Raw genomic sequence first — 57,671 nt, forward strand, 5'->3', positions numbered from 1 at the left:
GGTTGTGGGACGTCTCACATGGAGTTACAAAGGAACATATTAGGTGAAGAGGTCTGGAAAGGCCCGCTATAAGAGGTAAAAGCCCTGTAGCCGAAAGTATATTCCCTCCGAGACGGATCCCGAGTAGTGCGGGGCACGTGAAACCCCGTATGAATCTGCCAGGACCATCTGGTAAGGCTAAATACTCCCTAGCGACCGATAGTGAAGCAGTACCGTGAGGGAAAGGTGAAAAGCACCCCGGAAGGGGAGTGAAATAGAACCTGAAACCGTGTGCTTACAAAAAGTCAGAGCCCGATCTATGGGTGATGGCGTGCCTTTTGTAGAATGAACCGGCGAGTTACGTTCCCATGCAAGGTTAAGGCGAGAAGCTGTAGCCGTAGCGAAAGCGAGTCTGAATAGGGCGAATTAGTATGTGGACGTAGACCCGAAACCGTGTGATCTACCCCTGTCCAGGATGAAGGTGCGGTAACACGCACTGGAGGTCCGAACCCACGTATGTTGAAAAATGCGGGGATGAGGTGGGGGTAGCGGAGAAATTCCAATCGAACTCGGAGATAGCTGGTTCTCCCCGAAATAGCTTTAGGGCTAGCCTCGGAATTAGAGTCGTGGAGGTAGAGCACTGATTGGGTGCGGGGCCCGCAAGGGTTACCAAGCTCAGTCAAACTCCGAATGCCATAGACTTATATCCGGGAGTCAGACAGTGAGTGCTAAGATCCATTGTCAAAAGGGAAACAGCCCAGACCATCAGCTAAGGTCCCCAAGTGTGTGTTAAGTGGGAAAGGATGTGGAGTTGCACAGACAACCAGGATGTTGGCTTAGAAGCAGCCACCATTTAAAGAGTGCGTAATAGCTCACTGGTCGAGTGACTCTGCGCCGAAAATGTAACGGGGCTAAACACACCACCGAAGCTATGGCTTGATACATTAGTATCAGGGGTAGGGGAGCGTTGTATGTAGGTTGAAGGTGTACCGTAAGGAGCGCTGGACAGCATACAAGTGAGAATGCCGGTATGAGTAACGAAAAGATCAGTGAGAATCTGATCCGCCGAAAGCCCAAGGTTTCCTGAGGAAGGTTCGTCCGCTCAGGGTAAGTCGGGACCTAAGGTGAGGCCGAAAGGCGTAATCGAAGGACAACAGGTTGAAATTCCTGTACCACCGTAAACCGTTATGAACGATGGGGTGACGCAGGAGGGTAGTGACGCGGACTGATGGATGTCCGTCCAAGCAGTGAGGCTGATGTGTAGGCAAATCCGCACATCGTTAAGGCTGGGCTGTGATGGGGAGTGAAAATTATAGTAGCGAAGGTCATGATCTCACACTGCCAAGAAAAGCCTCTAGTCAGGTGAAGGTGCCCGTACCGCAAACCGACACAGGTAGGCGAGAAGAGAATTCTAAGGCGCGCGGAAGAACTCTCGTTAAGGAACTCGGCAAAATGACCCCGTAACTTCGGGAGAAGGGGTGCCCCGGTAGTGTGAATAGCACGAGGGGGCCGCAGTGAAAAGGCCCAAGCGACTGTTTAACAAAAACACAGGTCTGTGCGAAGCCGTAAGGCGAAGTATACGGGCTGACGCCTGCCCGGTGCTGGAAGGTTAAGGGGAGTGGTTAGGAGCAATCCGAAGCTATGAACCGAAGCCCCAGTAAACGGCGGCCGTAACTATAACGGTCCTAAGGTAGCGAAATTCCTTGTCAGGTAAATTCTGACCCGCACGAATGGCGTAACGATTTGGGCGCTGTCTCAACGAGAGATCCGGTGAAATTTTAATACCTGTGAAGATGCAGGTTACCCGCGACAAGACGGAAAGACCCCATGGAGCTTTACTGCAGCTTGATATTGGATTTGGGTACGATCTGTACAGGATAGGTGGGAGCCTAAGAAACAGGAGCGCAAGCTTCTGTGGAGGCGCCGTTGGGATACCACCCTGATCGTATCTAGGTTCTAACCTAGTACCGTGAACCGGTGCGGGGACAGTGTCTGGTGGGCAGTTTGACTGGGGCGGTCGCCTCCTAAAGAGTAACGGAGGCGCCCCAAGGTTCCCTCAGAATGGTTGGAAATCATTCGAAGAGTGCAAAGGCATAAGGGAGCTTGACTGCGAGACCTACAAGTCGAGCAGGGACGAAAGTCGGGCTTAGTGATCCGGTGGTACCGCATGGAAGGGCCATCGCTCAACGGATAAAAGCTACCCTGGGGATAACAGGCTTATCTCCCCCAAGAGTCCACATCGACGGGGAGGTTTGGCACCTCGATGTCGGCTCATCGCATCCTGGGGCTGAAGTAGGTCCCAAGGGTTGGGCTGTTCGCCCATTAAAGCGGTACGCGAGCTGGGTTCAGAACGTCGTGAGACAGTTCGGTCCCTATCTGTCGTGGGCGTAGGAAATTTGAGAGGAGCTGTCCTTAGTACGAGAGGACCGGGATGGACATACCGCTGGTGCACCAGTTGTTCCGCCAGGAGCATGGCTGGGTAGCTACGTATGGACGGGATAAGCGCTGAAAGCATCTAAGCGTGAAGCCCCCCTCAAGATGAGATTTCCCAGTATGTAAGACCCCTTGAAGACGACGAGGTAGATAGGTTGGAGGTGGAAGTGCAGCAATGCATGGAGCTGACCAATACTAATCGGTCGAGGGCTTATCCTACAAGTTTTCTGAAAGAAAACTAGCTTCGGGAGCGATACGCTTTGCATCGAAGCAAGACTTTCAGGAACAATGCAAGTTCGCAAATTCAAGTTTCGTATCTAGTTTTCAAGTGATCAAACACTTGAACCGTTTGGTGGCGATAGCGGAAGGGTTCCACGCGTACCCATCCCGAACACGACCGTTAAGCCTTCCAGCGCCGATGGTACTTGGACCGAAGGGTCCCGGGAGAGTAGGACGTCGCCAAGCGAAAAACCACTGTCGATGCAATCGATGGTGGTTTTTATTTGTTTTTTGCTTATCTTGGCTCGAAACAAGCAAAAGATGACGTTAAGTGATGAAGATTTTGTTACCGTTATATTGATAAAAATCAGTATAATAGAATTAATCAAAAGCCAGGGAACTATTATCTATATATTTCCGGTTTACGCAGGCTCTAGGATTTAAGGCCTGAATGGAATTTTCTCCATTAACCAAACTAACGATGCCTTTTCAACGAAGAACTGGTTAAGGTGGAGGAAGGAGGATAATGTATGTTTCATAATAGTCGACTGCGGCTTGCAGCTTTATTTTGTGCAGGCGCTATTCTGATCTTGGGTTCTGGGTGTGGAGCATCAGCGCAGCCATCTTGGGAGTCATTTGACGGAGCTGCCAATGTTAAATCTTTCCCGATACCTAAGGAAGCGAATAAGACGGAGCAAACGAAAGGGAACAGTGATCTGGATTATGTTCGCTATGCTCTACCGGGACTGAAAGAGTCCGAGAGTCTACCAGAGCCTTATATCAATGTAATTGAATCATGGGGCTGGAAAGAGAAGAAGGAAGAGCAGAAGGGCTCATCTTTGGTGTTCGAAAAGGGAAAAAGTATCGTTCATCTCACAGTGCATGACGACTTTTTAATTATAACGGTACCCGCACCTCTAAAAAAAGAGGCGATTCAAGGCTTAGAAAGTAAAAAATAAAAGATCTCAATCCGTTTAGGATGAGATCTTTTATTTTTATGTATATAAGTTTATTGCTTATAGTATGAAATATCCTGATCGCTGAACTTTAGCATGCCATCCTTGGGTTGGTCAGAGAAGCGAAGGAGCGCATAATATCGCGGGACAAGCAACCATAAGTGCCAGAACAGAATGGACACTATAAATGATAGAGGTGACCAGAAAGCCATAATTCCGAACAAGCAGATGCCGATCCAAGCGGTATGTAATTGGACTTTGGCAAAGACATAGGAGCTTACATGCTGGTCAGGCATATAGCCTAGCCAAGGCGTCCTAAGGGAAAATCTCCATTTTTTCTGATAGATGGAACCTAAGAAGAACAATACCGATCGACCAATTACAAAATGAATCCATAGGATTAATACAAATGCGAGAAAAAAGTAAAGAAAGCTGTCCCATGATAGAATAAACATCTCTGATGCGACTGCTGCACATGGCAAGATAAGATATAGACTAGTTAAATGTTTGGACAAAGATATTTTTTTGAGTAATCGGTATTGATAAAAGGTAGCTTGGCCATGAGGTTGTTCTGCCATCGAGCTTGCTGGCCTCCTTTGAAGGGCATTATGAGTATTAAATGAAGTCTTTTATGTTTTTTATCGGTCTAATTCTTATTTTTGTGAAGCGCTTTAGGTACAGACACCACGAAGATTTAAATACATATACTTATAAGGCAGAAAGAGATACTATGAAAATGTTTAAAATAATAGAAACTGTGTCATACTAATAGTAAAAGAAACAAGGTGGGATGGCTCATGGAAGAGATGAATGAACGCGTCTGTATTATATGCAGCCAGAGTAAGAAAGAAGGCATTACGATCGTATCACAGTTTGTATGTGAGGATTGCGAGTCTGAGATTGTGCATACGAGTGCGGAGGATTCGAAATATCATTTTTTTATTCACCAGTTGAAGCAGATCGAGATGCCGAGTAAGGTTTAGAGAGACATAGAGATTGGAGGCCTGATATCGAGAGGCCTTTTTTTGTTGGGGTCTGTGATTATTGGATACTGGAGAGGCATAGGCGTAAGATACATTTTACGATAAAATAGAGTTGAGGGATTGGATCTTTACCGGAAGGATATTTTTAAATGATTATAAATAGAGGCAAGGCACCGCTGGTAGAGGCGTTACTGGCATACAGCAGCAGTGATAAGAAGTCATTTCATGTCCCCGGTCATAAGAATGGAAAAGCGTATGAGGATTCTGGCGGGGCTGAACTATTAAGCGAAGTTATGAAAATAGATGTTACAGAGATTAGTGGGACGGATGATCTTCATCATCCAGAAGGTGTAATTCGTGAGGCGCAGGAGCTTGCTGCTGATTGTTTTGGGGCAGAGGAGAGTTTTTTTCTCGTTGGGGGAAGTACCTCGGGCAACCTGGCAATGATTCTTACTGTGTGCACGCAGCCAGGAGATATACTCTTACTTCAGCGCAATGTCCATAAGTCTGTTCTGAATGGTTTGATGCTTGCTGGAGCGAAGGCGGTATTTATGGATCCAGAGATCGATGAAGCAAGTGGACTTGCAGTTATTCCATCGACCGAGACGCTAAGATCGGCTTTAACGGCCTATCCGGAGGCTAAGGGCGTCTTAATCACATCACCTAACTATTACGGAATGAGCAGTAGTTTAGGTGAGTTAGCTGATTTATGCCATGGTTATCATATTCCACTGCTTGTAGATGAGGCACATGGTGCACATTTTGGAATGCATCCGGATTTGCCGGAAAGTGCACTTGCTAGTGGAGCAGATGGTGTGGTGCAGTCCACACACAAAATGCTTACTGCGATGACCATGGGAGCGATGCTGCATGTACAAGGAGAGCTGCTCGATCGTCGCCTGTTGCGCCAGCGGCTTGCTATGGTGCAGAGCTCGAGCCCATCATACCCCGTGATGGCCTCGCTTGATCTTGCCCGGCGCCTGCTCCACGCGCAGGGACCAAGCGCCTTCACGGCGGGCTTCGCTGCCGTGGAGGCGCTAAAGCGCGGCTTAGCTACGCTGCCGCGCTTCGGGCTGCTGCAACCGCCGCAGCCCGAGCAGACCGCCGCCGCAACCACGGCCGGCGGACAAGCCCCGCCGCCACAAATACATGCGGCGGCATACATGCGTCAGGACCCGTTCAAAGCGGTCATTTATGACCGCACCGGGGCCCTGAGCGGCTATGGACTCCAGCACGCGCTTGAAGCGCGCGGTTGTGTCCCAGAGATGAGCGACGAACGATATGTCGTTCTGCTCTTTACTTTAGGGTCGACGGAAGAGGATGTGAATCACCTCTTATGGGCACTCCAGCATATTGTAGAGGAAGAGGTGGCCTCAACGTCACCCGAAGACATCCCTCATCAACCCTTATCCGTGCTATCCAATGTTTCCACGTGGAACATTTCTAGAAATACAGCGCCATTTTCGGAGCCGGTTCAGTTTAGTCTGACACCTCAAGATCGGGATCAAGTAGAATCTGTTCTTGTAGAGCACTGTGGGGGGAGAATCGCAGCTGAAATGGTGATTCCTTATCCACCTGGCATTCCAATTTTATATTCCGGTGAGCAGATTATCGAAGAGACCGCTAATCGGCTTATCGCCTTAAGAGATGCGGGAGCCAAATGCCAAGGCGCTGAAGATCATACGATCAGGACCATTCTCGTATACAAGAATTCAAGAAAGCAGGGAACGATATGAACCGCAAACCATTATTTATTACGATTGAGGGAGGGGAAGGTTCAGGCAAAACCACAATGATTGGGAGACTAGCTGCCTTCATGCAAAATAATTCTATACCTTACCTCATTACCCGTGAGCCTGGCGGTATCGATATTGCGGAGAAGATTCGTTCTATCATTCTAAATCCGGAACATACGAGTATGGATGCACGCACGGAGGCTTTATTGTATGCGGCTGCTCGCAGACAGCATCTTGTGGAGAAGGTGGAACCAGCGTTAGCTGAAGGATTAACCGTCATTTGTGATCGTTTTGTCGACAGTAGTCTGGTCTACCAAGGAATGGCTCGGGGAATTGGCATTGAGGAAGTATGGGCAATTAACCAGTTCGCTATCGATAAGCGAATGCCAGACCTTACGATACTACTAGATATTGATCCTGAAGAGGGACTTTCTCGTATTATGGCGAATGGAGATCGCGAATTTAACCGGCTAGACATGGAAAGTTTAGCGTTTCACCGTATGGTGAGAGATGGGTATAAACACTTAGCAGATCAATATCCCAACAGAATTAAGGTAGTAGATGCATCAAAATCACCATCACAAGTCGAACGCGAGATGATACATGTGCTGGAAAGCGCGGTTTTAAAGGATTTTTGAGGATGTATGTCTAATAATATATACTAGGCATTTCGTTATGCCATACTATGAAAACGGAGGGATTGCACCATGAAATTGATCGTTGCGATTGTACAGGATAAGGACAGCAACCGTCTTTCGGCAGGGCTCGTTAAAGCAAATTTCCGGGCAACGAAACTGGCAAGTACCGGAGGGTTTCTGAAAGCCGGCAACACCACGTTTATGATCGGGGTAGATGATGGTCAGGTGGAAAGTGTCATGAATGTTATCCGCACAAGTTGTAAAGTACGTGAACAGCTTGTTACTCCGGTTACACCAATGAGTGGTACAACGGACTCCTATTTGCCACTACCCGTTGAAGTGCAGGTGGGGGGAGCTACTGTATTTGTACTTCCTGTTGAACGGTTTGAACATTTTTAATGCACTCAAGTGCGTTAACTTGTATTAAGATGAGCCTGTTATAGATTATTTTGTTATTCTGGATGTTTTTCTTGCGGTATTTGAAGGCTTGTCGCCAAAAGAAGATCAAGTTCTGATATCATAATAAAGACATCTACTCGGTTCTATATGAAAATGATTGTTTATGAAGGTAGAGCAATTTTGAAATACCGTTTATCGGGGACCGATTGCAAATGTTATTTCATAGCATGGTTGTCCCCCGATATTTAACTATGGAGTCAGTAAAGGCGGTAGATTTCGGTGAAGATCAATCCGGGCTTCAGGCCCATAAAAAGTGAATTGTCGGTCCCGGATAGTAACACTAAACCGATCCAGCAAAAGGCATTTTCCGACATGATGTATCAGCAAGGTGAGAAAGCTTCTAGAGAAGAGTTAGGCCGCCAGATGCGTGAAATCGCAATGCAGGGTGACCGATTAGCTCGAGCAATGACGATTCGAGAATTAAAGGCATATCGTCTAATGGTTAAGAGATTTTTGGAGGAGACCGTTCGCCGGGGTGTTTCTATGAAGGAGACACGCGGATGGGATCGTCGGGGCCGTGGTAAACGGTATAATGTAATTGATGAGATTGATTCCATGCTACTCTCGTTAGCAGATGAGCTACTGGAAAGTGAGCAAGGCAAAATTGAGTTACTCGGTAAAATTGGAGAAATTCGTGGAATGCTGATCAATTTAGTTTTTTAGAAATATAGAAACGGATAAGCAGAGTTTATCAACGATCACGAATAGAACATGCCGTTTCTATTAGAAGCAGAAAGAGAGAGGACTTATGTCTTTTAACGATATATTAGGCCAGGAGGCTGCTAAACAGTTGCTTCAGAATGCGCTGCGGCGTGAAGCCGTTAGCCATGCTTATCTGTTCAGTGGTCCAAACGGCGCGGGGCAGCTGGAGACTGCGATGACCTTTGCCAAGGCATTATTCTGTACGGAAAAACTGGATGATGCATGTGGTGAATGTCTGGAGTGCCGAAAGGTGGAACACGGAAACCATCCAGATTTAACGCTGGTTGAACCGGATGGGGCTAGCATCAAAATCGACCAGATCCGTGAATTACAGCGGATTTTTTCTTATCGTTCTGAGAAGAACAATCCAAAGGTTTATATTATAAATCATGCGGACAAAATGACAGTTCAGGCTGCAAACAGCTTATTGAAATTTCTTGAGGAGCCACAAGTTCCGGCCGTAGCTATACTGATTGCCGAGAATGGACAAGCTTTACTTCCTACGATACAATCACGCTCGCAGACGGTTCCTTTTCGGGCGCTAAATCCTGAAATGATGGAACAAGTTCTTGTAAGTGAAGGTTATCCATCAGCCCTTGTACGCTGTGCGGTTCAACTGGCCTCAGGGCTTGAGGGATGTAAGAAAATTTTGAATGAGAATTGGTTTGCAGAAATTAGAAACGTAATGTTACAATTAGGGAAGGAGTCTTTGAACCGCACTGGTGCAGCTATGATCACAGCTAGCCAGAAAGTGTTCAAGTCAGGGCTCTCCGAACATCTGGACATACTGTTCAGTTTGTTCCATTTATGGTTCAAGGATATGATACATGTCCAATACGGAAGGCAAGATCGTCTCGTTTTCATAGATCAGGCCGAGTTTATCTCCGGTCACGCGTCAGCCCGCAGCACGGCACAGTGGGTCTCCTACATGGATTTGGCCGCAGAGTGTCAGAAGAAGTTACGTTACAATGTCAACGGGCAGCTCTGTCTCGAGCAGTTATTAATGGGTTTGGGCGGAACTCAGGCGTGAGACAACCCCCAATATCCTAGGAATGGCCAAAATGTACGGGCTAACAAGGGGGTTAATTTTTGTACAGTGTAGTGGGTGTCCGTTTTAAAAAAGCGGGCAAAATTTATTACTTCGATCCACTGGATCTTCCAGTGGAGAAGGAACAATCGGTTATCGTGGAAACAGCTCGCGGTATCGAATATGGCCAAGTTGTTATTGGAAAGAAAGAGGTACAGGAATCGGATGTGGTTCTCCCGCTGAAGAAGGTGATCCGAATTGCTGGCGAAACTGATGCCCGTGTGGTAGAAGAGAATAAGCTGGCGGCCAAGGATGCATTTACAACCTGTTTAAATAAAATCCGAGATCACGCTTTAAAAATGAAGCTGGTCGATGTAGAGTTCACATTCGACCGCAACAAGATCATTTTTTACTTCACAGCGGAAGGCCGTGTTGATTTCAGGGAATTAGTTAAGGATCTTGCCGGAATATTTCGGACAAGAATTGAATTGCGTCAGATCGGCGTACGTGATGAGGCCAAAATGCTCGGAGGCTTAGGACCGTGTGGACGCGTACTGTGCTGCTCGTCATGGCTCGGTGATTTTGAACCGGTATCGATTAAGATGGCGAAGGATCAGAGTCTATCACTGAATCCTACCAAAATTTCCGGTCTATGTGGAAGACTGATGTGTTGTTTGAAATTTGAGCATGACAATTATGAAAGCGTTAAGGAAGAACTTCCGTCCGTGGGTAAATTTGTTGTCACCTCACTTGGAGATGGCAAAGTGGTCGGCCTAAATGCGGACAAACGGACTGTACATGTACAGCTGTTTGAAATCGGTAAGGTCAAGGAACTTCCTTTGGATGACGTGGTCATCAAGTAGACCAATATAACGGTTACTTTCGGGGTGTAATCTTGGAAAAGAAAAACATTTTTGTGCGCATTCAAGAGATGGAATCACAGATGGGACACATGCACAGTGAACTGGGTGAACTAAAGCTGGTCATCAAGGAATTGCTGGAAGACAACCATCGTCTCAGCCTTGAAAATGAACAGCTCCGGAAAGTTTTTAAGAGGGAAGTTCAGTCGGCAGAATCGGAAACGACATCGCCACACAAGCAGCCTCAACTTGTTAAGAATGAGGAAAGCGTGGAGGATGTTGTCGGGGAAGGATATGATAACCTCGCCCGACTGTATCATGAAGGCTTTCATATCTGCAATGTCTACTATGGACACTTGCGAACAGAAGGGGATTGCCTCTTCTGCCTGTCCTTTTTGAACAAGTAAGAAACCGTAGGAGAAAACCGCCTACGGTTTTTTTCTGAAGAGATATAGATGTATACCATTATAGTAAAGTGTAAACTTATCTGGCATTCTAATATCAGGAGCGGTTGCAGTCATGAGATCAGGACGCAGCCGTTTCTGCCATTTATAATATTAAGCGGGTAAAGGGTTGGGATGATGAAACAAGAAGTACTTTTACACAGTTCAGAGCGAATTGATGATCTTCTGACACAAGATATAGGTATTATTCAGAGTGATGAGGTATTTAGCTTTTCTATGGATGCTGTATTGCTGGCACGCTTTGCGAGCATTCCACGGCGGGGACGTATTCTCGATATGTGTACGGGTAACGGTGTGGTTCCTTTGCTGCTTACTACACGTACTGAGGCGGTCATTGAAGGGATCGAAATTCAGCCAAGGTTAGCCGATATGGCGAGACGAAGTGTAGTGATGAATGATTTACAGGATCGGGTCGTCATTCGAGAGGGAGACCTGAGGGAATTATACTTGGAAACAGGATACGGTGTATATGATGCGATAACCGTTAATCCACCTTATATGCCCCTGAACGGCAGTGATATTAAGCTCAATCAACACCAAGCGATTGCAAGACATGAGATTCACTGCACGCTTGAAGAGGTTATTCAGTCAGGATCAAGACTACTTCGTCCGGGTGGCAAGCTAAGCATGGTCCATAAACCGCTGCGTCTTGCAGAAATTATCAGTCTCATGCAAAAATACCGCTTGGAGCCCAAGATTATTCGTTTTGTCCATCCTAGACTTCATATGGAGGCCAATATGGTACTCATTGAATGTATTAAGGATGGTAAACCAGAGGTTCGTTTGCAACCACCATTGATTGTTTATGACGATGAAGGCAACTACTGTAAAGAGATGATGGAAGTTTATTACGGAACAAGTGAGGGAAAATCATGAACCTGACCTGTCAAAATAGCTTTGCTGTTCGTAAGGAGGGGGAACCTGGATCCTTGTATCTGGTTGCAACTCCGATTGGGAATTTAGAGGATATGACTTACCGTGCTGTACGTATGCTCCAGGAGTGTGACATTATCGCTGCAGAGGATACACGACAGACGCGTAAACTACTGACTCACTTTGAAATTCAGCCTAAGCAATTGTTTAGTTACCATGAGCATAATAAGGGAGCAAGCGGGCCTGAAATTATACGCTATATAATAGAAGGAAAAAATGTAGCCATCGTGAGCGATGCGGGTCTACCGGCCATTTCTGACCCTGGATCAGACCTTGTTAGACTTGCTATTGCAGAGGGTATCTCGGTGATTCCGATTCCGGGAGCGAATGCTGCTCTTTCAGGTCTCATTGCCTCGGGCTTGTCGACCGAACGTTTTACGTTTGTAGGATTTTTACCTAGGGATAAGAAGGATATTATTGCTCAATTGTCTTCTTTCCAAGCCGCACAAGGTACGTTATTGTTCTATGAATCCCCCCACAGGGTAAAGAAAACATTAGAGATCATGCAAGAAGCACTTGGAGATCGCCAGATCGCTCTCGCACGCGAATTAACCAAGAGGTATGAGGAGTTTGTAAGAGGATCAATTCCGCAATGTTTGGATTGGCTAGAAGAACATCCACCACTTGGTGAGTACGTAATTGTGGTTGAAGGAGCAAGTAAAGAAGAAGAACTACGAGAACAAAACTCTTGGTGGCAGGAACTAACACTTGAAGAACATGTGAAGCATTATGAAGACAGTGGAATAAGCCGAAAAGATGCGATGAAAAAAACGGCGTCCGATCGGGGAGTCTCCAAACGTGATATTTATAATTCTTTGTTAGATAAATAACAAAAAAATACCTTCCTTCGGCTGGGTTCAAGCCGAGGAAGGCATCAAGGAGATATGAAAAAGGTTAGAATTAACAATTTGATTAAAACTATTATATACTATGTTTCTTAATTTGTCACAGGTGATGGAATTTCAGAGATACATTCGTTACAAACAATTTTACCTTTGAAGTAAGTTACATTCTCTGCGTTACCACAGAAGATGCAAGCAGGCTCATATTTCTTGAGCATAATGCGCTCACCATCAACGTAGATTTCCAAGGCGTCTTTCTCACCAATTCCTAGTGTACGGCGGAGTTCAATTGGAATAACGACCCGTCCTAGTTCGTCTACCTTTCTTACAATACCTGTTGATTTCATCATAACTGATTGATGCCCCTCTCGCCATAATTTAAAAAAGTCATAATTCGACATTGTTCTATGTTTTATGTTATTTATAGTACCAACGATTCCCAAATCAGTCAACCTATAATTTTGAAAATAAGAAACTTATTTACGAAATTATAGTGAACAAAACCCTCTATTTTACTAGGAAAATGTAAAATGTAGTAGTTTAATTGACTTCGTTTTACTCATATCGATTTGGAAAACACCTTTTTACTTAGTTCGACATCATTCGACATTATATATCAAAAGTAGTGGTAAAGCGATGAATTGGTAGTTTAGGAAAAGGAGATGAAGGACCATGCATTTGCCAATTAGCGAGGAAAAAGTGTTTAAAGATCCCGTTCATAACTATATTCATGTTCAGGACGACATCATTTGGCGGTTGATTAATACACCTGAATTTCAGCGGCTTCGTCGGGTAAGGCAACTTGGAACTTCCTTCCTTACATTTCATGGAGCTGAGCATAGTCGATTTTCACACTCACTTGGTGTATATGAAATAACGAGAAGAATCATTTCTCAATTTGAACGAAGTGGTTATCCGGATTGGCCGAAGGAAGAGCGTCTACTGACATTATGTGCGGCACTGCTTCATGACATAGGCCATGGACCTTTTTCTCATTCTATAGAAGAGGCATTCCATATGAACCACGAGGATTGGACTTGTCGTATTGTTCTTGGAGATACAAATGTGAACAGCGTTTTACGTGAAGTGGACTCTGAATTCCCGAAAAGAGTAGCCTCTGTTATTAACAAGACATATGAAAAGCCTATTGTTATTAATCTCGTTACAAGTCCCCTTGATGCAGATCGCATGGATTACTTGCTACGAGATGCTTATTATACCGGCGTTAATTATGGAACTATTGATATAGACCGGATACTGCGTATGCTTCGTCCGTATCGTGATCGAGTGGTTGTAAAAGAATCAGGCATGCATGCTGTAGAGGATTATCTGATGTCCAGATATCAGATGTATTGGCAGGTATATTTTCATCCCGTTACACGGAGCTCTGAAATTATTTTGCGGCAAATATTCAAGAGAGCAAAGGAGCTATATCAAGAAGGATTTACTTTTAAATTTATGGTAGATCCACTTCCTTCTTTATTTGAAGGTGATATCACTGTCGGTCAGTATTTGCGTTTAGACGAGGCTTTGATACAGACAAGTTTTCTACAGTGGACTGAGGAGAAGGATGAGCTTCTGAGTGATTTATGCGGTCGTTTTATGAATCGTCGTCTCTATAAATATGTAGAAATCGACACGATTGATATGGAGACCATCGACGGGATCCGCCAAGCCTTTCAAGAAGCGGGATTAAACCCGAAATATGACTTTGAGATTGATTATCCAACCGATCTTCCTTATGATGAATTCCATTCAGGCTCGCCTGAGAGTGATAAACAGATTCTGCTGCTAGATAAACATGACCATGTACGGGAGATTTCTGAAGTATCAGATATTGTACGTTCCATTAGTGGAATCCATCGTGGACGCTACCGCTTGTATTTTCCTGAGGATAAGGTAAGACCTGTACTAAACACGTTGCCTAAAGATATCGCTTCTGTGTTTGAGCAAATTAAATAATCAGCATCAACAGAATAGTAGATAATAAATACCAGCAGTTCTTTGAGCTGGTCTGCGACATGAGAGGAGATTATATCATAATGTTATTCGACACACATACACATCTAGATGCCCCTGAATTCGACGAAGATCGCGAGGAGGTTATAGGACGTGCGCTTGAAGCTGGCGTAACCCGTATGATTAATATTGGTTTTAATCGAGAGACGATCCCTACCACCATGAAATTAGCGGAAACTTATGATTTTATTTATGCTGCTGTAGGTTGGCACCCTGTAGATGCAATTACGATGAAAGACGGAGATTTAGAATGGATCGCCTCCCTTTGCCACCATGAGAAAGTCGTGGCTATCGGTGAAATTGGCCTGGATTATCATTGGGATACCTCACCTAAGGAAGTTCAGCACCAGGTTCTTCGTCGTCAGATTGGACTTGCTCGAGAACTGAGTATGCCGATAGTAATTCATAATCGGGACGCGCATGAAGATATCGTGAAGATTTTGAAAGAAGAAAAAGCATCTGAGGTCGGAGGGGTGATGCACTCATTTTCCGGCAGCTGGGAAACAGCCAAGTTGTGTCTTGATATGGGCTTTCATCTTTCATTCGGGGGACCCATTACGTTCAAGAATGCAAGACAGCCCAAAGAGGTCCTAGCACAGGTTCCATTGGACCGATTGCTCATCGAAACCGACTCTCCATATTTGACACCACATCCGTTTCGCGGGAAGCGAAATGAGTCTGCACACGTCCGTCTTGTAGCAGAGGTGGCAGCTGACATAAAAGGGTTGTCTCTGGAAGAATTAGGTTTAATTACAACCAGAAATGCTATGGAACGATTTGGAATTATTTGAAATCGAGAGTAAAATGGACGAAAAACAGAGCATTAGCGACCAATTAAAGTTTTTTAATCAAAAAAGGCGACTATATTACAATATTTTAACCTTTTACCTGAAAAAATGTGGTTGATTGTTGCTTTACAACCTGTATCGAAACAGGATATCATCTTTTCAGTGATAGGAAGCTGATCGAAATTGAACAGCTGAATATTTTATGAACCGTCTCGCTTAATCTCCAAGTAAATTTGGAGAACGGGGGAACCGATACATGGATAGCTGGCAGAGATGCAAAGCTGAACTGTATGTGATTTCTTTTTGGGTCTTTGGGGTGAATTTGAGGGCAGCCGCCATGAGCGGATGACTTGAGATAGGGCGTCTCTCTTACGTCCGAACCCGACAGCTAACTCCGTAAGCGCAAGTAAGAGGGGCAAACTCGTGCATACCATTTCCAGATTGTAGACATCAGGAAGCCACGAAAGAGTCTCTATAACTCTTTCTTTGGCTTTCTTTTATTTTAGAATATTGGAGAGGGTGCCGTCATACTGTTGGTAAACAGGAGGTGACGGTTGTGTGGACGGGAAGACGGGGAATAACGCAGAGTGTAGATAGATAGCAGAGCACTCTGTGAGACAATTTGCTATAGTCGCGTCAAATGCAATCATGCGTTACCTAGACGGCGGGGCTATGAAGGAGGATGACATAGTGGGCATTTTTCAACACGAAGAGACCCATGAATCACAATCATCCAGCATGTCTTACGCATTACGATGGAAGCATGAGAATTTGCGTCAACTAATGCTGGCCGCCATTGGCGCCATCGCAATTACATTGCTCGTTATGCTGGTTGCTCACAATCGGGCGGGCAAAGAGATTCAACTTGTGGTTGATGGCCGAATAACCACAGTAGAAACCCATGGAGCTTTGCTGCATGAAGTGCTGGATGAGCAAGCTATTTCCCTGACTCCTCAGGATGAGGTTTCTATGCCGTTAAATGGTGTACTCCAAGATGGAGACCGTATTATTATCAAACGCGCAATACCGGTTACGGTTAACGCAGACGGCAAACAAAATATAATATTTACTACCCAAGATACGGTTGGAAATGTACTCAAAGAAACGGGTATTTCAATCAAGGGCGAAGATACAGTGAAACCTTCTCTAGATACAAAACTTGTCGGTCAAGAGGAAATCAGAGTCGTGCGCGTCACGAAACAAACTGTTAAACAGACTGAGAATCGTGCTTTCCGAGTGATTAAGACGGCAGACCCTTCTTTGGAAAAAGGAGATAACCGTGTATTGCAGAGTGGAGCGCCAGGCATTGTGGTCCACCACATTGAGAAGGTATACGAGGATGGGAAGTTTATCTCGAAGAAGGTTATTAAGAAAGAAGTACAGCGGAAGACGAAGGATAAAATTATTGCAGTTGGAACGAAAAAGGTTGTAGTGCCTGAGAAACCAGTTGTGGAAACTGTATCTGCACAAGCAGATAAAGCAACTGTATCCAGAACGGCTGCTGCACCATCCCAAGCGAAGTCAGCAACTAAATCGGTAGCCACCAAGGAAAAAGCGAATAATGTGGTGTCTAGAGCCGGTGTTGATTTCGAATATAAAAAGGTATTAAATAACGTTTCGATGACAGCATATTCTGCTGAAGAGAGTGGCATCGGTACCCGCACTGCTTCTGGTACTCGTGTAACGGAAGGGCGTACCATTGCAGTGGATCCGAATGTGATTCCGATCGGCTGGTGGGTATATATTGAGGGCGTTGGCTTCCGCCGTGCTGAAGATACAGGTGGTGCCATCAAGGGTAACAAAATCGATGTGTACTATGATTCACTTAAGGCGGCACTTAATTTTGGACGCAAGAGCGGTCGCACGGTTTATGTGATCGGTCCAGTTAAGCCGGAGCTTAACTAACGCATGATTTTCGTTTTACAACGCCATGCTAATGCTATACTATTTAATTAATATGAATGTGATGCTAAGAAGAGGATGATTTATCCTCTTCTTTTGTTTTGGGAAGGAAGAACGTACGAATGATCAAAGAAGTGATTGTCGTGGAAGGCCGGGATGATACGGTTGCCATCAAACGGGCAGTAGAGGCAGACACGATTGAAACCGGGGGATCGGCCATTAACAGCCGTATACTGAAACGAATTGCGCTAGCACAGGAGCGGCGCGGAGTTATTATCTTAACGGATCCCGATCATGCAGGTGAGCGAATTCGCAAGATCATTGATACCAAGGTTCCTGGATGCAAACACGCTTTTATCCCAGAGGCAGACGCAACACGCCGAGGAGACATTGGGGTTGAGAATGCTTCGCCGGAAGCAATCCGCCATGCCCTTGAACGCGTGCATACGTCGTTTGAGGGATCAGAGAGCCTAATTGGTCTTGATGACTTACTTGAAGCGGGTCTAATTGTGCATCCTCAGGCTGCTGCCAGACGGATGATCATGGGCAATCTGCTTGGTATTGGGTATTGTAATGGCAAACAGTTTCACAAGCGTCTAGCCATGTTTCAAATATCACGCGAAGAATTTGCATCAGCGCTTGCCCAGCTGGAAGAGGGAGGTACGGAAATATGACACGTATTGAGGAGATTTCAACCCCGAGAAGAACGAAGGAGATTATTTCGCGCCATGGTTTTTCTTTTAAGAAGAGCTTAGGCCAGAATTTTCTTATCGATCAAAATATACTGTACAAAATTGTAGAGGCTGCTGGCCTGGATAAGGATAAAGGAGCGCTAGAAATCGGACCAGGGATTGGTGCTCTAACAGAGAAGCTTGCACAGACTGCAGGAGCGGTTACAGCCGTAGAGATCGATCAGAGGCTTATACCGATCCTTAAGGAGGTTCTAGAACCCTATTCGAATGTACGTGTGCATCATGGAGATGTGCTTAAAGTGGATCTGCAAGAGTTATTCCGCGAGCATTTTGACGGTGTATCTAAGGTAAGTGTTGTAGCGAACCTGCCGTACTATGTTACGACTCCAATTCTGATGAAGCTGCTCGAAGAGAAATTACCACTGGAGAATATCGTGGTTATGATTCAAAAAGAAGTTGCTGTACGTATGGCAGCTTCGCCAGGAAGCAAAGACTATGGTAGTCTGAGCATCGCTGTTCAGTATTATAGTGAGCCGAAGCTTGTATGTACGGTTCCTCATACCGTATTTATTCCTCAGCCGAATGTAGAGTCTGCTGTGATTCGTCTGCAGGTTCGGGAGAACCCTCCAGTTGAGGTTGATGATGAGGCTCATTTCTTTGAGGTGGTACAGGCCTCATTTGCTCAGCGTCGTAAGACGATTGCTAACAACCTGAAGAGTCGCTTTTTCCCAGGAGAGGGACGTGAGCGTTTGGAACAGCTATTACAGGAGGCTGAAATTGAGCCATCTAGACGTGGTGAGACACTTAGTATTGAGGAGTACGCTCGTCTTAGCCGTGTGCTGCTTAGCGCGGGTATACGTTAATAGACAGATGAAGTATGGCAAGGCGCAGCTATAGGCTGCGTCTTTTTTATTTGGAGCTTTCTTGGATATTTTGCAAAGGTATACGAACCAATCGATACAGATGCCCATACGATGGAGGTAGGGGTGATATTGTGATGAATTTTGGAGACTTGGTCATTCGTAGATCGTACGGCGGCGATGTCACGTTCCGAGTGGAAGGTGTGCAGCAGAACACAGCCATCATCAAAGGAACGGACTTTCGGCTGCTGGCCGACGCGCCCCTTGGGGACCTGGTACAAGTGCCGCATCCTACGATGAGCGAACGGACGAAACAGGCGCAAATTAAAGCGAATGAGTCGTTAACCCGCCTGCAAAAATACCGCCAGGAGCAAAGCGAAAGGCGTCTGGCCGATTTAAGAAGTGAATGGGGATCCGGTGAGAAGGGCTATTTTGACGTTCCCGGCAAGGTGTTGCATCTTGATGGAGATCCCCTTTACTTAAAAAAGAGCCTTAGCTTATACAATCAGCTTCGGGTTCCAGCTGAAGGTCACTATATCCACGAGTCGACCATGGCGGAAGCTCTGTACCGCATGTTGCCGCGTGTTCGTCCAGATATTGTTGTTATTACTGGGCATGATGGTGTCTTGAAAAGAAATCAATCTCGTGACCTATATAGCCTGGACAGCTATAAAAATTCTCAGAACTTTGTTCAAGCAATCCAAGTAGCAAGGCAGTATGAACGAAATTTAGATACGCTTGTTGTTGTGGCAGGAGCATGCCAATCTCATTTTGAGGCGCTATTACAGGCAGGGGCTAATTTTGCAAGCTCACCAGGACGTGTGCTCATTCATGCGCTTGATCCCGTTTATGTTGCTGCTAAAGCGGCGTATACATCCGTTCGTGAAACAGTCAACATGAATGACGTGCTACACAATACGATAAGTGGCAGTCAGGGCGTGGGCGGTATTGAGACCCGTGGGACTTATCGAATTGGGTTGCCGCGTCTAAATGACCTATCTACGCTGAAAGTGACTCCATCGGTTAGCTAAATACAGTGTTCAAGCTCACTTTCGCAGAAGTGGAAAAAAGAGTATCTAAAAAAACCCCTGTATTAGGGGTTTTTTAGGTTTAAGTTAGACATACTACAAACGAAAAGCATCAGTTATTTGTCAGCGTGGTTATAAAGAGGACAAGCTGTGATAAATTGAGCAAAATGTACATATTTGTTGTCGGTTTTGCGCATAATAACGGATCTACGCTCGACATTTAAATGTTCAAAAAAAATTCGTTGACAAGATATTTTTGATGCTGATATAATTAATGGTTTTGATTTGACATTGACTTGGTAAATTGGTATAATGGACAAGGAAAGAGGTGGTCGTCGACAATGGCTAAAAATGCGCTGTTGGAAATCAAACGCAGTTTGGATGCTCATCTTGGGCAAAAAATTACGCTGCGGGCAAACGGTGGTCGCCGTAAGACCGTTGAGCGTACTGGTGTTTTGGAAGAAACGTACCCTTCTGTTTTCATTGTAAAGTTAGATCAAGATCAGCAAACCTTTAAACGAGTGTCTTATAGTTATGCAGATGTGTTAACCGAGACGGTGGAAATCATGGTGTTAGACGAAGACTGCCAATTGCGTATAACCTATATCAAGTCATAACTTTATGTAATGCAGAACAGCGTCCGTCATGCGGGTGCTGTTTTTTGTTGCCATGAAGATAAAGAATGAGGAGCCGGGCTTTATGTACATAATAAAGGGGAACCAAAGCCATCATCACTATTATTCAATAGGAGGCAAGCATACACATGAGCCGAAGAAGACGGAGTATGATGTCAGAAGAACTAAAGACCGAGCTGGCCAAAGAGCTAGGGTTCTATGATACGGTGCAGAAGGAAGGCTGGGGCGGGATCAAAGCAAGTGATGCGGGCAACATGGTTAAAAAGGCAATAGAGCTTGCAGAACGAGCAGCACGCCAATCTGATCGTTAATCTTAAGCATTATGAGGGACTTCCGCAGCTAGGAGGTCCCTTCCTTATATTTCATACGTTTTTTCATAAATTTTTCGGATAAATATGCGTATGGAAAAATGACTTCATGACGCCTGTTTGATAATATAAAGTCATTAGAAGTTTTTTCTGTAATGTGTTAAGTTGTGCTTATGGGAAAAGCTAAGGATAGGTGAACCTTCTTGAAAATATACGAAAAAGCGCCTGCAAAGATAAATTTAATGCTTGATGTACTTCATAAGAGGCCTGACGGTTTTCACGAAGTGGAGATGGTCATGACAATGATCGATTTGGCTGATCGACTAGAGATGTCAGAACAGCCAAGAGATACGATCATCATTACGAGTCAGGCGGGTTATATTCCTCTCGATGAGAAGAACCTGGCTTTTCAGGCGGCTAGGCTAATCAAGGAACGGTATGACGTTCGTCAGGGTGTACATATTCATCTGGACAAAAAAATCCCGGTTGCTGCTGGCCTAGCTGGTGGAAGCAGCGATGCAGCTGCTACTCTCCGTGGGCTAAACCGGCTCTGGAATCTGAATATTCCTCTTGCAGAGCTTCTGTCACTGGGGGCTGAATTAGGTTCAGATGTTCCTTTCTGTGTTACAGGCGGATCTGCGCTTGCTACAGGTAGAGGAGAATTACTGACAGCAGTACCGAGTCCTCCTCAGTGCTGGGCTATAGTTGCTAAACCTCCGATTAATGTGTCAACAGCTGAAGTATATGGTCGCTTGCGTAGCGATAACATTCAGCATCATCCATCAGCCAGAGATATGGTTGCAGCTCTGGAGGAAGGAAATTTCCGGGAGATGTGTAGATCTCTAGGTAATGTGCTGGAGGAGGTTACTCTAAAATTGCATCCTGAGGTACAACAATTAAAAGATGCAATGATTAAGCTTGGTGCTGATGGAGTACTTATGTCCGGCAGTGGACCTACTGTGTTTGGCTTGGTAGCCAAAGAGTCCAAGGTAGCTCGGATTTATAACGGTCTTAGAGGATTTTGTAAAGAGGTTTATGCGGTTAGACTGCTCACATAAATGTGATGAGCTATGAGAGTAGTTCCGTGTAACCTTGTGGAAAGGCGTACAAAGATGTTATATTTACAGTATAATATTCGGATTTAGCGAGGAAGAAACCAAGTGAAAAAACTTAAACGAAGTGAACGATTGGTCGATATGACCCAATATTTATTATCTGAACCCCATACTTTAATCCCGCTAACTACGTTTGCAGAACGATATGGGGCGGCTAAGTCATCTATTAGTGAGGATTTAGCAATCATCAAGGAAGTATTCGAAGATGATGGGATTGGTGAATTGCAGACGCTGGCTGGAGCAGCAGGAGGTGTAAAATACATTCCGAAGCTGCGTAAAGACCATGCACTTTCTTTTGCCCAAGAGCTATGCCACAAGCTGCAGCAAACGGACCGGATCCTACCTGGTGGCTATTTGTATATGTCTGACCTTCTGGGAGAGCCCTCTTTAATGAATGAAGCGGGGAAGATCTTTGCGACTGCATTTTCAGATCGAGATATTGATGTTGTGATGACAGTTGAAACTAAAGGGATTCCACTTGCATATGCTACGGCCGCGCAGCTTAATCTGCCGGTTGTTCTTGTGCGCCGTGACCATCAAGTGACGGAAGGGTCTGCAGTAAGCATTAATTACGTCTCAGGGTCACATAAGAGCATACACACCATGTCTCTTTCTCGTAGAGCACTAAAAGAACGATCTCGAGTGCTGATCGTGGATGATTTCATGAAAGCTGGCGGTACTATCCAAGGAATGATGGATTTACTGGCTGAATTTAATGCTGATGTGGCTGGTGTTGGTGTGCTTCTCGAATCAGGAGCGGTTGAGTCGGAGGAACGGTTACTGCAGAACTATATTTCTCTTGCTAGACTCTCGGATGTAGATTCCAAGAGCAAGATGATCACCGTTAGTCCCGGGAATTATTTCGAAAAATAGGTCTGACGGTATTTGTCGATAATAATAGCGTTTTCAAGCGAATGGGCACGAAGTCTGTCGAAAACATCACTTTTTAAAAAAAATTCCTGTTTTTAGGACATTTTCTAAATAAAAAAAGAAGGAATTCGGTTTGCTGTGTGGAATTATACACCAAGTCTCTGATGGAAAAAGGTGGTGAACACATATGCAAATTACGGATGTCAGACTCCGCCGTGTTAACTCTGAGGGGAGAATGAAAGCAATCGCATCCATTACCATCGATAATGAATTTGTCGTTCACGACATTCGCGTTATCGACGGCAACAATGGAATGTTTGTTGCAATGCCGAGCAAGCGCACTCCAGATGGAGAGTTTCGCGACATTGCCCATCCGATTTCTTCCGGTACTCGCGAGAAGATTCAGTCCGCTGTATTGGCTGAGTACGAGCGTGCTGCTACTGAAGAGGAAGTCATTGAAGAAGGCGCTTAAGATCGACTATTGGGGTTCAAGGAAAAGAGAGCCATACTTGTGGCTCTCTTTTCTTTTTTTCTAGAATGAGATATATTCAGTAGTGAGTTCAAGAGGAGGAGGCAGGGCCCTTGAAAAGATTGGCTATTGTGCTCGCCGCTGGGCAGGGCAAACGAATGAAATCGAAACTATATAAAGTTCTTCACCCCGTCTGCGGGAAACCGATGGTGGGTCATGTATTACAAACGGTTAATCAAGTTCACTGTGAACGCAGTGTGGTGGTCGTTGGCCATGGAGCGGAAACCGTCCGTTCATACCTAGGAGATGCGGCAGAATATGTTCTGCAGGAAGAACAGCTTGGAACGGGTCATGCCGTCAAACAAGCGAAAGAGCTTCTTGGTAATGAACAAGGTTCGACGATCGTTATCTGCGGAGATACACCGCTTGTCACATCTGAGACACTTGAAGGTTTGTTGGCGCTGCATGAGAACAATAAGGCCGCTGCAACCGTGCTCACAGCTCATATGGACAACCCTAAAGGCTATGGACGGGTAATCCGAGATGCAGAAGGCAAAGTGCTACGGATTGTGGAGCAGAAGGACTGTAGTCCTGAGGAAGATGCTGTAGGTGAAATCAATACAGGCACTTACTGTTTTGACAATGCGAAGCTGTTCGCTGCTCTCGACAAAGTAACGAACAACAATGCACAGCAGGAATATTATTTAACCGATGTTATCGGTATCATGAAGCAAGCTGGTGAGACGGTACTGGCATATCAGACCGATGATCATGCCGAGTCCATTGGGGTTAATGATCGCCTTGCTTTATCGCAAGCAGAGGGTTTTATGCGCGAACGCATAACACGTCGTCATATGCTGAATGGAGTAACCATTATTGATCCAGCTTCAACATATATCGGTGCTGATGTGACAATAGGCGCAGACACGGTTCTTCATCCGGGAACAATATTAAGAGGCAATACCGTTATTGGCGGTCAGTGCGAGATTGGACCAAACAGTGAGATTGAAGACTCGGTTATTGCAGACGGAGTGTCTATTAAATACTCTGTACTTAGCAAATCCGAAGTCGGAGCAAGCTCAAATGTTGGACCGTTCGCTTATTTGCGTCCGGGTGCTAAATTGGGTGAGCACGTTAAGATTGGTGATTTCGTTGAAGTTAAGAATTCGACGATTGATGACGGTTCGAAGGTATCTCATCTGAGTTATGTTGGAGACGCAAAAGTCGGTAAAAACGTTAATGTTGGCTGTGGTGCAATAACAGTGAACTACGATGGATATAATAAGTCTATTACCGAAATTGAGGATGATGCTTTTATCGGCAGTAATGTGAACTTGGTTGCTCCGGTTAAAGTGGGTAAAGGTGCGTTTGTCGTAGCTGGCACAACGGTCACTCATTCAGTGCCAGACAACGATTTAGCAATTGGTAGACATCGGCAAGAAAACAAACCCGGATATGCCGAGAAAATTCGGGCACGCGCTAAGGCCAAGAAGAACAGTCAGACACATTCATAGTTGCTGTCCTCTCTTAGGAGAAGCGGTGATTGGGCAGCCTAATTCAATGAACCAGCACGGAGGGTTTCTATTCTATGACTTATCTAGATTCTAAATTGAAAATTTTTACATGTAATTCCAATCCAAAGCTAGCCCATCAAATCGCCGATTATATCGGAATTCCGATGGGGGAGTCCCATACAACCAGCTTTAGCGACGGTGAGATTCAGGTGAAACTCTCCGAAAGCGTTCGTGGCTGCCATGTTTATATTGTACAGTCTACATGTGGGCCGGTTAATGATAACCTGATGGAGCTTCTGGTTATGGTCGATGCACTGAAGCGGGCTTCTGCAAAGAGCATCAACGTGGTTATTCCATACTACGGTTACGCTCGCCAAGACCGTAAAGCTCGTTCGCGTGATCCAATCACTGCGAAGCTGGTTGCTAATCTCATTGAGAAGGCTGGTGCACATCGTGTAATCACGATGGATTTACACGCAATGCAAATTCAGGGCTTCTTCGATATCCCTGTAGACCATTTGCTTGGCGTTCCTATCATTGCCCAGTATTTCCGTTCTAAGCAAATCGAGAATCCAGTCGTTGTATCACCAGATCACGGCGGCGTGGTTCGTGCGAGAAAACTTGCTGATTTCTTGAATGCTCCACTTGCGATCATCGACAAGCGGCGTCCGGAGCCAAATGTAAGCGAAGTTATGAATATTATCGGGAATATCGAGGGCAAAACAGCTATCCTCATCGATGATATCATCGATACGGCTGGTACGATTGTTCTTGGTGCTAACGCACTTATGGAAGGCGGCGTAAAAGAAGTATACGCTTGCTGTACCCATCCTGTACTTTCGGGTCCTGCGATGGAGCGACTGGAGAATTCCCCGCTTAAGGAAGTTATCGTGACAGACACGATTCCGATTACTCATGAGAATCCGAGCAGTAAGTTGACGGTATTGTCGGTTGCTCCGCTCATGGGTGAAGCGATTATCCGTGTTCATGAAGAGTTGTCTATCAGTAAACTGTTTGAGATCGAATAATATTTGCTATATCTTAAAGGGTTACGTTTCCTCCAGAAGGAAATGTAACCCTTGTCGGCTATAGCGGACTTAGTGTCCATCTGTATTAAGAATCCATAAAGAAACCGGTTACAATTATGTAGGCGGGCAATCAGTACCCGGGACGTGAGATGAAGGTAAAAGTGCTCCGGTTATATAAGGTTCCTTCTACTTCCACAAAATGAGCGTCTACGGCCGTGATTAGGCCAACATCGAGATGACAGCCCTGTTCGTACACTTGCACCGGGATAGCGTGCTTCATGTGGTATTGAAAATGGCTATGATGCGTCAATCTCTGTTCATAATTTTTCAATGCCGGTCCACCTTCTTAATGTGAGGGTAATGTATTGTTCATATTGTACTCAGAAAGTTCGAAAGAAGAAAGTATAAATACAGAAAGGAATCAAGACGAAATGAAATGGATTGTTGGATTGGGCAACCCGGGTCCAGCTTATGAAAAGACGCGCCACAATGTCGGGTTTATGGCACTGGATCAGTTGGCTGAGCGTCATGGGATGAAATTTACGAATACCAAATCAAAATCAGTCATTGCCGAAGGCTTCATTGGAGGCAAGAAAACAGCGCTGATTAAACCGATGACATTTATGAATTTATCAGGAGAAGCTGTACGTGCTTTTATGGACTATTATAAAGTGGACCTTGAAGATATGATTGTTGTATATGATGATCTGGATACAGCCGTAGGTAAAATTCGTCTGAGATATCAAGGGAGTGCTGGCGGACATAATGGGATCAAATCCATTATTCAGCATACAGGAACACAGACGTTCAATCGGGTAAGAATGGGGATTTCCCGTCCGGAACCGGGACATGCTATCGTTGATTATGTGTTAGGAACTTTCCCGAAACGCGAACAAGAATTGTTGAAAGATATGATAGATACAACATGCGATGCTCTTGAATTTAGTCTCGATCATACATTTGAGCAAACGATGGCAAAATTTAATGGAGCATAGCGCTTCATCATTCATCCCTCGGTCTGAAAGACTGATAAATCGGGCATACTGAAGGTATAAACGACCTTCAGGAGGCATATGATGGCGATAAACTATATTTGCAGACACTGTCGTACTTTTCAAGGCCGGATTGAATCCACCCATGTTTCAGAAACTCAACTCGGATTCGATTCCTTGACCGCCGAGGAACGCAGGGATATAATAGCGTATGATTTTAATGGGGAGATTACCGTCCGGGTAACTTGTGATCATTGCAGAGAGGCGCTGGAAGCGCATCCCGAACTAAGTCTATTAGCAAGTCCCCTTCAGTAGTAAACAGCTTCTATGATTAGTCATAGGATGTAATGTAAGATGGACAAAAAGCGCGGTTAGCGAAAGGCCGCGATTTAGCCTTGGCAGTCTGCTGAGGCTTCTTTTCGATTACACATTTTCGATAAATTTATACGTTAGCATAAGAGAGGTGCCCCTTTTGTTACAAGCACTTATTGACGTCTTTTCGGAAGATTCAGACTTTAAATCTATTGCAGCCGGTACATCGGCAGGAATGAGAGAACAGCTTATTTCAGGTCTGTCTGGTTCGTCCAGACAAGTCTTAATGGCTGCAATATTCCAGAGCCAGGAGCGTCCATTGCTCGTGGTTACCCATAATATGTTCTCGGCGCAAAAAATTGCAGATGACCTCCAAGAGGTACTGTCTGCTGATCAAGTACTGCTATATCCGGCAAACGAATTAGTAGCAGCGGAATCAGCCGTATCCAGCCCGGAGACCTTAGCCCAGCGAATTGATGTACTTCATCGTTGTGCGCGTGGCTTCCGGGGTGTTGTCGTGGCTCCGCTTTCAGGTGTGCGTCGCTTGTTGCCTGCACCAGAAGTGATGGCGGATGCGCGTATTGTACTAAACGATGGCGGCACGCTTGAACTCGAGTCATTCTTGAACCGGATGGTTGAGCTCGGTTATGAGCGAGTAGAGCGAGTGGAAAGTCGCGGTGAGATGAGTGTACGGGGAGGAATTATTGATTTCTATCCGATGACAACCTCTTTTGCTTACCGCGTGGAGCTATTTGACGAAGATATTGATTCCATTCGTACCTTTGATCCATCGGATCAGCGATCCATTGATAAAGTAAAAGAAGTGGTTATCACTCCGTGCAAGGAAATAATTGCAGATACAGAGCGACTCACCCGTGCAGCTGAGAACATTTCCAGAATGTTGGAAACTCAGCTCGAGAGAATGACAGATAGACAAGCGAAGCTTCGCTTGCGTGAAGAAATAAACCGTGAAGTTGAAATGCTGCGAGAGCGTGTGTATTTCCCTGAGATCTACAAATATATTTCACTCTTGTATCCGGAAAGAACGCATTTATACGATTACATGCCAGAAGATACGATACTTATAATGGATGAACCTGCACGTCTTCTGGAAACAGGGAAGCAACTAGAGCGGGACGAGGCGGAATGGAACCTTCACCTGATGCAACACGGCAAATCTTTGCCTGACCTTCCTTTATCACTTGACAGTGATGATGTCGTATATCAGCATCGATTCCAAACACTGTTGATCTCTATGTTTTTGCGTCAGGTACCGAGAATTCAACCTCAAAATATCGTAAACTTCATTACCCGAGGCATGCAGGATTTCCATGGACAGATGAATGTGTTAAAGGCAGAAATGGAACGCTGGCATAAAACAGGTGTCAAGGTGATGATGTTGGCGGGTGGTCCTGATCGTATGGATCGCATGAGACGCGTGCTCCAGGATTATGGAATCAATGAGCCCATTATGCTTGACGGAAGCCTGCAAAATGGTTTTGAGATACCTTCAGTTCATGCGGCAGTAATTACTGAGGCAGAAATGTTCTCACAGAAGCAGCGTAAGGTTCGCAAAAACACTAAAAATATGGACAACGCCGAGCGGATTAAGAGCTACACAGAGCTTAAAGTCGGCGATTATGTTGTACATCAGAACCATGGTATTGGTAAATACATGGGGATTGGAACACTTGAAATCAACGGTATTCATAAAGACTATATGCATATCCTCTACGCAGGAAGTGATAAGCTGTCGGTACCGATTGAACAGATTGATCTGATTCAAAAATATGTGGGTTCAGAGGATAAGGAGCCTAAGATTTATAAGCTCGGAGGTAACGAATGGACACGAGTTAAGAATAAAGTCCGTTCCTCTGTACAAGATATCGCTGATGATCTGATTAAGCTCTATGCTGACCGTCAGTCTGCGCCGGGCTATGGATTCGAGAAAGACACACCAGAGCAGCAGGAATTTGAAGATTTGTTCCCTTATGATGAAACCCATGATCAACTCAGGGCAATCGGGGAAATCAAGAAGGATATGGAGCAGAATCGTCCGATGGATAGATTGCTCTGCGGGGATGTTGGTTATGGCAAAACCGAGGTTGCGGTTCGAGCTGCTTTTAAAGCTGCGATTGAAGGCAAACAGGTTGCAGTTCTCGTACCGACAACAATACTCGCTCAACAACACTATGAAACATTCCGAGAGCGGTTCTCAAACTATCCAATCAATATCCAGGTGCTTAGCCGCTTCCGCAGCCGTAAAGAGCAGAATGAGACCATTAAGAAGGTCAAACAAGGAACAGTTGATATTCTAATCGGTACCCATCGTCTTTTGTCACAAGATCTTGTGTTTAAAGATCTGGGTCTGCTTATTGTCGATGAGGAGCAGCGTTTTGGCGTAACGCATAAGGAGAAATTAAAGCGTCTGAAGACGAATGTGGACGTGCTGACACTTACAGCAACACCGATTCCGCGTACACTTCACATGTCTATGCTGGGCGTTCGTGATTTGTCTGTAATTGAGACACCACCAGAGAACCGTTTCCCAGTACAGACTTATGTTGTTGAGCATAGCCAGACGCTTGTCAGAGAGGCTATAGAGCGTGAGTTGGCTCGTGGTGGACAGGTATATTATCTATACAATCGTGTACAAGGAATCCAGGAGATGGCTGCTCAAATTTCGATGCTTGTTCCTGAAGCCAAAGTAGGCGTTGGGCATGGACAAATGTCTGAGACGGAACTTGAGAAGACAATTCTTGATTTCCTAGATGGCGAATATGATGTGCTGGTAAGTACGAGTATCATTGAGACAGGCGTGGATATTCCGAATGTAAATACGCTGATTGTACATGATGCAGATAAAATGGGATTATCTCAGCTGTATCAATTACGTGGACGAGTAGGCCGTTCTAATCGGATAGCTTACGCCTACTTTACTTACCAGCGGGATAAGGTATTGACCGAAGTAGCTGAAAAGCGTCTTCAGTCGATCAAGGAGTTTACAGAGCTTGGCTCAGGTTTCAAAATTGCCATGCGCGACTTGTCCATTCGAGGAGCAGGGAATCTGCTTGGTGCAGAACAGCATGGCTTCATTGCATCCGTCGGGTTCGATTTATATTCTCAAATGCTAGCTGAAGAAATTCAGAAACGTAAAGTGAGTATGCTCGGTGAGCCGGCGGTACCGTCAGAGCACTGGAATACTTCGATCGACCTGGGAATTGATGCGTACCTGCCATCGGATTATATTTATGACAGCATTCAGAAGATTGAAATATACAAAAAGGTTGCTGTCGTATCCTCCTTTGACGAGGCAGCAGAGCTTGAAGACGAGCTGCTTGATCGATTTGGCGAATTGCCACTAGCAGTGCAAAATCTACTGGCTGTTTCCCGTCTTAAGGTATTCGGACGTATGTATGGAATTGACTCCATTTCTCAACGTGGAGATGATGTCCTTTTGCAGTTCTATGAAGGGCAGGATAAAATTGTTAACACGGTTAGGCTTGCCGAAATTGGAAATCTGTTCGAAAGACGTGTACAATTTGATCAAGGGCCCAATATGCTGATCCGTCTCAAGGGTAAGGGTCTTTCGGATCAACAGTTGCTCGAATTACTAGAGCAATTTCTGGAGGCTGCCAAGGAGCCATTCAACCTGAAGGGAGATTTACAAAATGCCGTCAAGAAATAAAAAGGCGTGGAAGATGTTTATCGTATCACTAGCTGCGGTAATGTCCATGTCGGTACTCGCAGCATGCGGTGACGACAGTAAAGATAATGCACAACCGAAGGATGATAGCAAAGTTGTAGTGAAATACAAAGGTGGAGAAATTACGGAGAAAGAATTCGACCTTGAACAGCGCATGATGCAGTTCATGTCTCCGGAATATGCTCAGCTCCTGCAAATGGACCAATTCAAAGAATATTTGGCCAAGCAGGGAGTAACCTATGAGTATCTCTATTCCAAAGCGGGTGAAGAGGCAAAGAAAGCAGCTAAAACTCAAGCGGATGATCTGGTGAAACAGAACAAAACCGCGATGGGTGAAGAGCAGTTTAAGAAATCCTTGGAGGCACAGAATCTGACAGAGCAAGATCTCACGAATTATATGCTTCGAGTATTAACCGTGATGGAAGATCAGAAGAACAAAGTGACAGAAGACGATATCAAGAAGGAGTTCGAAAGTAAGAAACAGGACTTCACGACGATTAGTGTCCGTCACGTTCTGATCGGATTTACAGATGCTGAAGGCAAGGAACGCAAAGAAGAAGATGCTTTAAAACTTGCCAAAGAGGTTAAATCTAAATTGGACAAGGGCGAAGATTTTGCCAAAATTGCAAAAGAATACTCCGAAGATCCAGGATCGAAGGATAATGGTGGTCTCTATGAGAACAAGGAAGCCCGCACTTGGGTGACGGAGTTCAAAGAAAAGGCACTCACTCTTCCTCTGAACAAGATCAGTGACCCTGTTAAGACGGACTATGGTTACCATATCATGAAGGTTGAAAGTCGTAAGGAAGTTACCTATGACAAGTTGAGTGATACGCAAAAGGAAAGTATTCATAACGAATTGGCTTCTCTCAAAGTCGATGATTTCATGAAGAACGAGCTTGACGGTTTAATTGAAAAAATGGATCTTCCTAAGAGTGAAACTCCTCCAACAGATGATAAGGGCACCGAGAGCAAAGATAAGGCCCCTGCAACAGGTGAAGGAACGAAAGACAGCGAGAAGACCGAAGAAACTGGAAAATGAACGAACGGATAATCTAGGCAAGGACAGCAGTCTCAGACCCGCATTTTTCACAGTCTAACAACATGTCACAGTCATCAGTTGAATCAAAATCGCGCAGATGGGATCAGCTTCCTGCCGACCACTTATTTCATGCAGCTTTAAACTCCGAGATTTCTGAGAGATGAGCTTCGTTTATCGAGTGTGTCAAAAGGAATGCTGAACGATCCATAGTGCGAAATTTGCACTATGGATTTTTCTGCTCGGCAAGCCTTGCTGGTTCAAATAGAAATTCTTTTTGTAACCAATATCGGGCTAAGCATGTATAAGGATATGGGAAAGGATGAATACTATGGTCAGACATTACACTTATATACCTGGGGACATCCTCTTCCCGTACCCGCACAGTAGTTGAAAAATCTTCTTAAGAAAGTGGGGCAACATGTGAAATGAAAGCTACTGGAATCGTTCGCCGTATAGATGACCTCGGGCGCGTGGTTATCCCAAAGGAAATTAGACGCACACTGCGAATCCGTGAAGGAGATCCGCTTGAGATTTTTGTAGATCGGGATGGGGAGGTTATTTTGAAGAAATACTCTCCAATCGGTGAATTGGGTGACTTCGCGAAGGAATATGCTGAATCACTTTATGAAGGTACAGGTCATATGACCATTATCTCTGACCGTGATACGTTTATTGCTGTAGCTGGGGGTTCCAAGAAGGAATATCTGGACAAGCAGATCGGTAATTTGCTCGAAAATTGCATGGAAAACCGAAAAACTGTGTTGGAAACAAATACAGGAACATATGAGATCAGCAAAGATAACCCAGAGGAATTCTCAAGCTTTGTAGCGGCTCCGATCGTTACAGGCGGAGACCCGATCGGCTGCGTTCTGCTCTTGAACAAAGATGAATCGGTAAACATGGGTGAAATGGAAACGAAGATGGCTGAAACAGCTGCAGCTTTCCTTGGAAAGCAAATGGAGCAGTAATAGCTCTTTCCTGAATAAAGGCAATTTACTCCCTCTGATCCTCGGACCATGCTGGTCCGATAGCAGGTGGGAGTTTTTTGTCTTTCTGGAGCTATATGGTTTTAAGTTTTGAGACTCCGATCCAATTCCGGTTATAATGGGGTATCAAAGGTCCTTTTAAACGGACGAACCATAAGGGAATGGCGCTGACTAATGAAACATAATGAATCAGGATCTAGGCTTCTTCAGGGGGCTTTTATTCTTAGCGCGGCGGCAATCGGTTCCAAGCTGATCGGAACGCTGCAAAAAATACCACTGCAAAATATGGGCGGTGACGCCGTATTTGGCATTTATAATACGGTTTATCCGCTATATATGATGATCATTACAGTAGCAGCAGCTGGCTTCCCAGCGGCTTTGTCGAAATATGTGGCTGAGTATGAGACTGCAGGACGTTTCGAAGATAGTCGGAGGATGCTTCGTGTATCGACTGTTACCCTTCTCCTATTCGGCCTTGCTCTGGGTGTAACGTTGTATCTAGGCGCGCCGATATTAGGGATATGGATCGGTGACGATCATGTTGTACCAGCATTAAGGAGTGGGGCACTGGCGCTGGCATTCGTTCCATGGATGGCACTTTTGCGAGGGTATTTTCAGGGATTACACAACATGGTGCCTACAGCCGTATCACAAATTGCAGAGCAGTCCATACGTGTGGCTGTTATGATTGTCCTTCTCCTCTACATGATTGGTGCAGGCGCTGGCGTAGACCAAATTGCTGCTGGGGCATTATTTGGATCTGCAGCAGGTGGATTGGCGGGTCTGCTTGTTATGGCTTACTACTGGCGTAAAGAAGTCTCCTCACGTCGAATCGAAGGATTCACAGCAGAAGGGGTTCATAAAGCAGGTGTAGAGTCACTTCATGGGCAATCTCAAGGCGTACAGTTGGAGCGGGAAGGGTATGTACGTATTCTTCGCAGAATGTTGGTTTACGCGTTGCCTATTTGTATGAGTGCTCTCGCAGTTCCTTTAATTGGCTTAGTGGACACTTTTACTGTACCTAGGCTGCTTAAAGACACGGGCCTATCGGGGCAATCAGTAATGGCCCAGTTCGGTATTTATAACCGCGGACTTCCACTTGTTCAGCTCGTGACAATGATGGCGACCTCTTTATCGGTGTTGTTTATCCCAGCATTGGCTGAAGCGAAATTTAAGAACCAGAATGAACTGGTGGTGAAGCAGTGCAGACTCGCACTACGCTGGTTTTGGTTACTTGGTCTTGCAGCATCCGTAGGGCTCGCCGCACTCGCAATTCCCATCAACATTATGTTGTATCAGGATGCGGTAGGTAGTGGTGTGATGCGCTGGATTGCTTTTACAGCTGTTGGTGGTACCGTAAGCATTATCTCCGCTGCTCTGCTGCAAGGGATCGGTATCGTGCGAGCCCCGGCAATTCATCTACTGGCAGGTGCTGCATTTAAGCTTGGTCTTAACTTGCTATTAGTACCTACTATGGGCATTACGGGTGCCGCAATTGCTGGTGTAGTAGCACATTTCATCGCGGCAACGCTGAATGTAATCCTGCTTGCTCGGTCAACCGGCTTCCGACTGGACGCTGTTAATTCGCTTGCCAAGCCTGTATTTATCATCGCAGCGCTGGCGTTAGCAGCTTGGGGCATAAGTAATGCTACAGGTGACCTACTTGCGATGGTAGGCATTGCTGAGGGGCGCTTGAGCGCTGCTGCCTCCAGTCTGACTGGTGTGGTAGCGGGAGCCGTTGTCTTTCTTGCCGGTGCTGTGTTTACGAAGCTCCTTACTGAAGAGGAGCTTCGCATGCTGCCGAAGGTCGGAAGTCCTCTAGTAGCGATGCTTAAAGCGATGCGCATGCTGAGCTGACAACGTGCAGGCGTGAGATGTCTTTCCGTCTGTGGTATAGTAGTGTACGAAAAACACCGCCCATAAAGATCGGGCGAAGAGCGGAGGAAGCTTTATGAGTGCAGCCATTACGGTTGTTGGCCTCGGTTCGGGCAACCCGGACAGACTAACATTAGGCATTATGAAAACACTACAGGGTGCTGCCAAGGTATACGTACGCACCTTGTCTCATCCCGTGATAACGGCATTGGAAGAGCTCGGTGTCGTTATGGAATCGTTTGATCATGTATATGAGAGTCATGACACGTTTCCTGAGGTATATAATTTTATTGCTTCCGCATTAATCGACGAGGCAGCAAAGTCCGAAGATAGCAGTAGTGAGATTGTCTACGCCGTTCCAGGTCACCCTATGGTGGCAGAGGCGACCGTAAAGCTGCTCCGGGAGCGATGCCCGGAGCAGCACATAACGCTGACTGTACTCGGAGGAGAAAGCTTCCTTGACGAAGCCTTCGTCCGCCTCGGATTTGATCCGATTGAAGGCTTTCAGCTGCTGGATGCCGCCGAGCTTCGAAGCAGTCTTATCCAGCCGCAGCTTCATACGCTCATCGGTCAGGTTTATGACATGTTCACTGCATCAGAAGTTAAGCTTGCACTGATGGAGATCTATCCGGATGAATATGAAGTGATTGTCGGACATGCACTCGGCGTAGAAGGCGAAGAGTCTATTGTCCGTGTTCCGCTTTTTGAACTGGACCGAATTGAAGGTTATGGCAACCTATCACTGGTTTATGTACCCCGTAGCGATGATGACGGGCTGCGTCAACGGACCTTTGCCCGCCTTCATGAAATCGTTGGTATTCTTAGAAGTCCAGAAGGATGCCCTTGGGATCGGGAGCAGACCCATGAATCCATTCGTAAAAATTTGATTGAGGAAACATACGAAGTTTTGGAGACGATTGATGAGGATGATCCGGAGCATATGCAGGAGGAGCTTGGTGATCTGCTGCTTCAAATCTTGCTTCATTCTCAGATGGAAGAAGAACTTGGTACGTTTACGGTCTATGATGTCATACAGGGCCTGAATGATAAGTTGATATTCCGCCATCCACACGTCTTCGGTGAGAACTCTGCGAAGAATGCAGAGGATGCTCTGCAGAATTGGGAGCAGATGAAAGCAGAAGAGAAGCGGCGGAAGGGACTTGATCCGGAGAAATCATCTGCACTCGATGGCATTCCCCGTGATCTACCCGCCCTGATGAAGGCTTATAAGCTGCAGAAAAAAGCATCTAAGGTCGGTTTCGACTGGGATGATATTAACGGTGTGTTCCAGAAGATTGAAGAAGAACTCGCTGAGCTGCGCGAAGCAGTAGCTGAGGGGCAGTCTCCGGAAGATCAGGCACTTGAACTCGGGGATTTACTATTTGCCGTAAGTAATGCAGCCCGATTCATAAAGGCCGATCCGGAGGAAGCATTGACGAGAACGAACCGGAAGTTTGTCTCGAGATTCCGGTATATCGAGGAGCAGCTGGAAGCACAGGGCAAATCAGTGCAGGACAGTTCCCTGCAAGAGATGGAATCTCTGTGGCAGTCCGCTAAGCGGATTATGTCATCTAATGGTGACGGCACACCGTGAAAAAAGACGGTTTTTCGCACAAAAAATAAAAAAATAGGGTAATGCGGCAGGAATTGAGCAAACGGTCCAGAATAACCAAGTAAGGTATTTGTGGCTTATATGGCTGATTTACTACCTGCAGTACCGCAATCTTTTACTTTTCTGATAATTGGGAGGATTTAAAATTATGAACAAAACAGACTTGATCAACAACATTTCCAGCAAAAGCGGATTGACTAAAAAAGACGTAGAAAACGTTTTGAACGGTTTTCTTGGTGAAATTACAGATGCCCTTGCTAGTGGCGACAAAGTACAATTGATTGGCTTCGGTACATTTGAAACTCGCAAACGCGCTGGTCGTACAGGCCGTAACCCACAAACAGGTAACACAATCGAAATTCCTGAGTCTAATGTTCCTGCATTTAAGGCAGGTAACAAACTTAAAGAAGCTGTAAAGTAATGCGTGTCGATAAATTCCTTAAAGTATCGAGGTTAATCAAGCGGCGTACCGTAGCGAAAGATGTATCAGACCAAGGACGAGTGCTGATCAACGGCCGTGAGGCCAAACCGAGCGGCAACGTTAAGGTAGGCGATGAGATTACGGTTCAGTTTGGCCAAAAGCTGGTTACTGTCCGTGTCGAGCGTCTTGCTGAGACCACCCGTAAAGATGAGGCTACTAGCCTTTACACCTTGGTTAAGGAAGAACCGATCGTCAAAGATAACGGATTGGACTGGTAAGAGCAGTCTATCCAGGAGAACCCTCTCACATTTGTGAGAGGGTTCTTTTTTGTATGACGGTTACAGTTCTAAAGACAGGCTCTACCCCATAAGCTAATTCTAAAAGGAGGGGTACATGCCATGATCGACCAAGGGAAAGGCAAACATCATGACCTTAGGATGCAGAATCGCAAACAGCTCGACATCAGCGGCGTCCAAAATGTGGAGAGCTTTGATAGTGAAGAATTTCTACTGCAGACTGAACTCGGGCATCTGACCATCCGGGGCCAGAATTTACATATCAAAAATTTAAGTCTGGAAGAGGGGCTTCTGTCTATTGAAGGCTTAGTGCACTCCCTCATCTACTTAAATCCCGGATCCCAGGCTAAAAATAAGAGTCTCCTCGGCAAGTTGTTTAAATGAACCCGCAAATCCAATGGATCACGCTGCTCTGGATGTTATTCTCCGGGGCGGCTATGGGACTGGCCTATGACAGCTACCGGGTGCTGGCAGGTCAGCTTCGCTTTCCTAGATGGTCGCAGCATGCGCTGGATATGGCGTACTGGATCGCAGCGGCTTTATTTGTATTCCGAATGCTATATGTGACAAACTATGGCCAACTGCGTTTTTACGTTTTTTTAGGACTCTTTCTAGGGGTTTGGATCTATTTTTTATTATGGAGTGTTATAACTAAGCGTTTTGTGGTAATGTTAATTCAGGCGGCAAAACGCTTGCTGTCGGTTTTAATGACGATGTTTCGCGTATTGGTCTGGAATCCGATCAGGGGTATCCTGAACCTATTGAAAGGGCTGATTAAGCTTCTCTGGAGATTGGTCATGTTCCTTTTACGTGTGGTACTGCGATGCTTGTTGCCTTTTTGGAGTCTTCTGAAATGGATGCTGAGGCCGATCACATCGCGTGTAAAGATGCCTGTTTGGGTCAAGGATGTGGCGGACAAGGTTATAAAGGCGTGGAAACGCTGGTTTTAGGAGGAATGAGTCATGGGAAGATTTGCTGAACAAACGAAGCAGGCTCCCCAAAAGACAACAAAGAACAAAGGCGCACTTCGGCGCAGAAGAATGTATATGGCCGTCATGGCGCTATTTGTGATCTGGGCAGGCTCAACGCTTTGGTCTCAAAATGTTCACATCCAAGACCGGAGTGAGATACTGGCACAAAAACGCCTTGAACAGCAAGCTGTGCAAGATTCATGGAACAAGTTGAATCTTGAAGTTGAGCGGCTGCAAGATCCCGAATATATCGGGCAAATTGCAAGAAAGAAATTCGGACTTTACCCACCGAGTGAGGTTCCAATTATTCAACCACAGAATCAGGATGAATAATACTGGTAAAGCCATGACATACGTCTGTTGACCTCTTTTAGGTCATTGGGTATAATCAAATCACCGCAGTGAGATTCAAGAAATCGGACTGTATATTTTTAAGGGAGGATCATTTTATTCTATGGCAATTGAAGTGGGCACCAAGTTAGAAGGCAAGGTGACAGGCATAACGCATTTTGGAGCATTTGTGGATCTGTCAGGAGGTGTCACGGGTCTCGTTCACATCTCAGAGATCGCCGACAACTACGTTAAGGATGTCAACGATCACTTGAAGATCAACGATGTCGTTACCGTGAAGGTGATTAATGTCGACAAAGACGGCAAGATCGGTCTTTCGATCAAGCAGGCTGTTGACAAACCAGCTTCCGAAAGTCGTCCACCACGCGCACCAAGACCGGAGCGTAGCGGCGGCGGAGGCGGCGGAGGAGAACGATTCGGCGGTGGCGGTGGAGGATATAACCGTGAACGCGGCGGACGTTCGTTTAAGCCTGCGGCCAACAAGCCTTCATTTGAGGATAAAATGTCACGTTTCCTGAAAGATAGTGAAGAACGTATTTCTTCACTTAAGAAGAATACAGAGGGCAAACGCGGTGGACGCGGAGCCAAACGGGTGTAATTCGATAAAATATAAATTTACCGCAGAGGGAAATAACCTTCTGCGGTTTTTTTGTCGCGTGATGCAAGGGTACGACACGTTCCTACGTGATTTACGTGTCAAAAACGTGAAAACCAAAAATGAAGGTGCCCCAATTCGGGAAACAGTATACCCAAAATTTAGTCAACTGAATCACCCAAATGGTAAATGCATCAAGGGATTAGCCTGCCTTGTCCGAGCTTTCGCGGAGGCAGGCTTTTTTGTCGGAAATTTCTTTGGAGCTTGTCCGGTGTTCTGACAAACTTTCTCGGTACGTCGGTTTTATAATGAGACCAAACAAATTCGTGAAAGAATGGGGTGCCAGGGTGATGGAAAAAAGAAACGTGGTAATGTTTCCGGGGGCAGATACGGCAAAAGGAGGAGCGGGAGTCTTTCGTGCCCGCTTAGCAGAACGTATTGGGCAATTGTCCTTCTTGCAGCGACCCCTTGAGCTACTGGCCGCTAAGAAGTGGATGATACTGCTGACCTTTATGGGTTTTCTGTTAGGAAGAGCGATGATTCTGGACGAGTTATCTCCGTTTGCAGCAGCTTATTTTGCGGTCATCGCATTTATGCGTAGAGATTACTTACTTCCAGTAGGGATCGCAGTTATTGCAGGAAGTATTTTTGCATCAAGTTCATCTGCATTGATGATCCCAGCGGAGCTTATCCTCTTCTACTTCATGCTTCGAGGGTTGGAGTCTTATGAACGAGCAGAGTTGTCATATGCACCGATGATGGTGTTTGTGTCTACCTTCGTTGTAAACTTGTTCGCCCTGCTGATCGGTCCATCCATGAACTGGTACGCTGTGATGATGATGTCACTCGATGCAGTACTCGGGTTCGTGCTGACGCTAGTGTTTATTCAGGCCATTCCGGTATTTACACTACGTAAAAAAAATTATGTGCTCAAGAACGAGGAAATCCTATGCCTTATCATACTACTGGCCTCTGTTATGACAGGTGCTGTGGGCTGGGTCATTCAAGGAATGTCCGTAGAGCATGTGTTGTCACGCTACTTAATTCTATTGTTCGCTCTGGTTGGTGGGGCTCCTCTCGGTGCTTCGGTAGGTGTGGTTACTGGCCTCATTTTAAGCTTAGCTGACATATCAGCATTTGCTCAGATGAGTCTCCTTGCTTTTGCGGGTATGCTCGCTGGCATGCTCCGTGAAGGCAAGAAGGGAGGTGTTTCTCTAGGCATGCTGCTAGGGGCCACCATACTGTCCATTTATTTCAATAAACCTAGTGAGGTTATGCTCTCAACTTGGGAGACCTGCATTGCGATTGGATTATTTCTAATTACACCAAAAAGCCTAACACGGGCGATTGGCAAATATGTGCCTGGAACGCAGGACCATACGAAGTCTCAACATGAGTATGCGAAGCGGGTTAGGGACTTGACGGCCGATCGAGTGACCCAATTTTCTCAAGTGTTTCGGCAGCTCTCTCAGAGTTTTGGACAGACGACAGGGACGATACAGCCACCAGGTAGGCAGGCCGAGGAAATGAATCATTTTATGGATGCGGTTGCAGAAGGGGCGTGCTCCTCTTGCTTTAAGCGAAATCACTGCTGGGATGCCAAGTTTTATCAGACGTATAAATATATGACCGATATGATGACCACGATTGAAGAGAATCCAGGTGTCGAGACAAAGGATCTCCCACCGTCTTGGGATAAGATATGTGGGAAGAAGGAAGAAGTGCTCGGTTTGCTAAAACAGCAATATCACTTGTACCAACATGATATGCAGTGGAAACGTCAAATATTCGATAGTCGTCATCTTGTTGCAGAACAATTATCCGGCGTATCGCAGGTTATGGAGGACCTTGCACGAGAAATCAAACGGGAAAGTCAGACGATGCATATCCAAGAGGAGCAGATAAGGGAGGCATTACAGCATTTAGGTCTATCTATTCAAGGCATAGATATTATTAGCTTAGATTCCGGCCATGTGGAAATTGAGATTATCCACGCTTACACAAGGGGGTATGATGAGTGCCGAAAGATCATTGCTCCGCTTCTCTCAGATATTATCGGGGAACATATCGCTGTCGTGGAAGAGACGATGACTCATCCCCGGGATGGGCTGGCTACTGTTCGATTCGGTTCAGCGAAGACGTTTGAGATCACGACAGGTGTGGCCGCCGCAGCCAAAGGAGGAGATTTGTTATCAGGGGACAGCTTTAGTACCGTTGAACTTGGAAATGGAACCTTTGCGGTGGCATTAAGTGATGGAATGGGTAATGGAGAGAGGGCGAGGATGGAGAGCAGCTCAGCACTTAATATTTTGGAACAACTATTGCAGTCGGGTATGGATGAGAAGCTTGCAATTAAATCAGTTAATTCAATTCTCATGCTTCGATCACCTGAAGAGATTTATGCAACCGTTGATATGGCATTGATTGATCAATATTCTGCCCAGACTATTTTTATGAAAATTGGATCAACACCGAGCTTTATAAAAAGGGGAAATGAAGTCATCCCGGTCACGGCTAGCAATCTGCCGATAGGTATTATCCAGGATATTGAGGTAGATCTAGTATCCGTGCAGCTTCAGGCAGGGGATGTACTCATTATGATGACAGACGGGATTTATGATGCGCCAGGATACGCCGTGAACAAAGAACTTTGGATGAAACGAATTATTCAGGAGGTAGACAGTTCAGATCCACAGGAAATTGCAGATTGCTTATTAGAAAAGGTTATTCGATATCAGCAGAATCAGATTCATGATGATATGACTGTCGTGGTAGGCCGTGTAGATCATTTTCATCCCGAGTGGGCTAATGTTCATGTGCCGGGATTTGCACGAATGGAGCGTCCTCGTACCGTAAGTTGATTAAAGTGAATTACCCGGGAAATGCCTGTCTATTCTTTTAAATATCGTTTGAACTCTATAAAAACTGGGAATGATAGAGAGAACGATAGTTTAATGAAGTGACGGGGAGGATGCAAATATGAAACAGATTTTGCTCATCACGGATGGTTGTTCAAATGTAGGGCCTAGTCCGATTATGGCAGCAGCACATGCGCTGCAAGAAGGAATTACGGTCAATGTTGTCGGTGTCCTTGATTATGGAACGATAGGTGAGCTTGGTGCTTTTGAAATTCAAGAGATCGCCAAAGCTGGCGGTGGGATACACCGCATTGTGGGCACGCCTATGCTCGCTAGAACGATGCAGATGATGACTCGTAAAACAGTTGTTCAAACTATACAGCAAGCGGTTAATAAAGAGATACAGCAAATACTAGGGGGAGGAGCAATTGAAGACCTTCCGCCTGAGAAACGATCACAGGTGGTTGAAGTGGTAGATGAACTTGCGGAGACCTCACCTTTGCAAGTAGCGCTATTAATTGATGCTAGTGCTAGTATGAAGCCTAAGCTTGGAGCGGTAGAGGAAGCAATTCGGGACCTGATGCTCAGTTTGAAAGCTCGAGCGGGGTCTAGTAGGATTTCGGTATTTCATTTTCCTGGACGCGGGATTGGAGAAGATATCGTAAAGGATGTTGATTGGACTTCAGATCTGGATGGGGTGAGATCCTTATTTCAAAAGCTACAGATGAAGGGCGCAACACCGACAGGCCCAGCTTTACTTAAGGTGATTGATTATTATCGTTATGGTACACTAGATGGTAATCAATCATGGCTGGGTGATTCCGGCCAAGAGGAAGGGATGCTCGGTGACTACGTTGTCTAATTCCGGTTATCCGCCGGGAACCGTAATTACAGGGAAATGGCGGAAGAGTCGATACATCGTACAGCGGATGTTAGGCAAGGGGGCTAACGGCAGAGTCTATCTAGTACAACGGCCTGGAAGTACGGAGCGCTATGCTTTAAAGATGGGGTATGATACCCTTGATCTTCAATCGGAGATCAATGTATTAAACACGCTCAAAGAGCAGATGTCAGTTCCATACTTGGTAGAAGCTGATGACCATCAGGACAGCGCTGGGGAAGTTCCCTTCTATGTCATGCGATATGTTGAAGGAAGCCAGCTTCAGCGTTTCATTCGTTCACGAGGAAGAGAATGGCTTGGTCTTGTGGGGCTTAAACTGCTCGAGCGACTCTCGGTGCTGCACCGTTCTGGTTATATTTTTGGTGATCTAAAGCCTGAGAATGTAATCGTGTCAGCGTATGGTCAAGTGGAATTGATCGATTATGGCGGAGTTAGTGCTGTCGGCCGAAGTGTGAAGCAATTTACTGAGTGGTATGATCGTGGGTATTGGAATGCCGGGAGCCGGACCGGCGACGAAGGTTATGATCTGTTCTCGTTTGCCGTGATGTGTATTCAGCTATTGGATGAAGAGGCGCTTAAGACGGCCGCATCACAATTACCACAGGTCCGTCATGTCTCGGATCTTCAGGATGCACTACGAAAGAGCTCGCAGCTTAGGCCATATGCCGGCTGGTTGAGTAAAGCCCTTGCTGGCGAATTCGCAGATTCACGGGAAGCGGTGAACTACTGGAGAAGTCGTGTGTATTCCCCATCCCGTTGGGACGGTGGGAACACGAAGACACCGCGGTGGCTTACAAATTCTTTTGTTATGTCGCTAATTATTCTAGGTTGTGCGATATACTTATTTCTCCGTACATAAGTCCGTGATGCCGGATATTGCTTATTATGGCCTGTTTACCGACTGAAAAAGGGGACATCAAAATTGGAACAGGATTGTTTGAGATCAATCGTTGAACGTGTAGAGGATCTGGCGCGCGAGAAGCAGCTATGGACTGCCCGCGATGTCATTATTGTTGCTGTCTCCGGAGGCCCGGATTCTGTAGCTTTATTGCACGTTCTACATGAGATTTCAACTCGGAGTACACCTCTCACACTGATATGTGCTCATGTACATCATGGGTTTCGTCAGGAATCCGACGATGAAGCTGTCATGGTTCAGAACCTAGGCGAAAGTTTAGGAATACTAGTAGAGACAGCTTATATCGATGTGCCTGCGTATATGGAGCAGAGTGGGAAAGGTGTGCAAGAGGCTGCTCGGGATAAAAGATATGAATTTCTCTTTGAAGTTGCTGAGAAGTATAGTGCAAGGTCCATTGCACTGGCTCACCATGCGGATGATCAAGCAGAAACGGTACTGATGCGATTATTGCGTGGAACGGGGCCATCTGGCCTTGCTGGTATGAAAATAAAAAGAGTTCAAAAAAATGTGGAACTGATCCGTCCGTTTCTTCGTATTAACAAGACGGACTTGATTGAGTTATGCGATCAACGCGGTTATTCCTATGCAGTGGATCATAGCAACTTGACGACAAAATATCGCCGTAATGCTGTTCGCTTAGAGGTACTTCCGTATCTTGAACAGTATAATGGACAGATTTCATCTTCACTCAACCAGCTTGCAGAAGTTACGGGTGAGGAAGATGACTTCATGGAGCTCACTGCCGAGAATGCTTACCGCTCCCTTGTACGGGAGATCGATGGAAGGCTCGCATTCGACGCGCCTTCCTTTTTGGGCTTACATGTCGCTTTACAACGGCGTTTGATTAAACTAATATTAAATTATCTGTCGGCAGACCAGGAAAATACCGATTTCGTTAAGATCGAAACGGTCCGCCAAGGGGTTATACAGGAACGCCGAACCAATTGGCGTCTGGATTTAGGAGGCGGTTTGACCTGCATCCGTGAATACGGAGAGGTGAGTTTTTATCCTAAGCCGCTTGCAGGACAGGGGAACTACATATATCAATTGAATTCCCCCGATGGGCGGAATCTGGTTCTGCCGGAAATCGGAAAGATTTTAAAGCTTGTGCGTATGAATGGAGAGGAAATGAGGGATAGCATAAAGATGTCTTCTGGCGAGGCGTCCTTTGATGCAGATCAACTTGTCTTCCCTTTAACCATACGTAGCAGGCGGCCCGGAGACAAGATAAAGATCATGGGATTAAACGGCAGCAAAAAGGTAAAAGATATTCTCATTGATGAGAAGATACCACCGTCTGTCCGTTCAGTTATCCCTATGGTTTGTGATGGATCAGGTAGCATCGTGTGGATCCCGGGTGTAAGACGCTCTGTTCACGCCGCTGTTGGGCGGCATACAACATGTATTCTCCGCATGGAACTCGTGGATGCGGAGAAAGTGTAAAATCGGAATGGCCGTTTTTACACTTTCATAGTATAAACACGTAGGAGGTTCTCTCAGTTGCAAAATGACATTCAAGAAGTACTTATCAGCGAAGAAGAAATACACGCTAAGGTTAAAGAATTAGGGGAAAAACTTAGCGCAGAATATGCGGGACGCGATCCTTTGGTGATTTGTGTTCTTAAAGGCGCGTTTATTTTCATGGCAGATCTGGTTAAGAACATTACGGTACCGATGGAATTAGATTTTATGGCAGTGTCGAGTTATGGTGCTTCAACAAAATCATCTGGTGTAGTAAAAATTATTAAGGATTTGGATGTATCTGTTGAAGGTAGAGACGTACTCATTGTTGAAGATATTATCGACAGTGGCCTGACACTAAGCTATTTAATCGAGCTGCTTGAGAATCGTAATGCCAAGTCGGTTGCTGTGGTGACTCTGTTTGATAAACCGGCACGCCGAACGGTAGATCTAGAGGCAAACTACACCGGGTTTGTTCTTCCCGATGAGTTTGTTGTAGGATATGGTCTCGATTATGCCGAGCATTACCGGAATCTCCCTTACATCGGGGTTTTGAAACCGGAGATTTACAGTAACTAATTGCCACGCTGGATCACAGATCACTGCTCTATCTTGTATATTTGAGATGGTCAGACAGGCTGTGGTAAAATATCTTATGTGTCTTTGAGAGGAGGTAGGGGATGAATCGGTTCATCCGGAATTCTGGTTTTTATTTGATTCTATTTTTAGTCGTGGTGGGCATCGTACAGTTCGTTACCAACGGCAACGAAGTAGCCGATACCCCTAGGTATGATCAGCTGCGGCAGGAAATTAAGGCCAACAACATTGAAGAAATAACGGCTCAATTTGACGGTTATGCATATCTTGTAACCGGTAAATATAAGAAAGTTGACGAAGATAAGTCAGCAAACTTCTCAACCTATATCCCAGCCACTGATGAAGCGATGAATGAACTTGTTCAAGCGAGCGAACAGAATAAGATTCAGTTCAACGTTAAGAAAATGGAAGGCCAGAGTATTTGGCTGACATTGTTATCATCTTTCATTCCGCTCGTAATCATGTTTGTTCTGTTCTTCTTCCTGTTTAACCAGGCTCAAGGCGGCGGCGGCAAAGTGATGAACTTTGGTAAGAGTAAAGCCCGTCTATATAATGAAGAGAAGAAGAAGATTACGTTCGAGGATGTTGCAGGAGCTGACGAGGAGAAGCAAGAGCTCGTTGAAGTTGTTGATTTCCTTAAAGATCCGCGTAAATTTAACACAGTAGGTGCTCGTATTCCTAAGGGTGTGCTTCTTGTGGGCCCTCCAGGTACAGGTAAAACCCTCCTAGCTCGTGCAGTTGCGGGTGAAGCAGGCGTACCATTCTTCAGTATCTCCGGTTCTGACTTCGTTGAAATGTTCGTCGGTGTCGGTGCATCTCGTGTTCGTGACTTGTTCGAGAACGCGAAGAAGAATGCTCCATGTATTATCTTTATTGATGAGATTGATGCGGTTGGTCGTCAACGTGGCGCAGGACTTGGCGGCGGACATGACGAACGTGAGCAGACGCTCAACCAATTGCTCGTAGAAATGGACGGCTTTGGGGCTAACGAAGGTATCATCATCGTAGCTGCGACAAACCGCCCAGATATTCTTGACCCTGCCCTGCTTCGTCCAGGTCGTTTTGACCGTCAGATTACGGTTGACCGTCCGGATGTGAAGGGCCGTGAAGCAGTATTGAAAGTTCACGCACGTAACAAGCCGCTTACGAAAGACGTTAAGCTCGATATCGTTGCGAAACGGACGACCGGCTTTACCGGTGCTGATCTGGAGAACCTTCTGAACGAAGCGGCATTGCTTGCAGCACGTCGTAATCGTAAAGACATCTCCATGCGTGAGGTAGATGAAGCTATCGACCGCGTTATTGTTGGTACTGAGAAGCGCAGCCGTGTGATCAGTGACCGCGAGAAGCGTATCGTAGCTTATCACGAAGCAGGTCATACCATTGTTGGTTATTTCCTAGAGCATGCTGATATGGTTCATAAAGTAACGATCATTCCGCGTGGACGCGCTGGTGGATACGTAATTATGATGCCTAAAGAAGATCGTATGCTTGTAACGAAGCAAGAGCTTCTCGACCGCGTTACCGGTTTGCTTGGTGGCCGTGTAGCGGAGGAACTGTTCATTGGTGAAATCGGAACCGGTGCTTACAGTGACTTCCAACAGGCGACAGGCATTATCCGCAGCATGATTGTGGAATACGGTATGAGTGAGAAACTCGGACCGATGCAGTTCGGTACATCACAAGGTCAAGTATTCTTGGGCCGTGATATCGGACATGAGCAGAACTACAGTGATCAGATCGCTTATGAAATCGATCAGGAAATGCAACGCTTCATCAATGATTGTTATGAGAAGTGTAAGCAGGTGCTCACTGAGCATGCTAAGGAAGTTCACCTGATTGCTAATACACTCCTTGAGGAAGAGACACTGGAACTTGAGCAAATCAAGCAATTGATTGAGACAGGTGCTCTCAGTGACAAAGATTCAGGAGACAGCGGTCAAGGATCATCCGAGAATGGAGAGCCAATCATCGATAATATTGGTGACGTTCGTGTTCGGATTCAAGGCAAAGATGAGGTTGAACAGCCTAAATCAAGCGAAGATATTCCGAACAATCCATTAGAGGGTAATGATTCAGAACGTAAAGGTCCGGACGACAATACACCTCCAGATGGATCGGACAACGGTAACAACAGATTGACATAATAAATGCGATAAAAACATCGCATTCCGAATAAAAACAAAGAACCGGAGAACGATCATTCGTTTTCCGGTTCTTTTTGTGCTTCTTGTCACATTGACAGTCATTCGAACCTTGTGTACATTAGGTGATAAACGAAAGGTGCTTCCTTTCACAAAGGGGATACCAGCATCTTGAGTATGTTCAACAGCGGTCATGTAATGGGCCGCAATACATAAGGGGAGAGGGTCGCTCGTGGAAGCTTTGGCATTGGAGCGTAAAGCGGAACAAAACCGTGAACTGCGCGAACGCTTGATGCAGTTGAAGAAGGAACGTAATGCTATTATCTTGGCGCACTACTATCAAAGGGATGAAATTCAGGAAGTAGCTGATTTCCGGGGGGATTCGTTCTTGCTTGCCCAGAAGGCTGCTCAGACGGATGCTGATGTTATCGTATTTTGTGGTGTACACTTCATGGGGGAAAGTGCGAAAATTCTAGCCCCGAATAAGACGGTGATCATACCTGATGAACGCGCAGGATGCCCTATGGCAGATATGGTTAACGTGGATGGACTTCGTAAATTGAAAGCGCAGCACCCAAATGCTAAAGTGGTCACGTATATTAACTCTTCAGCTGAGATCAAGGCAGAGACAGATATTTGCTGTACGTCTTCTAACGCAGTAAAGGTGATTCAATCTGTCGATTCTGATGAGATTATCTGGGTTCCAGATAAAAACCTCGGCCACTACGTTCAGCAGCATACGGACAAAAAGCTAATCATCTGGGAAGGTTATTGCAATACGCATGATATGCTGACCGTTAAGGATGTCGTTGAGATGAAAGCTAAATATCCGAATGCTGAATTTGTTGTTCATCCCGAGTGTCGTCCAGAAGTCGTTGAAATGGGTGATTTTGTAGGTAGTACAACGGCTATTCTCGAATATTGCAGAGACTCCTCATGCAAGGAATTCATTGTTGGAACAGAAGATGGTACAGGATATCAGCTTCGTCTAGATAGTCCCGATAAATCGTTCCACTTTGCAACAAAGTTTCTTGTATGTCCGAATATGAAAGTAAATAATCTTAAGAAGCTGGTTAAATGTCTTGAGACCATGAAGCCTCAAATTTATGTACCGCCCGTTGTTGCGGAAAAAGCTAGAACCTCATTAGAGCGCATGTTACAAGTAAAGTAGCATGCGCTACTCTTCGCTAAAAGACAGGTGAATCACGTGATACCGCAGTATTTGATTGATTTTGATCTGCAGGATTTACCGGTGATTGAAACGGATGTGATCGTGATCGGTTCAGGTATTGCCGGATTATATACGGCGATTGAAGCGAGTACGGACCGAAGCGTACTGCTCATCACCAAGAAATCACTGTTAGAGAGCAATACGCGATATGCCCAAGGCGGCATTGCGGCTGTAACGGCAGAAGATGACTCTCCTGCATATCATCGACATGATACGCTTTTGGCAGGTGCTGGCCTATGCTCCTCTGAGGCTGTTGATGTGCTGGTTCATGAAGGTCCGGCCGGTGTGCAGGAGTTAATCCGATTAGGAACCTCTTTTGATGTTGAAGATGGTGAAATTGCTTTGACCAAGGAGGGGGCACATAGCCATAGGCGGATTTTACATGCGAATGGAGATGCGACTGGATATGAAATCGTCCGTGCACTCTCCCTGCAGGTTGAACAGCTTCACAATGTAACGGTGTGGGATGATCATTTTGTTATAGATTTAATTACACAAGATAATGAATGTCTAGGCGCATTGGTGCAAATGCCAGATGGCAGTCGTGTATTTGTGCGGGGACAGGCGACCGTGTTATGCTCCGGTGGTGCAGGTCAATTGTACCGCTATACAACGAACCCTGAGGTTGCTACATCAGATGGGATTGCCATGGCTTATCGAGCTGGCGCCGAGATTAGAGATATGGAGTTTGTACAGTTTCATCCGACAGCACTCAGCTATCCTGGAGCGCCTAGATTTTTAATATCTGAGGCGGTTCGGGGTGAAGGTGCTTATTTGCGGAATATTAAAGGTGAGCGCTTCATGGAGAAATACCACGAGCTATTGGAACTGGCTCCAAGAGACATCGTAGCCAGAGCTATTGTAAGTGAAATGGAAGAGACACGCTCCACCTTTGTATATCTCGATATTACACATGAGTCACCTGAGATGGTGAAGCATCGTTTCCCAACGATTTATGAGACATGTATGCGTTACGGCCTTGATTTAACAACAGATTGGATTCCCGTATCGCCTGCAGCGCATTATATGATGGGAGGCGTAAAAACAGGTCTTCACGGTGAGAGTAGTATTTCAAGATTATTTGCTTGCGGTGAGGTTTCATCTACGGGTGTTCATGGTGCAAACCGATTAGCCAGTAATTCTTTATCCGAGGCACTTGTTTACGGGCGGAGAATTGTAGAGCAGATCAGGCAATTACCGGTGAATCCCTCGGAGCCTGTATCCGTATCCTTCAGCTGGGATCGTAAAGATTCGTGCTCACAAGCGATTGTGGAACGCCGGTTGAAGCTGCAAAAAGTAATGGTTCGCTATGTAGGTCTACGCCGAACTCAAGAAACACTGCTTCGGGCGGTAGATGATCTGAACCGACAACTACCACTATTCCACTCGGAACTGACGAAACGGGAGGAGTATGAATTCGCGAATATGCTCACAAGCTCTCTTTTGGTTATTCAAGGCGCACTTCGTCGTGAAGAAAGCCGTGGAGCCCATTACCGTGAGGATTTTCCGCTGACGGATAATGAAGAATGGCGTAAGCACATTATTCATGTCCGGGATCAAGGAATGACGGAGGAGTACAGCGATGATGTTTAATGGATATAATGAGAGTCTGGCTGAGAATATCCAGGCTTGGCTTCGTGAGGACGTCGGATCAGGTGATATTACAACAATGACGACGATTCCGCAGGGGCATGAGTCTAAAGCAATTATCCATGCTAAAGAAGGTGGAGTTGTAGCTGGAATGCCGGGTGCTGAGCTCGTCTTTCAGATCGTAGATAAGTGTCTTACTTTCAAAGCCCATGTTCAAGATGGCCAGCGGGTAGAAAAGGGAGATATATTAGCGGAGGTTGAAGGCAGCACGCATCGTATTTTGACCGGGGAGCGGCTTGCGCTTAATCTTCTACAACGCTTATCTGGTATAGCCACGAAGACGAATGCCTTTGTAAGTGCATTAGAGGGTCTGTCGACTCGCCTTGTAGATACGCGCAAAACCACTCCAGGGCATCGTATGCTGGAGAAGTATGCAGTTCGCGTAGGCGGAGGAGCCAATCACCGTTTTGGCTTGTATGATGCGGTCATGATAAAGGATAATCATATTAAGGGTGCGGGCGGCATCACTGAAGCTGTAAGTAGAGCGCGGAATAATATCCCACACACGATGAAGATTGAAGTCGAAACCGAGTCACTGGATCAGGTTGAGGAAGCCTTAACCGCTGGTGCTGATATTATTATGCTTGATAATATGGATCCTGTTATGATGGCTGAAGCGGTCCAGCGAATAAAGATAGTATCGCCGCATGTTATAACTGAAGCGTCCGGCAATGTTACACTTGATACGGTTCGCGAAATCGCACAGTCAGGCGTCGACGTCATTTCAGTCGGGAGGTTGACGTATTCTTTTGACAGTTTAGATATCAGCTTAGATTTAAACGCCAAGAAAGGAGGCGGAGCATCATGATTCTTGTTGTAGACGTAGGAAATACAAATATCGTACTGGGTATTTATCAAGACAAGGAACTTCTTCATCATTTTCGGATTAGTACCTCCCGTCAATCCACGGTGGATGAGTACGGTGTATTAATTCATAATCTGTTTCAAATGTCCAATATATTGGTAAGCGAGATAGAAGGGGTTATCGTTTCCTCTGTTGTGCCCCCATTAGTGGGAGTAGTGGAAGAAATGTGCCGTAAGTATATTAAGAAAACTCCGCTTATTGTAGGCCCGGGAATCAAAACAGGTCTGAATCTTCGGTACGAAAATCCGAGAGAGGTCGGAGCTGACCGAATCGTCAACGCGGTAGCGGCCGTCGACAAATATGGTGGCCCCCTCATCGTTGTTGATTTCGGTACGGCAACAACGTTTGATTGTATCGACAGTCATGGTAACTATCTTGGAGGGGCTATTGTTCCGGGTATTGGTATTGCTACCGAAGCGCTTGTTCAGCGCGCCTCTAAGCTCCCACGCGTTGAGTTAGAGAAGCCGAAGAAAGTCATCGGACGTAATACAGTGCATGCCATGCAGGCAGGGATTATTTTTGGCTATGCAGGTCAGGTTGACGGTCTTGTTAGACGTATCAAAGCAGAAATGGAATCAGATCATGTAAAGGTAATTGCAACCGGTGGATTAGCTGAATTAATTGCGAGTGAAACGAACTCCATTGATGAAATTGATTCCATGCTTACTCTGGAAGGGCTGCGTATTATCTACAACCGCAACTAATGTTCTAGTCGTCATTTTCATGAACTGATCAAACCAATCAATATAATTCAGAGTTATATATAACGAGTGCTCTGTTACTTAAGGTTAAGATTTTAACAACAAGAAGTGCGAGGAGGCTGTAAGATGGACAAACATAAAGACCGTATACTCCGAGGAACGGCAATGGGAGGCAAAATCAGAGCCTTTGCGGTTCGTACCACGGACCTGGTTGAGGAGCTACGGCGTAGACATGACACATTTCCCGTCGTAACAGCCGCTTTAGGGCGTACAGTATCAGCTGCTGCTATGATGGGTGCCATGCTAAAAGGTGAAGAGCGTATCAGTATTCAGGTCCGCGGGGATGGCCCGATTGGCTTGATTGCAGCTGAAGCGAATGCATACGGAGAAGTTCGAGGTTATGTGAATAATCCACATGTTGAAATGACAAATATTCGTCCAGGCAAAATGAATGTTGCTGCGGCAGTAGGTACCACTGGTCATATCCATGTCATTAAGGATCTAGGTTTAAAGGAGCCTTACCGTGGTAGTATTCCGATCATATCCGGTGAATTGGCTGAAGATTTCACATATTATTTTGCAGTATCGGAGCAGACGAATTCCGCAGTCAGCTTGGGAGTTCTTGTTGCACCTGATTATACCGTGGCCAACGCAGGTGGATTCATCATTCAACTAATGCCTGGGGTAACGGAAGATGAAATTACGATGCTAGAAAAAGCCCTAAGCGATATTCCACCAGTAACATCGTTGCTGGAAGAAGGGCTTGAGCTGGAAGATATTTTACACCGAATTCTGCCGGATGTAACGATCTTGGAAGAAACGGAAGTTCGTTTCTCTTGTGATTGCTCTCATGAACGTGTAGAACGCGCATTAATTAGTATGGGGCAGGATGAACTTGAGAAGATGATTCACGAGGATCGTAAAGCGGAGGTTACTTGTCACTTTTGTAATGAGGTATATACGTATGATGAAGAACAGCTGAAAACCGTGTTAGAGCGGGCCAAATCTTAACGTATTGGGATGAGCAGCCGAAATGACGAGACAAGAGAAGGGACTATGGGTAACCGTCGTTGTCTTGATTGCAGGTGTGTTATTTATGGGGAGCTGGATGCTGTTCTCCGGGGTTTTATTTCAGGATGGGAATAAGGAAATTGAACAAACCCCTCCTGTAGTCGCCTCTATACAAGACAGGGTGATTACAGAAGAAGAATGGACTAGTGAGCTGAAGAAAAGGTACGGCAGCGAAGTGCTCATGACAATGATGAACCGTCAGGTAGTCGAATTGGAGGCTGAAGCTGCGAATATTAAGGTTACTCCTCAAGAGGTTGATCAGGAGTTGGATCGAATCGGGCAGGGATATGGCTCGAAGGAACAATTTCTTCAAGAAATGGAGCAGCAGCTAGGTCTGTCAGAAGAACTGCTGAAGGCAGAAACAAGTTACCGACTTACCTTGGAAAAAATAGCGACAGCTGATATCAAAGTTGATGATGCGGATATTGATCAATACCTTCATCAGCATCCGGACCAGTTCCGTCCTAAAAAGCAATTGAAATTATCCATCATTAAGGTGGAGAAGGAACCGGAAGCGGAGGCAGTGCTGGATCGGCTGGAGAACGGTGAAGATTTTGCCGCTCTTGCCGAAGAAGTCTCTATTGATGAATATACCCGTGATAATGGTGGGCGGATGGGATTCGTCGAAGAAGATGATCCTTTTCAGCCAGAGGCGTTAATGAAGACTGCTCTATCCTTAAGTAAAGGTGATATTGCGGGGCCTATACAATTGGAAGATGGGTATGGAATAGTATATGTTCGCGATATTCTCGTTCCTAAAGAACCAGACGAGAACCTAATCCGGGAAACGGTGCGTAAGCAGCTTGCCTTGGAGCAATCTGTTTCGCTTTCAGAGCTTGAGAGTCAGCTTCGAGAAAAATATAGTGCTCGTATCGTGGCTGGAATTCCCTCAGAGCATCCTAATAATTAATAAAACAGGCTTTTGCAGCGGAGTGATTCCCTTGTTGCAAAGGCCTGTTTTTCGTAAACAGAGTTATGAGCTATTCTATAACCCGAAATGAAAGCTTTTCTTCGTATTGACAAGGGGAAATAAGGTTGATAATATGAAGTTATAAAAACCTACCGAATTACTCGGATATTAAGAGAGCGTGAGCCGGACGAGATTCATTGCCCGTCGTACCGTTTTCTCAATCATACAACTTAGATCACCGGATATATAGACGAACCGTTAAACGAATCAAGGGAGGGCTTCATTATGGCTAAAGTAGTAAACAGTGTGACAGATTTAATCGGTGGAACACCATTAGTCCGTTTGAATCGAATCGTACCAGAGGACAGTGCAGAAATCTACCTGAAGCTGGAGTACCAGAACCCGGGTTCAAGCGTTAAGGACCGGATTGCTATTAGCATTGTTGAAGAAGCGGAGAAAGATGGCCGTTTGAAGCCAGGCGATACGATTATTGAAGCGACAAGCGGCAACACGGGAATTGGTTTAGCTATGGTAGCTGCGGCGAAAGGTTACAAAGCGATTATTGTTATGCCTGAAACGATGAGTTTAGAGCGGCGTAACCTGCTTCGTGCTTATGGAGCAGAATTGGTCCTTACACCTGGGGCAGAAGGTATGAATGGAGCGGTTAAGAAGGCAGAAGAAATTTTGCGAGAAAATTCCGGATTCTTCATGGCCGAGCAGTTTAAGAACTTAGCTAATGTGAAGATCCACCGGGAAACAACCGGTCCTGAGATTGTAGAAGCTATAAATTCCATTGGTGGTTCGCTGGATGCATTCGTTGCTGGGATCGGCACTGGCGGAACAATTACTGGAGCTGGCGAAGTCTTGAAGGAGTCTTTCTCAGACATTAAGATTTATGCTGTTGAACCTGCAGCATCCCCGATCCTTGCGGGCGGTAAACCGGGTCCACATAAAATCCAAGGAATCGGCGCTAACTTCGTTCCTGATATTCTGAATCAAGACGTTTATGATGAGATCATTCATGTTGAGAATGACGATGCTTTCGATACGGCGCGTCGTGTAGCGAAAGAGGAGGGCATTCTTGCAGGGATTTCTTCCGGTGCAGCAGTTCATGCAGCGCTGAAGGTGGCGAAGGAGCTTGGTAAAGGTAAGCGTGTCGTGGCTATCATTCCTAGTAATGGAGAGCGCTACTTGAGCACACCGCTGTACAATTTTGAGTCCTAATCTCTTCCATTAAATTTAGGTTTATGACCTTCAATGTATTTATGCATTGGAGGTCTTTTCTGTTGAGATGAATATTTTTCGTAAAAGGCGATAGAAATCACCTCAAAATAAATACAGAGATAGGGTGGTTTCGGGGTTTTCAAGTGGGGCAGGATACAGTATACTGACAGGCAACAGAACAGGCTTATGCGGATTAGGAGGACAAGCATGGATAGAAAGATAGAGCTAGCTCAATGGCTTGAGTGGGTGGAAGAGGGCTGGTCCGTGCTGCCTTATGTGGTTCAATATCAGGGGTGGAAGAAAGGATTGCCATCAACTTGGAAAAAAGCATGGAAGCATGCTTCACCGTACGCTTTCGTGCTGGAAAGTGGGAAGACCGGAAGGTACACTTATTTGGGATTAAATCCCGTATCGATACTAAAGGGAACAGGGCAGCAAGGCGAGATCACGGATCTTCGAGCAGGACAGACAACGCATGTCGAAGGTAAACCACTTGAGCTTTTGGAGCGTTGGATGAGTGGACTTCGTTCACCTCGAGTGTCTGGATGGCCTGACTTCCGTGGAGGTTGCGCTGGCTTTTTAGGATATGATGTGATTAGGTCACTTGAGGATCTACCTGTAATTGCACACAATGACGCAGGGTTTCCAGATTATTTATGGATGCGGATGGAAGAAGTGTGGATCTATGATCATGAGCAGCAGGTAGTGTATTGCGCTGTACATGTGCCGTGGAAGCAGAGCGAGGACAATGTTGATAATAAGACCATAATTAAGAAGTTATATGAGGAAGCCATTGTAAGAGCAGAGAACATGTTCAAGCAGTGGAATGAGCTACTCGGTGCTTCTGCCTCTGAACAAGAGCAATTAGAAGAGAAAACTCAGTTGCTAGCTCGGCAACAAAGAGCAGCTTCACTTTCAGGCCCGTATGTAGAAGGCTGGGACAAGCTTACAAGTGATTTCTCGCAGGAGGATTTTCAGCGGGCTGTACTTTCAATTCAGGAGTATATTCGTCAAGGGGATGTATTTCAGGTGAATCTTTCGCTTCGACGACATCTTAAGTTAAATGCAGATCCTGCGGACGTCTATGAGTGGTTGCGATTATTGAATCCATCACCCTACATGGGTTACATTACATCACCTGGATTTACCCTTGCCAGTGGTTCGCCAGAGTTGTTAATTAAGTTGGACGGAGATACGGTCTCAGCCAGACCAATTGCAGGTACACGCAGGCGGGGATCAGGACCTGAAGAAGATGCAGCGATGGAGGCCGAGTTGACCGGTAATGAAAAAGAACGGGCAGAGCATATCATGCTCGTTGATCTTGAGCGCAATGATATTGGACGTATTGCTGCCTATGGTACAGTACACGTCCCTGAGCTAATGACTGTTGAGCGCTACTCTCATGTTATGCATCTTGTATCTCAGGTTGAGGGTCAGCTCGCGAAGGATAAGGGAGTGTATGATGTCATTGCAGCCACCTTCCCAGGTGGAACTATCACGGGTGCACCCAAAATTCGAACAATGGAAATTATTGAAGAGTTAGAACCTGTTACGAGAGGACCTTACACGGGCTCCATGGGCTGGATAGATTATAATGGTGATATGGAACTGAATATTATTATTCGTACCTTGGCTGTTCAAGAGGGCACGGGGTATATTCAGGCTGGAGCAGGTATTGTTATCGATTCAGATCCTTATCGAGAATACCGGGAATGTCATAATAAAGCGAAAGCACTAATTGCAGCAGTAATGTGCAGTGAAGAGGAAGCCGTAGTAACTGCGGCAAAATAGGGGGAGTATACCATGATTCTTGTGATCGATAACTACGATTCATTTACTTACAATCTCGTACAATATTTAGGGGAGCTCGGCGAAGAAGTAAAAGTATTCCGCAATGATGAGATTGATATTGCCGGAATAAAAACTTTGGCGCCCGATCATATTTTAATCTCACCAGGCCCTTGTACACCGAATGAGGCAGGGGTTAGTCTCGAGGTAATTGAACATTTCAAAGGGAGTATCCCTATCTTCGGTGTTTGTCTAGGTCATCAGGCAATCGGACAAGCATTTGGAGGAAATGTCATTCGGGCTGAGCGACTCATGCATGGAAAGACCTCCCCAATTCATCATCTTGGCACATCCGTATTTGAAGGCTTACCCATTCCTTTTACGGCAACACGGTACCATAGCTTGCTCGTGGAAAAAGAAAGTCTGCCGGATTGCCTTGAAGTCACGGCTTGGACAGAAGAAGGCGAAATCATGGGACTTCGGCATAAGGAGTACGCAGTCGAGGGAGTACAGTTCCACCCTGAATCAATCATTACCGATCATGGTCACCAGATGCTTCGCAACTTCTTAAAACGTACGGCGGGAGCCAAAGCATGAGATTTATGGGAGTTGATGGCCGTGTTGTAGATACGGCCGAGGCCGTGGTATCCGTTATGGATCACGGTCTTTTATATGGGATGGGCTTGTTTGAGACGTTCCGTACCTATCAAGGAGAACCCTTTTTATTGGAGCA

General features: G+C 45.7%; 56 protein-coding genes, 2 rRNA genes and 1 riboswitch (2 of these 59 cut by a window edge). Of the genes, 55 read left to right on the forward strand and 3 right to left on the reverse strand.

Annotated elements, in window-relative coordinates:
• The 3 genes from ACK8P5_RS00070 to ACK8P5_RS00080 all read left to right on the forward strand — a co-directional run.
• A 23S ribosomal RNA gene (locus ACK8P5_RS00070) occupies positions 1–2,631 on the forward strand (it extends 296 nt beyond the left edge of the window).
• Positions 2,632–2,760: 129 nt separating this feature from the next.
• Positions 2,761–2,877, forward strand: a 5S ribosomal RNA gene (gene rrf / locus ACK8P5_RS00075).
• A gap of 284 nt (positions 2,878–3,161) precedes the next feature.
• Complete coding sequence (locus ACK8P5_RS00080) at positions 3,162–3,590, forward strand: hypothetical protein (RefSeq protein WP_422658990.1); 429 nt, start codon at positions 3,162–3,164, stop codon at positions 3,588–3,590.
• A 50-nt stretch (positions 3,591–3,640) separates the two neighbouring features.
• Here ACK8P5_RS00080 and ACK8P5_RS00085 read toward each other — a convergent pair whose 3' ends face one another.
• Positions 3,641–4,165: a hypothetical protein gene (locus ACK8P5_RS00085; RefSeq protein ID WP_422658991.1), complete on the reverse strand. Its 525-nt coding sequence runs from the start codon at positions 4,163–4,165 to the stop codon at positions 3,641–3,643.
• A 219-nt stretch (positions 4,166–4,384) separates the two neighbouring features.
• On the opposite strand from ACK8P5_RS00085, the gene ACK8P5_RS00090 reads away from it, so the two are divergent.
• The 10 genes from ACK8P5_RS00090 (at position 4,385) to rsmI (ending at position 12,219) form a co-directional block, all read left to right on the forward strand.
• Positions 4,385–4,570, forward strand: a complete 186-nt coding sequence (locus ACK8P5_RS00090) for a sigma factor G inhibitor Gin (protein WP_422658992.1) — start codon at positions 4,385–4,387, stop codon at positions 4,568–4,570.
• Positions 4,571–4,719: 149 nt separating this feature from the next.
• The gene (locus ACK8P5_RS00095; RefSeq protein WP_422658993.1) at positions 4,720–6,306 is read left to right on the forward strand and encodes an aminotransferase class I/II-fold pyridoxal phosphate-dependent enzyme; all 1,587 of its coding nucleotides are present in this window, start codon (positions 4,720–4,722) and stop codon (positions 6,304–6,306) included.
• Positions 6,303–6,944 (forward strand): dTMP kinase, encoded by a 642-nt coding sequence (gene tmk / locus ACK8P5_RS00100; protein ID WP_422658994.1) that lies wholly within the window; start codon positions 6,303–6,305, stop codon positions 6,942–6,944. The genes ACK8P5_RS00095 and tmk overlap by 4 nt, the downstream gene beginning before the upstream one ends.
• A 69-nt stretch (positions 6,945–7,013) precedes the next feature.
• Positions 7,014–7,343 (forward strand): cyclic-di-AMP receptor, encoded by a 330-nt coding sequence (locus tag ACK8P5_RS00105; RefSeq protein ID WP_422658995.1) that lies wholly within the window; start codon positions 7,014–7,016, stop codon positions 7,341–7,343.
• Positions 7,344–7,622: 279 nt separating this feature from the next.
• The gene (locus tag ACK8P5_RS00110; protein WP_422658996.1) at positions 7,623–8,066 is read left to right on the forward strand and encodes a YaaR family protein; all 444 of its coding nucleotides are present in this window, start codon (positions 7,623–7,625) and stop codon (positions 8,064–8,066) included.
• A gap of 85 nt (positions 8,067–8,151) precedes the next feature.
• Positions 8,152–9,135, forward strand: coding sequence for a DNA polymerase III subunit delta' (gene holB, locus ACK8P5_RS00115; protein WP_422658997.1), 984 nt, complete (start codon positions 8,152–8,154; stop codon positions 9,133–9,135).
• 59 nt (positions 9,136–9,194) lie between these two features.
• Complete coding sequence (locus ACK8P5_RS00120) at positions 9,195–9,995, forward strand: PSP1 domain-containing protein (protein WP_422658998.1); 801 nt, start codon at positions 9,195–9,197, stop codon at positions 9,993–9,995.
• 32 nt (positions 9,996–10,027) lie between these two features.
• Positions 10,028–10,399, forward strand: coding sequence for a DNA replication initiation control protein YabA (gene yabA, locus ACK8P5_RS00125; RefSeq protein WP_422658999.1), 372 nt, complete (start codon positions 10,028–10,030; stop codon positions 10,397–10,399).
• A gap of 171 nt (positions 10,400–10,570) precedes the next feature.
• Positions 10,571–11,332 carry a tRNA1(Val) (adenine(37)-N6)-methyltransferase gene (locus ACK8P5_RS00130; RefSeq protein ID WP_422659000.1) on the forward strand — a complete coding sequence of 254 codons (762 nt, stop codon included), beginning with the start codon at positions 10,571–10,573 and terminating at the stop codon, positions 11,330–11,332.
• The gene (gene rsmI, locus ACK8P5_RS00135) at positions 11,329–12,219 is read left to right on the forward strand and encodes a 16S rRNA (cytidine(1402)-2'-O)-methyltransferase (RefSeq protein WP_422659001.1); all 891 of its coding nucleotides are present in this window, start codon (positions 11,329–11,331) and stop codon (positions 12,217–12,219) included. The genes ACK8P5_RS00130 and rsmI overlap by 4 nt, the downstream gene beginning before the upstream one ends.
• A 107-nt stretch (positions 12,220–12,326) precedes the next feature.
• Here rsmI and ACK8P5_RS00140 read toward each other — a convergent pair whose 3' ends face one another.
• Positions 12,327–12,581: an AbrB/MazE/SpoVT family DNA-binding domain-containing protein gene (locus ACK8P5_RS00140; RefSeq protein WP_054956706.1), complete on the reverse strand. Its 255-nt coding sequence runs from the start codon at positions 12,579–12,581 to the stop codon at positions 12,327–12,329.
• A gap of 322 nt (positions 12,582–12,903) precedes the next feature.
• On the opposite strand from ACK8P5_RS00140, the gene ACK8P5_RS00145 reads away from it, so the two are divergent.
• The 13 genes from ACK8P5_RS00145 (at position 12,904) to ACK8P5_RS00205 (ending at position 25,459) form a co-directional block, all read left to right on the forward strand.
• A complete protein-coding gene (locus tag ACK8P5_RS00145; RefSeq protein WP_422659002.1) occupies positions 12,904–14,193 on the forward strand; it encodes an HD domain-containing protein in 1,290 nt (429 codons plus the stop codon).
• Positions 14,194–14,273: 80 nt separating this feature from the next.
• On the forward strand, positions 14,274–15,041 hold the full coding sequence (locus ACK8P5_RS00150) for a TatD family hydrolase (protein ID WP_422659003.1): 768 nt from the start codon (positions 14,274–14,276) through the stop codon (positions 15,039–15,041).
• Positions 15,042–15,241: 200 nt separating this feature from the next.
• A riboswitch (cyclic di-AMP (ydaO/yuaA leader) is annotated at positions 15,242–15,456 on the forward strand.
• A 272-nt stretch (positions 15,457–15,728) separates the two neighbouring features.
• On the forward strand, positions 15,729–16,943 hold the full coding sequence (locus ACK8P5_RS00155; protein ID WP_422659004.1) for a ubiquitin-like domain-containing protein: 1,215 nt from the start codon (positions 15,729–15,731) through the stop codon (positions 16,941–16,943).
• A gap of 119 nt (positions 16,944–17,062) precedes the next feature.
• Positions 17,063–17,614: a ribonuclease M5 gene (rnmV, locus tag ACK8P5_RS00160; RefSeq protein WP_422659005.1), complete on the forward strand. Its 552-nt coding sequence runs from the start codon at positions 17,063–17,065 to the stop codon at positions 17,612–17,614.
• Positions 17,611–18,495, forward strand: coding sequence for a 16S rRNA (adenine(1518)-N(6)/adenine(1519)-N(6))-dimethyltransferase RsmA (gene rsmA, locus ACK8P5_RS00165; RefSeq protein ID WP_422659006.1), 885 nt, complete (start codon positions 17,611–17,613; stop codon positions 18,493–18,495). The genes rnmV and rsmA overlap by 4 nt, the downstream gene beginning before the upstream one ends.
• Positions 18,496–18,629: 134 nt before the next feature.
• Positions 18,630–19,523 (forward strand): sporulation peptidase YabG, encoded by an 894-nt coding sequence (gene yabG, locus ACK8P5_RS00170; RefSeq protein WP_422659007.1) that lies wholly within the window; start codon positions 18,630–18,632, stop codon positions 19,521–19,523.
• Positions 19,524–19,861: 338 nt separating this feature from the next.
• The gene (gene veg / locus ACK8P5_RS00175; RefSeq protein WP_422659008.1) at positions 19,862–20,137 is read left to right on the forward strand and encodes a biofilm formation stimulator Veg; all 276 of its coding nucleotides are present in this window, start codon (positions 19,862–19,864) and stop codon (positions 20,135–20,137) included.
• 146 nt (positions 20,138–20,283) lie between these two features.
• A complete protein-coding gene (locus ACK8P5_RS00180; RefSeq protein WP_422659009.1) occupies positions 20,284–20,466 on the forward strand; it encodes a small, acid-soluble spore protein, alpha/beta type in 183 nt (60 codons plus the stop codon).
• Positions 20,467–20,666: 200 nt separating this feature from the next.
• Entirely contained in the window at positions 20,667–21,521 is an 855-nt protein-coding gene (gene ispE, locus ACK8P5_RS00185) for a 4-(cytidine 5'-diphospho)-2-C-methyl-D-erythritol kinase (RefSeq protein WP_422659010.1), read from the forward strand.
• Positions 21,522–21,623: 102 nt separating this feature from the next.
• The gene (purR, locus tag ACK8P5_RS00190) at positions 21,624–22,451 is read left to right on the forward strand and encodes a pur operon repressor (protein ID WP_422659011.1); all 828 of its coding nucleotides are present in this window, start codon (positions 21,624–21,626) and stop codon (positions 22,449–22,451) included.
• 184 nt (positions 22,452–22,635) lie between these two features.
• A complete protein-coding gene (spoVG, locus tag ACK8P5_RS00195) occupies positions 22,636–22,920 on the forward strand; it encodes a septation regulator SpoVG (protein WP_006207419.1) in 285 nt (94 codons plus the stop codon).
• Positions 22,921–23,030: 110 nt separating this feature from the next.
• A complete protein-coding gene (gene glmU / locus ACK8P5_RS00200) occupies positions 23,031–24,431 on the forward strand; it encodes a bifunctional UDP-N-acetylglucosamine diphosphorylase/glucosamine-1-phosphate N-acetyltransferase GlmU (RefSeq protein WP_422659012.1) in 1,401 nt (466 codons plus the stop codon).
• A 74-nt stretch (positions 24,432–24,505) separates the two neighbouring features.
• A complete protein-coding gene (locus tag ACK8P5_RS00205) occupies positions 24,506–25,459 on the forward strand; it encodes a ribose-phosphate diphosphokinase (protein WP_422659013.1) in 954 nt (317 codons plus the stop codon).
• Positions 25,460–25,589: 130 nt separating this feature from the next.
• Here ACK8P5_RS00205 and ACK8P5_RS00210 read toward each other — a convergent pair whose 3' ends face one another.
• A complete protein-coding gene (locus ACK8P5_RS00210) occupies positions 25,590–25,790 on the reverse strand; it encodes a hypothetical protein (RefSeq protein ID WP_422659014.1) in 201 nt (66 codons plus the stop codon).
• Between the two features lie 100 nt (positions 25,791–25,890).
• Between ACK8P5_RS00210 and pth the strand changes: the two genes are divergently transcribed.
• The 29 genes from pth to ACK8P5_RS00355 form a co-directional block, all read left to right on the forward strand.
• On the forward strand, positions 25,891–26,454 hold the full coding sequence (pth, locus tag ACK8P5_RS00215) for an aminoacyl-tRNA hydrolase (RefSeq protein WP_422659015.1): 564 nt from the start codon (positions 25,891–25,893) through the stop codon (positions 26,452–26,454).
• 81 nt (positions 26,455–26,535) lie between these two features.
• On the forward strand, positions 26,536–26,766 hold the full coding sequence (locus ACK8P5_RS00220; protein ID WP_422659016.1) for an anti-sigma-F factor Fin: 231 nt from the start codon (positions 26,536–26,538) through the stop codon (positions 26,764–26,766).
• Between the two features lie 157 nt (positions 26,767–26,923).
• Complete coding sequence (gene mfd / locus ACK8P5_RS00225) at positions 26,924–30,451, forward strand: transcription-repair coupling factor (RefSeq protein ID WP_422659017.1); 3,528 nt, start codon at positions 26,924–26,926, stop codon at positions 30,449–30,451.
• Positions 30,435–31,511, forward strand: a complete 1,077-nt coding sequence (locus tag ACK8P5_RS00230) for a foldase protein PrsA (RefSeq protein WP_422659018.1) — start codon at positions 30,435–30,437, stop codon at positions 31,509–31,511. Before mfd ends, ACK8P5_RS00230 begins: the two co-directional genes overlap by 17 nt.
• Positions 31,512–31,936: 425 nt before the next feature.
• A complete protein-coding gene (gene spoVT, locus ACK8P5_RS00235) occupies positions 31,937–32,479 on the forward strand; it encodes a stage V sporulation protein T (protein ID WP_422659019.1) in 543 nt (180 codons plus the stop codon).
• Between the two features lie 192 nt (positions 32,480–32,671).
• The gene (locus ACK8P5_RS00240) at positions 32,672–34,354 is read left to right on the forward strand and encodes a putative polysaccharide biosynthesis protein (protein ID WP_422659020.1); all 1,683 of its coding nucleotides are present in this window, start codon (positions 32,672–32,674) and stop codon (positions 34,352–34,354) included.
• Between the two features lie 94 nt (positions 34,355–34,448).
• Positions 34,449–35,966, forward strand: coding sequence for a nucleoside triphosphate pyrophosphohydrolase (gene mazG / locus ACK8P5_RS00245; protein ID WP_422659021.1), 1,518 nt, complete (start codon positions 34,449–34,451; stop codon positions 35,964–35,966).
• 166 nt (positions 35,967–36,132) lie between these two features.
• Positions 36,133–36,405 carry an HU family DNA-binding protein gene (locus tag ACK8P5_RS00250; RefSeq protein WP_054956725.1) on the forward strand — a complete coding sequence of 91 codons (273 nt, stop codon included), beginning with the start codon at positions 36,133–36,135 and terminating at the stop codon, positions 36,403–36,405.
• Complete coding sequence (locus ACK8P5_RS00255; RefSeq protein WP_422659022.1) at positions 36,405–36,683, forward strand: RNA-binding S4 domain-containing protein; 279 nt, start codon at positions 36,405–36,407, stop codon at positions 36,681–36,683. Before ACK8P5_RS00250 ends, ACK8P5_RS00255 begins: the two co-directional genes overlap by 1 nt.
• Positions 36,684–36,803: 120 nt before the next feature.
• Positions 36,804–37,085 carry a sporulation protein YabP gene (yabP, locus tag ACK8P5_RS00260; protein ID WP_422659023.1) on the forward strand — a complete coding sequence of 94 codons (282 nt, stop codon included), beginning with the start codon at positions 36,804–36,806 and terminating at the stop codon, positions 37,083–37,085.
• Positions 37,082–37,651 carry a spore cortex biosynthesis protein YabQ gene (gene yabQ / locus ACK8P5_RS00265; RefSeq protein ID WP_422659024.1) on the forward strand — a complete coding sequence of 190 codons (570 nt, stop codon included), beginning with the start codon at positions 37,082–37,084 and terminating at the stop codon, positions 37,649–37,651. Before yabP ends, yabQ begins: the two co-directional genes overlap by 4 nt.
• A 12-nt stretch (positions 37,652–37,663) precedes the next feature.
• On the forward strand, positions 37,664–38,005 hold the full coding sequence (locus ACK8P5_RS00270) for an FtsB family cell division protein (RefSeq protein ID WP_422659025.1): 342 nt from the start codon (positions 37,664–37,666) through the stop codon (positions 38,003–38,005).
• A gap of 121 nt (positions 38,006–38,126) precedes the next feature.
• Positions 38,127–38,621 (forward strand): S1 domain-containing RNA-binding protein, encoded by a 495-nt coding sequence (locus ACK8P5_RS00275; RefSeq protein ID WP_422659026.1) that lies wholly within the window; start codon positions 38,127–38,129, stop codon positions 38,619–38,621.
• A 347-nt stretch (positions 38,622–38,968) separates the two neighbouring features.
• Positions 38,969–41,479 carry a stage II sporulation protein E gene (gene spoIIE / locus ACK8P5_RS00280; protein ID WP_422659027.1) on the forward strand — a complete coding sequence of 837 codons (2,511 nt, stop codon included), beginning with the start codon at positions 38,969–38,971 and terminating at the stop codon, positions 41,477–41,479.
• A gap of 118 nt (positions 41,480–41,597) precedes the next feature.
• Positions 41,598–42,338 (forward strand): hypothetical protein, encoded by a 741-nt coding sequence (locus ACK8P5_RS00285; protein WP_422659028.1) that lies wholly within the window; start codon positions 41,598–41,600, stop codon positions 42,336–42,338.
• Positions 42,322–43,236 (forward strand): serine/threonine protein kinase, encoded by a 915-nt coding sequence (locus ACK8P5_RS00290; protein ID WP_422659029.1) that lies wholly within the window; start codon positions 42,322–42,324, stop codon positions 43,234–43,236. The genes ACK8P5_RS00285 and ACK8P5_RS00290 overlap by 17 nt, the downstream gene beginning before the upstream one ends.
• Positions 43,237–43,299: 63 nt before the next feature.
• Positions 43,300–44,739 (forward strand): tRNA lysidine(34) synthetase TilS, encoded by a 1,440-nt coding sequence (gene tilS / locus ACK8P5_RS00295; RefSeq protein WP_422659030.1) that lies wholly within the window; start codon positions 43,300–43,302, stop codon positions 44,737–44,739.
• A gap of 57 nt (positions 44,740–44,796) precedes the next feature.
• Complete coding sequence (hpt, locus tag ACK8P5_RS00300; RefSeq protein WP_422659031.1) at positions 44,797–45,336, forward strand: hypoxanthine phosphoribosyltransferase; 540 nt, start codon at positions 44,797–44,799, stop codon at positions 45,334–45,336.
• 101 nt (positions 45,337–45,437) lie between these two features.
• On the forward strand, positions 45,438–47,501 hold the full coding sequence (gene ftsH, locus ACK8P5_RS00305; protein WP_422659032.1) for an ATP-dependent zinc metalloprotease FtsH: 2,064 nt from the start codon (positions 45,438–45,440) through the stop codon (positions 47,499–47,501).
• A gap of 229 nt (positions 47,502–47,730) precedes the next feature.
• Positions 47,731–48,669, forward strand: coding sequence for a quinolinate synthase NadA (gene nadA, locus ACK8P5_RS00310; protein ID WP_422659033.1), 939 nt, complete (start codon positions 47,731–47,733; stop codon positions 48,667–48,669).
• Positions 48,670–48,705: 36 nt separating this feature from the next.
• Positions 48,706–50,322, forward strand: a complete 1,617-nt coding sequence (gene nadB / locus ACK8P5_RS00315) for an L-aspartate oxidase (RefSeq protein WP_422661330.1) — start codon at positions 48,706–48,708, stop codon at positions 50,320–50,322.
• A complete protein-coding gene (nadC, locus tag ACK8P5_RS00320; protein WP_422659034.1) occupies positions 50,312–51,187 on the forward strand; it encodes a carboxylating nicotinate-nucleotide diphosphorylase in 876 nt (291 codons plus the stop codon). Before nadB ends, nadC begins: the two co-directional genes overlap by 11 nt.
• Positions 51,184–51,948: a type III pantothenate kinase gene (locus ACK8P5_RS00325; RefSeq protein WP_422659035.1), complete on the forward strand. Its 765-nt coding sequence runs from the start codon at positions 51,184–51,186 to the stop codon at positions 51,946–51,948. The genes nadC and ACK8P5_RS00325 overlap by 4 nt, the downstream gene beginning before the upstream one ends.
• Before the next feature lie 123 nt (positions 51,949–52,071).
• Entirely contained in the window at positions 52,072–52,956 is an 885-nt protein-coding gene (gene hslO / locus ACK8P5_RS00330; protein WP_422659036.1) for an Hsp33 family molecular chaperone HslO, read from the forward strand.
• A 22-nt stretch (positions 52,957–52,978) separates the two neighbouring features.
• Positions 52,979–53,926, forward strand: coding sequence for a peptidyl-prolyl cis-trans isomerase (locus tag ACK8P5_RS00335; RefSeq protein WP_422659037.1), 948 nt, complete (start codon positions 52,979–52,981; stop codon positions 53,924–53,926).
• 285 nt (positions 53,927–54,211) lie between these two features.
• Positions 54,212–55,150 carry a cysteine synthase A gene (cysK, locus tag ACK8P5_RS00340; protein ID WP_422659038.1) on the forward strand — a complete coding sequence of 313 codons (939 nt, stop codon included), beginning with the start codon at positions 54,212–54,214 and terminating at the stop codon, positions 55,148–55,150.
• Between the two features lie 207 nt (positions 55,151–55,357).
• On the forward strand, positions 55,358–56,941 hold the full coding sequence (locus ACK8P5_RS00345) for an anthranilate synthase component I family protein (RefSeq protein WP_422659039.1): 1,584 nt from the start codon (positions 55,358–55,360) through the stop codon (positions 56,939–56,941).
• A gap of 12 nt (positions 56,942–56,953) precedes the next feature.
• Positions 56,954–57,535, forward strand: a complete 582-nt coding sequence (pabA, locus tag ACK8P5_RS00350) for an aminodeoxychorismate/anthranilate synthase component II (protein WP_422659040.1) — start codon at positions 56,954–56,956, stop codon at positions 57,533–57,535.
• Positions 57,532–57,671, forward strand: the start of a protein-coding gene (locus ACK8P5_RS00355) for an aminotransferase class IV (protein WP_422659041.1). It continues 742 nt past the right edge of the window; the window shows 140 of its 882 coding nt (coding positions 1–140); the start codon lies at positions 57,532–57,534; its stop codon lies beyond the right edge, outside the window. Before pabA ends, ACK8P5_RS00355 begins: the two co-directional genes overlap by 4 nt.

Origin of the sequence: Paenibacillus sp. EC2-1 (assembly GCF_049311625.1) — a bacterium.
GTDB lineage: Bacteria > Bacillota > Bacilli > Paenibacillales > Paenibacillaceae > Paenibacillus_AQ.

What these genes read in the sequence shown, in the direction of transcription:
- yabP (WP_422659023.1), top strand. Translation starts at nt 36,804, where the DNA reads ATGATCGACCAAGGGAAAGGCAAACATCATGACCTTAGGATGCAGAAT.
- ACK8P5_RS00240 (WP_422659020.1), top strand. Translation starts at nt 32,672, where the DNA reads ATGAAACATAATGAATCAGGATCTAGGCTTCTTCAGGGGGCTTTTATT.
- ftsH (WP_422659032.1), top strand. Translation starts at nt 45,438, where the DNA reads ATGAATCGGTTCATCCGGAATTCTGGTTTTTATTTGATTCTATTTTTA.
- ACK8P5_RS00220 (WP_422659016.1), top strand. Translation starts at nt 26,536, where the DNA reads ATGGCGATAAACTATATTTGCAGACACTGTCGTACTTTTCAAGGCCGG.
- veg (WP_422659008.1), top strand. Translation starts at nt 19,862, where the DNA reads ATGGCTAAAAATGCGCTGTTGGAAATCAAACGCAGTTTGGATGCTCAT.
- ACK8P5_RS00230 (WP_422659018.1), top strand. Translation starts at nt 30,435, where the DNA reads ATGCCGTCAAGAAATAAAAAGGCGTGGAAGATGTTTATCGTATCACTA.
- pth (WP_422659015.1), top strand. Translation starts at nt 25,891, where the DNA reads ATGAAATGGATTGTTGGATTGGGCAACCCGGGTCCAGCTTATGAAAAG.
- ACK8P5_RS00250 (WP_054956725.1), top strand. Translation starts at nt 36,133, where the DNA reads ATGAACAAAACAGACTTGATCAACAACATTTCCAGCAAAAGCGGATTG.
- ACK8P5_RS00085 (WP_422658991.1), bottom strand. Translation starts at nt 4,165, where the DNA reads ATGGCAGAACAACCTCATGGCCAAGCTACCTTTTATCAATACCGATTA.
- ACK8P5_RS00275 (WP_422659026.1), top strand. Translation starts at nt 38,127, where the DNA reads ATGGCAATTGAAGTGGGCACCAAGTTAGAAGGCAAGGTGACAGGCATA.
- ACK8P5_RS00095 (WP_422658993.1), top strand. Translation starts at nt 4,720, where the DNA reads ATGATTATAAATAGAGGCAAGGCACCGCTGGTAGAGGCGTTACTGGCA.
- rnmV (WP_422659005.1), top strand. Translation starts at nt 17,063, where the DNA reads ATGATCAAAGAAGTGATTGTCGTGGAAGGCCGGGATGATACGGTTGCC.
- ACK8P5_RS00255 (WP_422659022.1), top strand. Translation starts at nt 36,405, where the DNA reads ATGCGTGTCGATAAATTCCTTAAAGTATCGAGGTTAATCAAGCGGCGT.
- ACK8P5_RS00105 (WP_422658995.1), top strand. Translation starts at nt 7,014, where the DNA reads ATGAAATTGATCGTTGCGATTGTACAGGATAAGGACAGCAACCGTCTT.
- ACK8P5_RS00205 (WP_422659013.1), top strand. Translation starts at nt 24,506, where the DNA reads ATGACTTATCTAGATTCTAAATTGAAAATTTTTACATGTAATTCCAAT.
- tmk (WP_422658994.1), top strand. Translation starts at nt 6,303, where the DNA reads ATGAACCGCAAACCATTATTTATTACGATTGAGGGAGGGGAAGGTTCA.
- ACK8P5_RS00180 (WP_422659009.1), top strand. Translation starts at nt 20,284, where the DNA reads ATGAGCCGAAGAAGACGGAGTATGATGTCAGAAGAACTAAAGACCGAG.
- ACK8P5_RS00080 (WP_422658990.1), top strand. Translation starts at nt 3,162, where the DNA reads ATGTTTCATAATAGTCGACTGCGGCTTGCAGCTTTATTTTGTGCAGGC.
- rsmI (WP_422659001.1), top strand. Translation starts at nt 11,329, where the DNA reads ATGAACCTGACCTGTCAAAATAGCTTTGCTGTTCGTAAGGAGGGGGAA.
- rsmA (WP_422659006.1), top strand. Translation starts at nt 17,611, where the DNA reads ATGACACGTATTGAGGAGATTTCAACCCCGAGAAGAACGAAGGAGATT.
- nadC (WP_422659034.1), top strand. Translation starts at nt 50,312, where the DNA reads ATGATGTTTAATGGATATAATGAGAGTCTGGCTGAGAATATCCAGGCT.
- holB (WP_422658997.1), top strand. Translation starts at nt 8,152, where the DNA reads ATGTCTTTTAACGATATATTAGGCCAGGAGGCTGCTAAACAGTTGCTT.
- yabQ (WP_422659024.1), top strand. Translation starts at nt 37,082, where the DNA reads ATGAACCCGCAAATCCAATGGATCACGCTGCTCTGGATGTTATTCTCC.
- ACK8P5_RS00140 (WP_054956706.1), bottom strand. Translation starts at nt 12,581, where the DNA reads ATGATGAAATCAACAGGTATTGTAAGAAAGGTAGACGAACTAGGACGG.
- ACK8P5_RS00150 (WP_422659003.1), top strand. Translation starts at nt 14,274, where the DNA reads ATGTTATTCGACACACATACACATCTAGATGCCCCTGAATTCGACGAA.
- ACK8P5_RS00090 (WP_422658992.1), top strand. Translation starts at nt 4,385, where the DNA reads ATGGAAGAGATGAATGAACGCGTCTGTATTATATGCAGCCAGAGTAAG.
- ACK8P5_RS00145 (WP_422659002.1), top strand. Translation starts at nt 12,904, where the DNA reads ATGCATTTGCCAATTAGCGAGGAAAAAGTGTTTAAAGATCCCGTTCAT.
- spoVT (WP_422659019.1), top strand. Translation starts at nt 31,937, where the DNA reads ATGAAAGCTACTGGAATCGTTCGCCGTATAGATGACCTCGGGCGCGTG.
- spoVG (WP_006207419.1), top strand. Translation starts at nt 22,636, where the DNA reads ATGCAAATTACGGATGTCAGACTCCGCCGTGTTAACTCTGAGGGGAGA.
- cysK (WP_422659038.1), top strand. Translation starts at nt 54,212, where the DNA reads ATGGCTAAAGTAGTAAACAGTGTGACAGATTTAATCGGTGGAACACCA.
- ACK8P5_RS00335 (WP_422659037.1), top strand. Translation starts at nt 52,979, where the DNA reads ATGACGAGACAAGAGAAGGGACTATGGGTAACCGTCGTTGTCTTGATT.
- ACK8P5_RS00270 (WP_422659025.1), top strand. Translation starts at nt 37,664, where the DNA reads ATGGGAAGATTTGCTGAACAAACGAAGCAGGCTCCCCAAAAGACAACA.
- pabA (WP_422659040.1), top strand. Translation starts at nt 56,954, where the DNA reads ATGATTCTTGTGATCGATAACTACGATTCATTTACTTACAATCTCGTA.
- ACK8P5_RS00345 (WP_422659039.1), top strand. Translation starts at nt 55,358, where the DNA reads ATGGATAGAAAGATAGAGCTAGCTCAATGGCTTGAGTGGGTGGAAGAG.
- yabG (WP_422659007.1), top strand. Translation starts at nt 18,630, where the DNA reads ATGAATTTTGGAGACTTGGTCATTCGTAGATCGTACGGCGGCGATGTC.
- spoIIE (WP_422659027.1), top strand. Translation starts at nt 38,969, where the DNA reads ATGGAAAAAAGAAACGTGGTAATGTTTCCGGGGGCAGATACGGCAAAA.
- mazG (WP_422659021.1), top strand. Translation starts at nt 34,449, where the DNA reads ATGAGTGCAGCCATTACGGTTGTTGGCCTCGGTTCGGGCAACCCGGAC.
- ACK8P5_RS00285 (WP_422659028.1), top strand. Translation starts at nt 41,598, where the DNA reads ATGAAACAGATTTTGCTCATCACGGATGGTTGTTCAAATGTAGGGCCT.
- ACK8P5_RS00325 (WP_422659035.1), top strand. Translation starts at nt 51,184, where the DNA reads ATGATTCTTGTTGTAGACGTAGGAAATACAAATATCGTACTGGGTATT.
- ACK8P5_RS00130 (WP_422659000.1), top strand. Translation starts at nt 10,571, where the DNA reads ATGATGAAACAAGAAGTACTTTTACACAGTTCAGAGCGAATTGATGAT.
- hslO (WP_422659036.1), top strand. Translation starts at nt 52,072, where the DNA reads ATGGACAAACATAAAGACCGTATACTCCGAGGAACGGCAATGGGAGGC.